53 protein-coding genes and 1 tRNA gene (2 of these 54 running past the window's edge) are annotated in these 57,392 nt (G+C 44.4%); 27 read left to right on the top strand and 27 right to left on the bottom strand.

Going from position 1 to position 57,392, the window contains the following annotated elements; all coding sequences use genetic code 11:
- Positions 1-413, top strand: partial view of an Ig-like domain-containing protein gene (locus ACHLI0_RS20545; RefSeq protein ID WP_178068265.1) — the 3' portion only. It extends 292 nt beyond the left edge of the window; the window shows 413 of its 705 coding nt (coding positions 293-705); its start codon lies off the left edge, out of view; the stop codon is at positions 411-413.
- 80 nt (positions 414-493) lie between these two features.
- On the opposite strand, the gene ACHLI0_RS20550 is transcribed toward ACHLI0_RS20545, so the two are convergent.
- A complete protein-coding gene (locus ACHLI0_RS20550) occupies positions 494-1,180 on the bottom strand; it encodes a DUF4468 domain-containing protein (RefSeq protein WP_008764586.1) in 687 nt (228 codons plus the stop codon).
- Positions 1,181-1,951: 771 nt separating this feature from the next.
- On the opposite strand from ACHLI0_RS20550, the gene ACHLI0_RS20555 reads away from it, so the two are divergent.
- Positions 1,952-2,332 carry a DUF5640 domain-containing protein gene (locus tag ACHLI0_RS20555; protein ID WP_130041607.1) on the top strand — a complete coding sequence of 127 codons (381 nt, stop codon included), beginning with the start codon at positions 1,952-1,954 and terminating at the stop codon, positions 2,330-2,332.
- A 285-nt stretch (positions 2,333-2,617) separates the two neighbouring features.
- Here the strand turns inward: ACHLI0_RS20555 and ACHLI0_RS20560 are convergent, their stop codons facing one another.
- Genes ACHLI0_RS20560 through ACHLI0_RS20575 form a run of 4 tightly spaced genes read right to left on the bottom strand, consistent with a single transcriptional unit; the run spans position 2,618 to position 7,014 of the window.
- Complete coding sequence (locus ACHLI0_RS20560; protein ID WP_008764604.1) at positions 2,618-3,493, bottom strand: sugar phosphate isomerase/epimerase family protein; 876 nt, start codon at positions 3,491-3,493, stop codon at positions 2,618-2,620.
- Between the two features lie 11 nt (positions 3,494-3,504).
- The gene (locus ACHLI0_RS20565) at positions 3,505-4,377 is read right to left on the bottom strand and encodes a 3-keto-disaccharide hydrolase (RefSeq protein WP_227230411.1); all 873 of its coding nucleotides are present in this window, start codon (positions 4,375-4,377) and stop codon (positions 3,505-3,507) included.
- Positions 4,378-4,413: 36 nt separating this feature from the next.
- The gene (locus tag ACHLI0_RS20570) at positions 4,414-5,889 is read right to left on the bottom strand and encodes a glycoside 3-dehydrogenase (RefSeq protein ID WP_490749936.1); all 1,476 of its coding nucleotides are present in this window, start codon (positions 5,887-5,889) and stop codon (positions 4,414-4,416) included.
- Positions 5,890-5,946: 57 nt separating this feature from the next.
- The gene (locus ACHLI0_RS20575; protein ID WP_008764608.1) at positions 5,947-7,014 is read right to left on the bottom strand and encodes a disaccharide 3-dehydrogenase; all 1,068 of its coding nucleotides are present in this window, start codon (positions 7,012-7,014) and stop codon (positions 5,947-5,949) included.
- 307 nt (positions 7,015-7,321) lie between these two features.
- Between ACHLI0_RS20575 and ACHLI0_RS20580 the strand changes: the two genes are divergently transcribed.
- Entirely contained in the window at positions 7,322-7,888 is a 567-nt protein-coding gene (locus ACHLI0_RS20580; RefSeq protein ID WP_008764610.1) for a 5'-methylthioadenosine/S-adenosylhomocysteine nucleosidase family protein, read from the top strand.
- On the opposite strand, the gene ACHLI0_RS20585 is transcribed toward ACHLI0_RS20580, so the two are convergent.
- Entirely contained in the window at positions 7,858-8,217 is a 360-nt protein-coding gene (locus ACHLI0_RS20585) for a YbaN family protein (protein WP_008764611.1), read from the bottom strand. The genes ACHLI0_RS20580 and ACHLI0_RS20585 overlap by 31 nt on opposite strands.
- A gap of 128 nt (positions 8,218-8,345) precedes the next feature.
- Between ACHLI0_RS20585 and ACHLI0_RS20590 the strand changes: the two genes are divergently transcribed.
- The 7 genes from ACHLI0_RS20590 (at position 8,346) to ACHLI0_RS20620 (ending at position 14,381) form a co-directional block, all read left to right on the top strand.
- Positions 8,346-8,720, top strand: coding sequence for a 6-pyruvoyl trahydropterin synthase family protein (locus tag ACHLI0_RS20590; protein WP_195380707.1), 375 nt, complete (start codon positions 8,346-8,348; stop codon positions 8,718-8,720).
- 29 nt (positions 8,721-8,749) lie between these two features.
- Positions 8,750-9,295, top strand: coding sequence for a 7-carboxy-7-deazaguanine synthase QueE (locus ACHLI0_RS20595; RefSeq protein WP_032840540.1), 546 nt, complete (start codon positions 8,750-8,752; stop codon positions 9,293-9,295).
- 56 nt (positions 9,296-9,351) lie between these two features.
- Positions 9,352-10,092 (top strand): (Fe-S)-binding protein, encoded by a 741-nt coding sequence (locus ACHLI0_RS20600; RefSeq protein ID WP_008760113.1) that lies wholly within the window; start codon positions 9,352-9,354, stop codon positions 10,090-10,092.
- Entirely contained in the window at positions 10,089-11,474 is a 1,386-nt protein-coding gene (locus ACHLI0_RS20605; RefSeq protein WP_490749937.1) for a lactate utilization protein B, read from the top strand. Before ACHLI0_RS20600 ends, ACHLI0_RS20605 begins: the two co-directional genes overlap by 4 nt.
- Entirely contained in the window at positions 11,471-12,052 is a 582-nt protein-coding gene (locus tag ACHLI0_RS20610) for a LutC/YkgG family protein (RefSeq protein WP_490749938.1), read from the top strand. Before ACHLI0_RS20605 ends, ACHLI0_RS20610 begins: the two co-directional genes overlap by 4 nt.
- Positions 12,053-12,255: 203 nt before the next feature.
- Entirely contained in the window at positions 12,256-13,128 is an 873-nt protein-coding gene (locus tag ACHLI0_RS20615) for a pyridoxamine kinase (RefSeq protein ID WP_055217074.1), read from the top strand.
- A gap of 80 nt (positions 13,129-13,208) precedes the next feature.
- Positions 13,209-14,381, top strand: coding sequence for a DUF418 domain-containing protein (locus tag ACHLI0_RS20620; protein WP_490749939.1), 1,173 nt, complete (start codon positions 13,209-13,211; stop codon positions 14,379-14,381).
- A 247-nt stretch (positions 14,382-14,628) separates the two neighbouring features.
- Here ACHLI0_RS20620 and ACHLI0_RS20625 read toward each other — a convergent pair whose 3' ends face one another.
- Genes ACHLI0_RS20625 through ACHLI0_RS20645 form a run of 5 tightly spaced genes read right to left on the bottom strand, consistent with a single transcriptional unit; the run spans position 14,629 to position 18,838 of the window.
- A complete protein-coding gene (locus ACHLI0_RS20625) occupies positions 14,629-15,978 on the bottom strand; it encodes an energy transducer TonB (protein ID WP_490749940.1) in 1,350 nt (449 codons plus the stop codon).
- Positions 15,975-16,547: an RNA polymerase sigma factor gene (locus tag ACHLI0_RS20630; protein WP_008764619.1), complete on the bottom strand. Its 573-nt coding sequence runs from the start codon at positions 16,545-16,547 to the stop codon at positions 15,975-15,977. The genes ACHLI0_RS20625 and ACHLI0_RS20630 overlap by 4 nt, the downstream gene beginning before the upstream one ends.
- A gap of 5 nt (positions 16,548-16,552) precedes the next feature.
- Entirely contained in the window at positions 16,553-17,206 is a 654-nt protein-coding gene (locus tag ACHLI0_RS20635; protein WP_414236759.1) for a lysophospholipid acyltransferase family protein, read from the bottom strand.
- A 25-nt stretch (positions 17,207-17,231) separates the two neighbouring features.
- The gene (locus ACHLI0_RS20640; protein ID WP_011109264.1) at positions 17,232-18,188 is read right to left on the bottom strand and encodes a phosphatidate cytidylyltransferase; all 957 of its coding nucleotides are present in this window, start codon (positions 18,186-18,188) and stop codon (positions 17,232-17,234) included.
- Complete coding sequence (locus tag ACHLI0_RS20645) at positions 18,185-18,838, bottom strand: CDP-alcohol phosphatidyltransferase family protein (protein WP_490749941.1); 654 nt, start codon at positions 18,836-18,838, stop codon at positions 18,185-18,187. Before ACHLI0_RS20645 ends, ACHLI0_RS20640 begins: the two co-directional genes overlap by 4 nt.
- Before the next feature lie 191 nt (positions 18,839-19,029).
- Here ACHLI0_RS20645 and ACHLI0_RS20650 point away from each other — a divergent pair, with 191 nt between their 5' ends.
- Positions 19,030-20,895 (top strand): vWA domain-containing protein, encoded by a 1,866-nt coding sequence (locus tag ACHLI0_RS20650; protein ID WP_490749942.1) that lies wholly within the window; start codon positions 19,030-19,032, stop codon positions 20,893-20,895.
- A gap of 257 nt (positions 20,896-21,152) precedes the next feature.
- Here the strand turns inward: ACHLI0_RS20650 and ACHLI0_RS20655 are convergent.
- The 3 genes from ACHLI0_RS20655 to ACHLI0_RS20665 form a co-directional block, all read right to left on the bottom strand.
- Positions 21,153-21,225, bottom strand: a tRNA-Trp gene (locus ACHLI0_RS20655).
- Between the two features lie 65 nt (positions 21,226-21,290).
- Entirely contained in the window at positions 21,291-21,644 is a 354-nt protein-coding gene (locus tag ACHLI0_RS20660) for an arsenate reductase family protein (protein ID WP_008760124.1), read from the bottom strand.
- A gap of 54 nt (positions 21,645-21,698) precedes the next feature.
- Positions 21,699-22,283 carry a uracil-DNA glycosylase family protein gene (locus ACHLI0_RS20665; protein ID WP_008760125.1) on the bottom strand — a complete coding sequence of 195 codons (585 nt, stop codon included), beginning with the start codon at positions 22,281-22,283 and terminating at the stop codon, positions 21,699-21,701.
- Between the two features lie 124 nt (positions 22,284-22,407).
- Here ACHLI0_RS20665 and ACHLI0_RS20670 point away from each other — a divergent pair, with 124 nt between their 5' ends.
- From ACHLI0_RS20670 to ACHLI0_RS20685, 4 genes are all read left to right on the top strand, one after another.
- Positions 22,408-25,515: a SusC/RagA family TonB-linked outer membrane protein gene (locus ACHLI0_RS20670; RefSeq protein ID WP_490749943.1), complete on the top strand. Its 3,108-nt coding sequence runs from the start codon at positions 22,408-22,410 to the stop codon at positions 25,513-25,515.
- A gap of 17 nt (positions 25,516-25,532) precedes the next feature.
- Positions 25,533-27,128, top strand: a complete 1,596-nt coding sequence (locus tag ACHLI0_RS20675) for a SusD/RagB family nutrient-binding outer membrane lipoprotein (RefSeq protein WP_490750176.1) — start codon at positions 25,533-25,535, stop codon at positions 27,126-27,128.
- A gap of 72 nt (positions 27,129-27,200) precedes the next feature.
- Positions 27,201-27,908 (top strand): nucleoside-specific channel-forming Tsx family protein, encoded by a 708-nt coding sequence (locus tag ACHLI0_RS20680; RefSeq protein ID WP_011109270.1) that lies wholly within the window; start codon positions 27,201-27,203, stop codon positions 27,906-27,908.
- A 58-nt stretch (positions 27,909-27,966) separates the two neighbouring features.
- Positions 27,967-29,277, top strand: coding sequence for a nucleobase:cation symporter-2 family protein (locus tag ACHLI0_RS20685; protein ID WP_490749944.1), 1,311 nt, complete (start codon positions 27,967-27,969; stop codon positions 29,275-29,277).
- A 111-nt stretch (positions 29,278-29,388) separates the two neighbouring features.
- Here ACHLI0_RS20685 and ACHLI0_RS20690 read toward each other — a convergent pair whose 3' ends face one another.
- The 4 genes from ACHLI0_RS20690 to ACHLI0_RS20705 all read right to left on the bottom strand — a co-directional run bounded on the left by ACHLI0_RS20690 (position 29,389) and on the right by ACHLI0_RS20705 (position 34,672).
- Positions 29,389-31,545 carry a KamA family radical SAM protein gene (locus ACHLI0_RS20690; RefSeq protein ID WP_490749945.1) on the bottom strand — a complete coding sequence of 719 codons (2,157 nt, stop codon included), beginning with the start codon at positions 31,543-31,545 and terminating at the stop codon, positions 29,389-29,391.
- 334 nt (positions 31,546-31,879) lie between these two features.
- Entirely contained in the window at positions 31,880-32,512 is a 633-nt protein-coding gene (locus ACHLI0_RS20695; protein ID WP_054959283.1) for a DUF8491 family protein, read from the bottom strand.
- 88 nt (positions 32,513-32,600) lie between these two features.
- Positions 32,601-33,989, bottom strand: a complete 1,389-nt coding sequence (locus ACHLI0_RS20700; RefSeq protein ID WP_490749946.1) for an alanine/glycine:cation symporter family protein — start codon at positions 33,987-33,989, stop codon at positions 32,601-32,603.
- 35 nt (positions 33,990-34,024) lie between these two features.
- The gene (locus ACHLI0_RS20705) at positions 34,025-34,672 is read right to left on the bottom strand and encodes an AlbA family DNA-binding domain-containing protein (RefSeq protein WP_490749947.1); all 648 of its coding nucleotides are present in this window, start codon (positions 34,670-34,672) and stop codon (positions 34,025-34,027) included.
- Positions 34,673-34,819: 147 nt separating this feature from the next.
- Here ACHLI0_RS20705 and ACHLI0_RS20710 point away from each other — a divergent pair, with 147 nt between their 5' ends.
- The 6 genes from ACHLI0_RS20710 to ACHLI0_RS20735 all read left to right on the top strand — a co-directional run bounded on the left by ACHLI0_RS20710 (position 34,820) and on the right by ACHLI0_RS20735 (position 44,585).
- The gene (locus tag ACHLI0_RS20710; RefSeq protein WP_008760134.1) at positions 34,820-34,996 is read left to right on the top strand and encodes a histone H1; all 177 of its coding nucleotides are present in this window, start codon (positions 34,820-34,822) and stop codon (positions 34,994-34,996) included.
- A gap of 843 nt (positions 34,997-35,839) precedes the next feature.
- The gene (locus ACHLI0_RS20715) at positions 35,840-36,778 is read left to right on the top strand and encodes a tyrosine-type recombinase/integrase (RefSeq protein ID WP_070102938.1); all 939 of its coding nucleotides are present in this window, start codon (positions 35,840-35,842) and stop codon (positions 36,776-36,778) included.
- Between the two features lie 493 nt (positions 36,779-37,271).
- Positions 37,272-40,892, top strand: coding sequence for a cell surface protein (locus tag ACHLI0_RS20720; protein ID WP_310506453.1), 3,621 nt, complete (start codon positions 37,272-37,274; stop codon positions 40,890-40,892).
- Between the two features lie 130 nt (positions 40,893-41,022).
- Complete coding sequence (locus ACHLI0_RS20725; protein WP_490749948.1) at positions 41,023-42,114, top strand: OmpA family protein; 1,092 nt, start codon at positions 41,023-41,025, stop codon at positions 42,112-42,114.
- Positions 42,115-42,510: 396 nt separating this feature from the next.
- Complete coding sequence (locus ACHLI0_RS20730) at positions 42,511-43,779, top strand: putative DNA modification/repair radical SAM protein (RefSeq protein ID WP_490749949.1); 1,269 nt, start codon at positions 42,511-42,513, stop codon at positions 43,777-43,779.
- A gap of 32 nt (positions 43,780-43,811) precedes the next feature.
- Entirely contained in the window at positions 43,812-44,585 is a 774-nt protein-coding gene (locus ACHLI0_RS20735) for a TIGR03915 family putative DNA repair protein (RefSeq protein ID WP_011109278.1), read from the top strand.
- Between the two features lie 2 nt (positions 44,586-44,587).
- Here ACHLI0_RS20735 and ACHLI0_RS20740 read toward each other — a convergent pair whose 3' ends face one another.
- A complete protein-coding gene (locus ACHLI0_RS20740; RefSeq protein ID WP_008764636.1) occupies positions 44,588-45,256 on the bottom strand; it encodes an MgtC/SapB family protein in 669 nt (222 codons plus the stop codon).
- Between the two features lie 187 nt (positions 45,257-45,443).
- Between ACHLI0_RS20740 and ACHLI0_RS20745 the strand changes: the two genes are divergently transcribed.
- Complete coding sequence (locus tag ACHLI0_RS20745; RefSeq protein WP_011109280.1) at positions 45,444-45,809, top strand: ribosomal maturation YjgA family protein; 366 nt, start codon at positions 45,444-45,446, stop codon at positions 45,807-45,809.
- A gap of 33 nt (positions 45,810-45,842) precedes the next feature.
- Here ACHLI0_RS20745 and ACHLI0_RS20750 read toward each other — a convergent pair whose 3' ends face one another.
- The 3 genes from ACHLI0_RS20750 to ACHLI0_RS20760 form a co-directional block, all read right to left on the bottom strand.
- Positions 45,843-46,721 (bottom strand): ion transporter, encoded by an 879-nt coding sequence (locus tag ACHLI0_RS20750; RefSeq protein ID WP_490749950.1) that lies wholly within the window; start codon positions 46,719-46,721, stop codon positions 45,843-45,845.
- An 83-nt stretch (positions 46,722-46,804) separates the two neighbouring features.
- Positions 46,805-47,785, bottom strand: coding sequence for a lytic transglycosylase domain-containing protein (locus tag ACHLI0_RS20755; RefSeq protein WP_055217507.1), 981 nt, complete (start codon positions 47,783-47,785; stop codon positions 46,805-46,807).
- 32 nt (positions 47,786-47,817) lie between these two features.
- Positions 47,818-48,657, bottom strand: coding sequence for an endonuclease VIII (locus ACHLI0_RS20760; protein ID WP_490749951.1), 840 nt, complete (start codon positions 48,655-48,657; stop codon positions 47,818-47,820).
- A 328-nt stretch (positions 48,658-48,985) separates the two neighbouring features.
- Between ACHLI0_RS20760 and ACHLI0_RS20765 the strand changes: the two genes are divergently transcribed.
- Complete coding sequence (locus ACHLI0_RS20765; protein WP_490749952.1) at positions 48,986-50,299, top strand: TIGR01777 family oxidoreductase; 1,314 nt, start codon at positions 48,986-48,988, stop codon at positions 50,297-50,299.
- Between the two features lie 10 nt (positions 50,300-50,309).
- Positions 50,310-50,582: a GNAT family N-acetyltransferase gene (locus tag ACHLI0_RS20770; protein ID WP_008764645.1), complete on the top strand. Its 273-nt coding sequence runs from the start codon at positions 50,310-50,312 to the stop codon at positions 50,580-50,582.
- Positions 50,583-50,713: 131 nt separating this feature from the next.
- Here the strand turns inward: ACHLI0_RS20770 and ACHLI0_RS20775 are convergent, their stop codons facing one another.
- The 3 genes from ACHLI0_RS20775 to ACHLI0_RS20785 all read right to left on the bottom strand — a co-directional run bounded on the left by ACHLI0_RS20775 (position 50,714) and on the right by ACHLI0_RS20785 (position 52,192).
- Complete coding sequence (locus tag ACHLI0_RS20775; RefSeq protein ID WP_225694205.1) at positions 50,714-50,983, bottom strand: zinc ribbon domain-containing protein; 270 nt, start codon at positions 50,981-50,983, stop codon at positions 50,714-50,716.
- A 100-nt stretch (positions 50,984-51,083) separates the two neighbouring features.
- A complete protein-coding gene (locus ACHLI0_RS20780) occupies positions 51,084-51,815 on the bottom strand; it encodes an SDR family NAD(P)-dependent oxidoreductase (RefSeq protein ID WP_490749953.1) in 732 nt (243 codons plus the stop codon).
- 71 nt (positions 51,816-51,886) lie between these two features.
- Entirely contained in the window at positions 51,887-52,192 is a 306-nt protein-coding gene (locus tag ACHLI0_RS20785) for a nitrous oxide-stimulated promoter family protein (RefSeq protein WP_151209416.1), read from the bottom strand.
- Between the two features lie 85 nt (positions 52,193-52,277).
- Here ACHLI0_RS20785 and ACHLI0_RS20790 point away from each other — a divergent pair, with 85 nt between their 5' ends.
- Both ACHLI0_RS20790 and ACHLI0_RS20795 read left to right on the top strand, forming a co-directional pair.
- A complete protein-coding gene (locus ACHLI0_RS20790) occupies positions 52,278-52,523 on the top strand; it encodes a hypothetical protein (RefSeq protein WP_151209415.1) in 246 nt (81 codons plus the stop codon).
- 117 nt (positions 52,524-52,640) lie between these two features.
- Positions 52,641-53,999: an MATE family efflux transporter gene (locus ACHLI0_RS20795; protein WP_062695515.1), complete on the top strand. Its 1,359-nt coding sequence runs from the start codon at positions 52,641-52,643 to the stop codon at positions 53,997-53,999.
- Positions 54,000-54,072: 73 nt separating this feature from the next.
- Here the strand turns inward: ACHLI0_RS20795 and ACHLI0_RS20800 are convergent, their stop codons facing one another.
- Positions 54,073-55,050: a fimbrillin family protein gene (locus ACHLI0_RS20800; RefSeq protein WP_490749954.1), complete on the bottom strand. Its 978-nt coding sequence runs from the start codon at positions 55,048-55,050 to the stop codon at positions 54,073-54,075.
- Between the two features lie 81 nt (positions 55,051-55,131).
- Positions 55,132-56,781, bottom strand: a complete 1,650-nt coding sequence (locus ACHLI0_RS20805) for an RluA family pseudouridine synthase (RefSeq protein ID WP_062695512.1) — start codon at positions 56,779-56,781, stop codon at positions 55,132-55,134.
- A gap of 110 nt (positions 56,782-56,891) precedes the next feature.
- Between ACHLI0_RS20805 and ACHLI0_RS20810 the strand changes: the two genes are divergently transcribed.
- Positions 56,892-57,392, top strand: partial view of an SGNH/GDSL hydrolase family protein gene (locus tag ACHLI0_RS20810; protein ID WP_048694918.1) — the 5' portion only. Its footprint extends 30 nt past the window's final position; the window shows 501 of its 531 coding nt (coding positions 1-501); it begins with the start codon at positions 56,892-56,894; its stop codon lies off the right edge, out of view.

Here is a 57,392-nt window from a genome sequence, read left to right on the forward strand (position 1 = left end):
ACACAGAACCTGTATTGGAATTTGGTGTGGATAAGGCAACTGTTAAGGCTAAAGAGAAACGTACTATTTGGGAGGATAATGGAAATGTAATAAGTTACAAGGGTGAGAATAGTGCTGTAAAGAAAGTTGCTTATTTGTTTGAGGATGGGAAATTAACATCTTCAGCTTTATCACTTTCTTATTCGTATACTGAAGAAATAGCTAAATTTCTGTCAGAGAGATATCAAGTAGTAGGAAAAACTGATGATGATACATTTTTGTTCATCAATAATGATTTGGACAAATATAGTATGGGGATTGGATTATCCGTTGAAAGTGGTTTCATTATGGTGATGTATATTCCTCAGTCTCCTAAATCAAGGAGTATTCAAGCTGCAGATCTGCAGAAACTTAAATCTATATTGGGAATTTAATATATATTGAAATCTATAAGCTTATTTCGGTGGGAAATTATTAGCGCACCTCGTTCGTTCGAGATGCGCTAATTTATTAATTACCAATTATCAGATTCATTGCCGGCAAGACCATTTTTTACAGCCTCCTCAATCTTATCCATAATTACATTAGAATATGCATGAGTCATTACTAATGCTTTTGAAGAAGTCTTTTTCGCTTTATGTTCATCCTTCTCAATGAAAGGGTAACAGGTTTCAAGCGGCCATTTTTCTGTGGATATGGAAGGCCTGGTGTTGGAAAGAGCAGACATGACACCGCCTCCTACAGCTTTCTCCACCTCAAAACATTGTACGGTATAGGTCACACGAATTTTTTTATCTTTGATGTCCACTTTAATAATAGGGTGAACGCTGACATTGTATGCGTTCATTCCGCCTAAGTGTCCTGCAATATCAGAAAGGTAACCTTTGCCGATAATAACTCCTTCTTCTTTGTCATTAAGTTGAATGACAGAGTTTGCGTCATTAAAAGATTCTACAAACCAATGGTTAAGAGTAACATACAATTTTTCTTTGGTTTGTTCTCCACACTCGATAACCTGGGTATATGTCAGAGAGTTGTTTTTGTCCAGTGCAAGTTGCGAACCTATGTTTGCTGCCGCATCTACCCATTTGTCGCCAAATTTTTCTTTAGCGTACTTTTCCAGTTCTTCACTGCGCATAAGTTGTGCGCTTGCACTAATTGCCATTAATCCAATTAGAGCACTCAAAATAATTCTTTTCATACAATAGTTGTTTGTTTTTCTTAGATTCTAAGAAAAAAGTTAATATTAATTCTGATTACCAGTTTTGATATACATACAATCCTTGGTCTTGCATAGAAGTTTGAAAGACCTTCTTTTCATTTTTTCCTCTATAATCATAGTTTACGCTGATTGCTTTGTAAGATGATTTTCTTCATTTTTATATGTTTATTAAAAGTTTGTTTTGCAGGTTTATTACCAAAGATTTGGTTTTAAATCTTTGATTGAATTTTTTGAATATGTTTAATTGATCTAATAAGTATGGAGATAACGATCATTGAGGTAGGTGTATAATAATCTCATTGCTTAGAAATTAAGCGGAATTTCTTTTTACTTTAGTCATGTTTATATTAAGTTTATATAGGCAAATAGCATTTCCCACTATCTATTTGTCCCACAATGTATATTTCCCGTTAATATTTCCTTATGTTTGTTTTGCCGCTTTGCAGGCAAAGCATTAATGTTAATTAATGCTGCAAAGGTAGGTAGAATATATTGAATGCCAAAAGATTCTCTGATAATTTTCATGTATTAAATGGATATTATAGCTTGTGCTCTTTTCTATGTGAAACTATATATCAGGTATTAATACTTGAGTTGTCGAGTATTAATACCTGATATATCAAGAGTTAATACTTGAGAAGTGAGATGTTAATACTTGATATGTCATATGTTATTGCTTGAAAGACAATTGGCATGACATTAATATTATTCCTACCTTTGCCGAACAAACAAATTAAATATCTATACGTAATGAAAAAGCTTCTTTTTTTTATGATTTTATTGTGTCCAATAGTATTGGGGGGATGTTCTTCTGATGATGATGATTGGATGGACTTAGATTCGAAACACTTGGTAGGAACATGGTCAACGGGTACGGAAGGAACTCACAAATACTTAAAATTTGAGAATGATGGAACCGGGTATTATGCGCTTCTTAACGGAGCTAGCTTTTTAACTAACTATTTATTTACGTATGAAATCTCAGGTGATAATATAAATATTGAAATTACCTATTCTGATGATGGAAATAAGCTCAAAGGACAGAAAAAAGTATGGGAGTGTTTATTTTCAAAAGATATATTAAAGATAAAGAACGGTTCAGAAGATGGAACTTACAAGAGGGTAGAATAAAGATAGGCTTTCCTAACGTTTAACAAGATCTATCCCAACTAGATGTATAGGGAATTTTATGTAGTAACTCTGTTTTAAGAATCGAAAAGGGGCAACTAGTTCGTTGTGAGTTAGTTGCCTTGTATTTTAATGATTAGAAGGAGTTTTCTTTTATAGTGCCATCGATGATCCAGTATATAAATACTTCGCATATCTTTCAGAATAATAGCCGGGCAATACCAAGAAAAAACAGTAGACTCAAGCAATAAAGCGTGAACCTACTGTTTCCTTTTTCTGTATTTACTTCTATTTACTATAAGACGCCTTTACAAAAGGAGCATCCAGCAAATAGTCCAGACTCTTCTTGACACTTTCCTCTACAGGACAACTGTACCCTTCTATTTCAGCAACAATATGCTTTACGCCGGCAACCTTTGCATTTCTGAAGATAGCATCGAATCCGACCATACCACTATCTCCGATTTCTTTGTCATCTTTGATATGAAGCACGGTGAAACGTCCCGGATACTTGTTGAAATAGTCCACAGGACTGTGCTGCCCTCTGACAATCCAATATACATCCATCTGAAAAAAGACATACTCAGGATTGGTATTCTCAATCATATAGTCCAACATAACCGCTTGATTTTCTACTTTCTGAAATTCATGCGCATGATTATGATATCCGAATTTCATACCGTTCTGCTGACATCTTTTGCCTATTTCATTGAAATAGTCGCAATACATCTTCATCTCTTTCATTGTTTTAGGAACACCGATTCCCGGATTTACGATGTATTTCATGCCTGCTGCTTTATGAGCGGCAATGCTTTGATCCCACCATTTCAGTGACTCGGAGAAATCTCCGGAAGCCACTTCCTTGTCCGACAATCCTCTGGAACAATGTGAAGACAGTACTTTCATACCAGCCTTTTCGACAGCATTCTTAAACTCTTCCGGAGTTTTGCCATAGAACTTGCCATTATCATAATTGGCGGCTTCGATGCTGGTGTATCCCATTTGCGCCAGATTCTTCAAAACTACGTTGAGGTCAGTTCCATTATTTATGATGTCTCTGACCGAATAGAGTTGTATGGCAATGTCTTTCTTCTTTTTCGCATCTGCTGCCTGCGGAATTGCTAGCAGTAATGCGAACAGCACTAATAAATAGTTCGTTTTCATAATATGATGTATTAGTCAAGAACCTTCACGCGGATATTGCGGAACCAAACGTCATCACCGTGATCCTGCATTCCGATAAATCCTTCGTGGTTTTCACCACCGCAATTATTCAGCAGTTCAAAAGCCAACGGCCATTTGTCCTGACTGAACTTGCTGGCCTGCAAAAGGTCAGTCCATTGTTTGGTCCACAAGTGATATTCGAGTACATTCTCGTCATTCTGTCCGTGAACAACCGTACCTTTATAAACCATGATCTTAGCCTTGTTCCATTCGCCGAAAGGTTTTGCATTCTGAGGAACTGCCGGAATCATGTCATATAAAGAAGCCGACTGACGGTTATTGTCTTTCCCCAATTTAGCATCCGGATGATTGTCATTGTCCAATACCTGATATTCAGGTGCGGAAATATAAATAGGTTCGAGCACGTCGTTGCCGTCCTTATCTTTAGAAGTCACTTCTTGAGCCAGATAGAAGATGCCGGAGTTACCGCCTTTGGAAACCTTCCATTCCATTTCCAGTTCGAAGTTTTTGAATTTGTGGGCAAAGATCAGGTCTCCGCCGTCGCCGTTCTGCGCTTCACCGCTACCAGAACCGTTGAACTTGATACAACCGTCCTCGATAGTCCACTTGGAAGGAACTCTGTCCTTGCCATAACCACGCCATCCATTAAATGTTTTGCCGTCAAAGATAGTGATGTAACCATCCGCATCTACCGGTAATTGCAAGCTATCCATCTCTGCTGCTTTTAATGATTTTGAATATGATACTGCTACTTCGTTTGCCGATTGCTCTTCCTGAGCACTCCCGGCTTTCTTCTGACCGCTGCAGGAAACTAAAACTCCCGCTGCAAGACAACAAGCTAATGGGTAAAATACTTTTTTCATATAATATCAATTTATTTTTTGATCTTTAATTTCCTCTTATCGTGGCATATCAGGCAAATTCCATCCTTCGCGATAGTTATGTTTCACCAGTTCGGCTGCGAATTGTTTCGCATTGATCGGATCTGTCCAGGTCTTATTGAATGACGGGTGACCATCATGAATCGTAAATCCGTCCTTAATGCAGGTTCTGAGTGTTTCGTTATCACCGATATTGGTGAAGCACATATTGGCTCCATCCCATTCCAGTGTCTTGTTCAATGCTTGCAGGCGAATAGCCAATACCCCCATTACTACCATTTCATTCATCGGTCCTGCTTCGGAGAAGTCAGATTTAGGCATCACGCGGTTTGACTTGTCTTCTTTACAAGCGCGTACCCAGTCCATTTCATGAGAACAAGTAATACGGCGGCAAACTTTCGGTGCATTGGGCACACGGCCTGACAACAAGAAAGGTTGGTCTCCATAGCATCCGCAAATCAATGTATCCTTTGTTCCGTGGAAAATAGTCAGCCCACCACCGGGGCCCATCAGTTGTTTTCCTTCCGGGAAACCTTTCGGACGTTCCGGCATCATACCGCCGTCATACCAATGTATCTCAACTTCCGGCAAGGCAACTTTCGGCATATTGTCGCGGGCGGGGAAAATCATCTTCACGTGTTGGGCCTGAGGAGCGCAGGCACTCAGTAATAAAGTAGAAGAACCTTCCACCTTGGTAGGATAACCCAGTTTCAGAGCTCTGAACGGCTGATGCAGAATATGACAGGCCATATCACCCAGTGCACCTGTACCGTAATCCCACCATCCGCGCCAGTTCCAGGGATGATAAACGTTGTTGTACGGGTTCAGTTTGGCAGGTCCGGTGAAAAGATCCCAGTTCAATGTGTTGGGGATGCGGTCTGCCTTTTCGGGTGCATTCAGTCCTTGCGGCCAGATAGGACGGTCGGTGGCGCATTCCACTTTGGTTACTTCACCGATTTCTCCATTCCAGATCCATTCGCAAACCAGGTCGGTACCTTCGCCCGATGCTCCCTGGTTACCCATTTGAGTAACTACTCCGGTAGAGGCGGCGAGCTTGGTCAACAAACGGGATTCGTAAACGGAGTGGGTCAACGGTTTCTGGCAATATACGTGCTTGCCCATTGTCATGGCGTCTGCCGTGATGATGGCATGAGTATGGTCGGCGGTAGCAATGATTACGCCGTCAATGGATTTGCCCATTTCATCGTACATCTTGCGGTAATCCCAGTATTTCTTCGCATTCGGGAATTCATCGAATACGCCTTTGGCATATTTCCAGTCTACGTCACAAAGAGCTACAATGTTCTCGGTGCCCTTCACGTTGTTGATGTTGGCATGCCCCATACCGCCGATACCTACGGCTGCGAGGTTCAGTTTGTCGGTTGGTGAAACGTGCCCGTGGCTCATACCTAAGATAGAGCTGGGAGCAATGGTGATTCCTGCTAAAGCAGCAGCCCCCGTTTTAAGAAATTTTCTTCTTGAAAAGTCTGACATGGTTTTATTTTTAAGAGTTAATAATTGATTTCAGTTTCTTATTTTATTGAATATTTATCATGGCTTTTGAAGTAATCCGTATCCATTTTTCATATTTCTTCTTCTTTCCCATATTTGCTCAAGTGTCTCCAGTTCACCGATAGCAGGCAAATCATGTGTATAGGCATCGTGCAAAAAGGTCCACGCATATTCCGATGCGATGGCTGAATCGCGTATGAGCGGCAGTTGGGGATTTCTGATTCCGGTCTCTATGGAGTCGGCGAATAAGTCGCACAGCACATCGATGTTTTTTCCACCGAACGGCTTCTCTATATGATGTGTCTGCGTTACTCCACGCAGATCGACTACAGCTGTCTTGAAGTCATGTGTCATTCGGGCGATACCTTTGGTACCGATGATGTCCACGTATGAGTTATGAGTCTGATCTTTGGACAATTGTCCGTACACAAACCCCTGAGTGATATCAAAAACAACGCCGTTCTGGAATGTCCCGTGACACTGTACCCACCAAGGATCTTTATAACTCCACATATTGACGCCCTGCGCATGCCATGTCTTGTATTCGCATCCGGCATACCAGCGTGCAATGTCTACATAATGCATTCCGCAGTCATGGAAGGCGGGGCCTTCATATTCGTGACCTTCGCCCGGTGCGAGACCCGGAGTCATGTGGCAGATTCGCAGAATGGCAAGTTCGCCGATCTCGCCCTGATCGATAAACTGTTTGATAGTCTGATGATACCAGGCGTTGCGGAGATATAAATTGACAGTAGAAAAACAACTGGCTTTCTCGGTGATGTCCACTACTTTCCATTCTTTGTCTATGGTGTCTGATACCGGTTTCTCGGAGATGATATGTTTCCCGTATTTGATAGCCTTTTCAATCCGGTCAAGCCTTGAGTCTGCCAATGCGAAGAGTCCGACCACCTGCACACTTTCATCATCGAACATTTCCTGTTCATTTTCGAGTATTTTCGATTCGGGCGACAATTGCTTTGCCAGTTCGCGGCAGTCGGGATTGATGTCGCAAATGTATGCGACATCCCATCTTCCGCTTTTCTGCATCTCTTTCAAATAAAATCGTCCCATTCGACCGAATCCAATAAGACCAACTTTAATTTTCATCGTATATCTTTTTTAGTTTCTTTATCCCTTTATATATTTTGCCTTGTGAGGCATCAGCTTATATAGTAGTATTAATAAGACGATCATCTTTCGACAAACCACTAAAAAGCCGAAAAGAATAGTGTGTTTTCGTTACCGCTTTCTTTAAAAATATGTCCTAACAGTTGATAACTGTTGAATTCGACAAAGTTAGCGAACGCCGAAAGCAACCATCATTAAAAACTGATCATTTTAGAACAATCTCTGACCATTTCGAGTATAAATGCTTATTTTTGCATCTGATAATGTCTATTTATACAGAAAACTTATGCTGAAAATATTAGTAACGTATGCCGTTCAAGGCGAATTTGTAGAGATAAAGTGGCCCGATGTAGAGCCTTATTACATCCGTACGGGGATTGGAAAAGTGAAGTCCGCCTTTCATCTGGCAGAAGCGATCCGCCAGGTGCAGCCCGATCTCGTTTTGAATCTCGGAAGTGCCGGAACAGTCAATCATCAGGTAGGGGATATCTTTGTCTGCCGCAAATTTATAGACCGCGATATGCAGAAACTTGCCGGACTAGGTATGGAATGCGAAATAGATTCTTCCGCTTTGCTCGAAACAAAAGGCTTTTGCAAGCATTGGACGGAAGAGGGAATCTGTAATACGGGAGATGGTTTCCTGACGGAACTGACTCACGTAAGCGGAGATGTCGTCGACATGGAAGCGTATGCGCAAGCCTTCGTCTGCCGTTCCAAAGAGATTCCTTTTATCTCCGTGAAGTACGTGACCGACATTATCGGACAAAACTCCGTGAAACATTGGGAGGACAAACTTGCCGACGCCCGTCAGGGGCTTTCGAACTATTTCAATGTCTTGAAAGAAAGAATATGATAGGTGACTCCTGCCGCTATCAGTCCCAGAAGAATTTTCACCCATAGGAACGGAATCAGGAAGAAGATGCAATAGAGCATCGTTCCCCACATCAGCACAAGTGAGATAATCTTGGCGCGGAGCGGTATTGCCTTGTTTTCCCGGAAATTGCGGATGTATGGACCGAAGTGCCGGTGATTCAGCAACCAGTTATATAATCGTGGCGACCCTTTGAAATAAAGTGCGGCGGTCAGTAACAGAAAAGGGGTAGTGGGCAGTAACGGCAGAAAGATGCCGAGAATGCCGAGTCCGAGAGATATGCTTCCTAAAACAATATAAAGAGTTTTCATTCGGCAAAGATAGTGTAAAAACAGGAAAAAATAATCGGGTTTGCTGGATGAAAGCTCTTTTTATATTACCTTTGTCCTTGCATCGAGGTGACATTAGATGCTTGTAACTATATTAAATATATACAGCCATGTTTACAGTAATCAAACGCATGGAGATATCAGCTTCTCACAAGCTGGTACTTCCGTATCGCAGTAAATGCGCCAGTCTACACGGTCACAACTGGATTATCACTGTCTATTGCCGTTCCTCACGGCTCAACTCCGAAGGAATGGTGGTGGATTTCACCCGAATCAAAGAAGTGGTCACGGAGAAACTGGACCATCAGAATCTGAATGAAGTACTTCCATTCAATCCGACAGCAGAAAACATTGCCCGATGGGTTTGCAAGCAGATTCCGCAATGCTATAAAGTAGAAGTGCAGGAGTCCGAAGGAAACATCGTCATCTACGAGAAAGATGCTGCGGCAAACGAGAAAACTCCGGTAGCAGGAGAGACAGAATAGACAATAGAAATTTTAGAACAGCTCGAATGATGAGAAAGATTAATGAAATCTTTTACAGTCTACAGGGTGAAGGCTACCACACAGGTACTCCGGCAGTCTTCATCCGCTTTTCCGGATGCAACCTGAAATGCAGCTTTTGCGACACACAACACGAAGCAGGCACCTTGATGACTGACGACGAAATCATAGCCGAAGTCAGTAAATATCCCGCCGTTACCGTCATCCTCACAGGGGGAGAACCTTCGCTCTGGATAGACGACGCGCTGATCGACCGTCTGCACGAAGCGGGCAAATACGTTTGTATCGAAACCAACGGCACGCGACCGCTGCCGGAGTCCATCGACTGGGTGACCTGTTCGCCCAAGCAGGGTGTCAAATTAGGGATTACCCGGATGGATGAAGTGAAAGTTGTCTACGAAGGGCAAGATATAAGTATTTATGAACTGCTTCCCGCTGAACATTTTTTCCTCCAGCCTTGTTCTTGTAATAACACTGCTTTGACAGTGGACTGTGTAATGCGACATCCTAAATGGAGACTAAGCCTGCAAACGCACAAACTAATTGACATCCGGTAAGCTGATAAAACGGATGTAGTAGCAGAGGATGCATCTAAATTTTACGTAATATAATTATGAAAGTAGGTTTATTTATTCCTTGTTATATCAATGCTATCTATCCCAATGTGGGGGTAGCATCGTATAAACTATTGAAAAGTTTAGGAGTAGATGTCGATTATCCGTTGGATCAGACCTGTTGCGGACAACCGATGGCGAATGCCGGTTTTGAAGATGAATCGATGAAGCTGGCGCTCCGTTTTGACGATCTGTTCCGGGAGTACGATTACATTGTCGGCCCTTCCGCCAGTTGTGTGGCATTTGTGAAAGAGAATCATCCCGGTATCCTTGAAAAAGAAGGGCACGTCTGCCAGAGTGCGGGGAAGATTTATGACCTTTGCGAGTTTATCCATGATGTGCTTAAACCGACGAAGATACCCGCACGCTTCCCGCATAAAGTCAGTATCCACAACAGTTGCCACGGTGTGCGCGAACTCTTGATTTCCGCTCCCAGCGAGTTAAATATCCCTTATTACAATAAATTGCGCGATCTGCTCGATATGGTCGAAGGCATCGAAGTTTTCGAGCCCAGCCATATAGACGAATGTTGCGGGTTTGGCGGTATGTTTGCCGTAGAAGAGCAGGCGGTGTCCGTCTGCATGGGGCGTGATAAGGTGAAAGACCACATGGCTACCGGAGCCGAATACATTGTCGGAGCGGACAGTTCCTGCCTGATGCACATGCAAGGTGTGATCAAACGGGAGCATCTGCCGATTCAAATTATCCACATTGTCGAAATTTTAGCGTCGCAATCATGAGTACCAAACATTCAAAGGCTGCCGAAAAGTTCTTGCAGGACAGCAAGATGGCAGCATGGCATAACGAAACCCTTTGGATGGTCCGAGCCAAAAGAGACAAGATGAGCAAGGAAGTTCCCGAATGGGAAGAACTGCGCAACAAAGCTTGTGAACTGAAACTGTATTCCAACAGCCACCTCGAAGAACTCTTGCAGGAGTTTGAAAAGAACGCCACTGCCAACGGAGCGATTGTGCACTGGGCAAAAGATGCGGACGAATATTGTGCCATTGTGTACGAAATACTGAATGAGCATAATGTACATCATTTCATCAAGAGCAAGTCGATGCTTGCCGAAGAGTGCGGGTTGAATCCCTTCTTGATGGAACGCGGAATAGACGTGGTAGAGTCCGACTTGGGCGAACGTATTCTGCAATTGATGCATCTCGAACCGAGCCATATCGTTCTTCCTGCTATCCACATCAAACGGGAGCAAGTGGGAGAACTGTTTGAAAAGGAGATGGGGACGGAAAAAGGAAACTTCGACCCGACCTACCTTACTCATGCCGCACGCAAGAATCTGCGCCACCTCTTTTTGAATGCGGAAGCCGCCATGACGGGCGCCAACTTTGCCGTAGCCTCTACCGGAGACATTGTAGTCTGCACCAATGAAGGGAATGCCGATATGGGTACTTCTTATCCCAAACTGAATATAGCCGCTTTCGGCATGGAGAAGATCGTGCCGGATCTGGATGCGCTGGGTGTGTTCACCCGTCTGCTGGCACGTTCGGCAACCGGACAGCCGGTGACTACCTATACTTCTCATTACCGCCGTCCGCGTGAAGGTGGCGAATATCATATTATTATTGTGGATAACGACCGGAGTACGATCCTTTCCAAGCCCGACCATATCAAGACATTAAACTGTATCCGTTGCGGTGCCTGTATGAATACCTGTCCGGTCTATCGCCGAAGTGGGGGATACTCCTACACTTACTTTATACCCGGCCCTATCGGTATCAATCTGGGGATGGCTCATGATCCGGAGAAGTATTATGATAATCTTTCTGCCTGTTCCTTGTGTATGTCCTGTTCTGATGTCTGTCCGGTAAAAGTGGATTTGGCAGAACAGATTTACAAGTGGCGTCAGGACCTTGACGGATTGGGAAAGGCGAATACCGGAAAGAAGATAATGTCCGGGGGCATGAAGTTCCTGATGGAGCGTCCTGCATTGTTCAATGCGGCTTTGTGGGCGGCTCCGATGGTAAACGGCCTGCCACGCTTTATGAAATACAATGACTTTGACGATTGGGGCAAAGGACGCGAACTGCCGGAATTTGCCAAAGAGTCATTCAACGAAATGTGGAAGAAAAACGAGGTACAGGGAAAGGAGGAATCAAAATGAGCAGCAGAGAAGAAATATTGGCGAGCATCCGCAAGCATACGCAGACACGCTACGAAAAGCCGGATATAGCGGATATGAAACGTTTGACGTATCCGGACAAAATGGAGCAATTTTGCGCTATCAGCCGTGCGGTAGGCGGTACGGCAGTGGTATTGGGCGAAGGCGAAGATGTGAATGCCGTCATTCGCCGGACGTATCCGGATGCGATGCGCATCGCTTCCGGATTGCCGGATATATCTTGCGCAACTTTCAATCCGGATATGGTGGACGACCCGAAAGAACTGGACGGAACCGAGGTAGCCGTTATTCGGGGAGAGATCGGAGTAGCGGAGAACGGCGCTGTCTGGATACCGCAAACCGTGAAGTACAAAGCGATTTATTTTATTTCGGAGAAACTGGTGATTCTGATCGACCGGAATAAGATTGTGGATACCATGTACGACGCTTATCGCAAACTGGACGGACAGGAATATCAGTTCGGTACCTTTATTTCCGGCCCGTCAAAGACGGCGGACATCGAACAGGCATTGGTCATGGGAGCGCATGGAGCACGGGAGGTTTTGGTCATATTGACGTAACTCCGCTTTATTATTCTAAAATAAATTTGGATTTAAAACAATAGAAGCTTAGTTTTGTTAGGACAAAGAAAAATGGAGCTTCTGTATAAGATAAACAAAGGCTCTGTTGATAGGAAACAGAGCCTTTGTTGTTGATATATAGAGCCTCTGTTTTCTGTCTCATCCATGGAAAGAACTATAATCGTCTAAATAATAAAAACAGTATGTATGCAAATAAAGTAAAGAAGATAGCTGCCGTTCATGACCTTTCGGGGATGGGACGTGTTTCTCTGACAGTCGTTATTCCTATTTTATCTTCTATGGGTTTTCAGGTTTGTCCGCTTCCTACGGCAGTATTGTCTAACCATACGCAGTATCCCGGCTTCTCCTTTCTGGACCTGACGGATGAAATGCCGAAGATCATAGGCGAATGGAAGAAGCTGGAAGTTCAGTTTGACGCTATTTATACCGGTTATCTGGGTTCCCCGCGGCAGATTCAGATTGTTTCCGATTTCATCAAGGATTTCCGACAGCCGGATAGTCTGATAGTAGCCGATCCGGTGCTGGGTGATAACGGCCGGCTTTATACCAACTTTGATATGGAGATGGTGAAAGAAATGCGTCATCTGATAACCAAAGCGGATGTGATCACACCGAATCTGACAGAACTGTTTTATTTGCTGGACGAACCGTATAAAGCGGATAGTACGGATGAGGAACTGAAAGAATATCTCCGTCTCCTGTCCGACAAAGGTCCGCAGGTGGTTATTATCACCAGTGTTCCGGTGCACGATGAGCCTCATAAGACTTCCGTATATGCTTACAATCGTCAGGGAAACCGCTACTGGAAAGTGACTTGCCCTTATCTGCCTGCCCACTATCCGGGCACGGGGGATACATTCACAAGTGTGATCACCGGCTCCTTGATGCAGGGAGACAGTCTTCCGATGGCGTTGGACCGTGCTACCCAGTTTATTCTGCAAGGGATTCGGGCAACTTTCGGCTATGAGTATGACAATCGGGAAGGTATTCTGCTGGAAAAAGTGCTTCATAATCTGGATATGCCGATACAAATGGCAAGCTATGAGTTGATATAATTAATATTTATAAACTTTTGTACTTCAGATATTTCTACTATTTTTACTGCCTAATTAGTAATCATGAATAAACATATCTGATGACTCAAACACTTAAAACGACTGAACGGCTCGGAGTAGTAGATGCTCTGCGCGGATTTGCCCTGCTGGCTATTGTATTGTTGCACAACCTTGAACACTATAATCTGTTTTTACCGCTGGATTATACGTTGCCGGCATGGTTGCAGACTATAGATAAGTATGCGTGGGATACCATGTTCTTCCTGTTTGCAGGGAAGGCATACGCTACGTTCTCTTTGTTGTTCGGATTTAGTTTCTATATCCAGTTTCATAATGCGGAAAAGCGCGGAACAGATTTCCGTGGACGATTTGCGTGGCGGATGTGCCTGCTTTTCCTGTTTGCACAGTTACATGCCTTGTTCTACAACGGGGATATTCTTTTGCTTTATGCAGTAGTCGGCTTTGCCTTGATTCCTGTTTGCAAGCTCAAAGATAAGACAGTCTTTTGGATTGCTGCCATCTTACTTTTGCAACCTTATGAATGGGGGCGTGCCATCTATGCAATGATCAATTTGGAGTATGTACCGTCAACAGGGCATTTTATTCCTTATTATAAACTTGCTCAGGAAGTGACATCCAATGGCAGTTTCTTTGAAGTACTCCGTTCCAATATCACTGACGGACAGTTGTACAGCAATATCTGGCAAGTAGAAAACGGTCGCCTGTTCCAGACCGCAGCTTTATTCATGTTCGGAATGCTTTTAGGACGCCGGAAGTATTTTATGAAAAGCGAAGAGTCTTTGCGTTTCTGGAAGAAGATGCTGACAGGTGCCATCCTTGCATTTATCCCTCTCTATTGCCTGAAAACTTTTATACCCGCTTTGATTACAAACCCGTCTATAATGGTTCCGTATAAGATTGCTGTTCCGTCTTATGCCAACTTTGCTTTTATGGTCATTCTTGTTTCTGTCTTTACCTTGCTTTGGTTTAAGAAGGACACAGGATATAACTGGCAAAGTCTGCTGATTCCTTACGGCCGCATGAGTCTGACAAACTATATTTCTCAGTCAATCATGGGAGTAACCATCTATTACGGATTCGGACTGTCAATGTACAAGTATGCAGGAGCAACGGGAAGCCTGCTGATTGCATTGCTTATCTTCACTATTCAGTTGATATTCAGCCGCTGGTGGCTTGCCCGTCATAAGCAAGGACCGTTGGAATTCCTGTGGCGTAAAGGAACTTGGATTTAGACTCTTATAACGACTGACAAGCGCTTATTATTCTCAAACCATTCTCATCGCAATGAGAAAAAATTCTCAAGCCCATGAGAAAAAATACTCATTGCAATGAGAAAATATTCTCAAGCCTATGAGAATTAATTCTCACTGTGGTGAGAACTTTTTCTTATTAAAGTGAGTATAATTCTTGTTGTATTCATCATTTATAAGAAAGCTAATTCATAAAAAGTCAGCTCTTATAAGAACTCTGCCGGCCACATTACTTGTGGAATTTCACTGTGATTTCTGCCGATTGGTTTCCGTAAGTCCAGTCCGGACCTTCTTGAATCAGGCGTATGGCCTCCTTATCAAGAGACTTGCAAAGACTTTCCTTGACTTTAATGTCGAAGGGACGCCCTTCTTTGTTAACAAAGAAAGTCAAGGTAACTTTGCCTTTGACTTCTGCGCAAGCGTCGTCCGCAGGGTATGCCAGATTCTTTTTCAGATACTTTTTATATTGCTTCATTCCTGTTACGGGTTCCGGAACGACAGCCCCCTGTAATGTATCAGCCTTTTGGGAGATAGCAGCATCTTTTAATGTATCTGATTTCTGTAATGCACCCGAAGCTTTTTTCAAATCTTTGATGGATACGGCAGAAATGGCTCCTGTCACAGCTACCTTTTTCTGTGTGCCATATCCTGTTACTACGACTTCATTCAGTGTTGTTTTATTTTCACTCATGGCTATCAGCATAGTCTTACTGGTGTCTGCCGGTATACTAACCGGATTATAGCCAATATAATGTGCAGTTAATATTTCATTACCTTCCTTTTTGGGCAAGGAGAATTCTCCGTTGATATCCGTTATCGCTCCATAAGTTGCTCCTTTATAAGTGACGTTAGCTCCGATGAGTGGTTCTCCTTTGTCGTCCGTCACTTTCCCTTTGATCATGTTGTTCATTTGGGTGGTCAATTGAGCTGCTTTCATCTTTTTCCTGTTGGCATCCAGGAAAGAAGTATCTGTAACCGTTGTGATAGCCGCTTCTTCCAGCTCTTCTGCCGGAGCAACCATTTCTTCCATTATCGGAGTTCCGGCAGGCGTTGCTTGGGGAGTCGCTGCTTTAGAAGCCACTGCTTTAGGAACCGTTGCGGAAGGAGCCCCCGAAGGTGTACTTTGGGATGGAGAATCCTGCCTTGTCTTGGCGATTATATCTTTTCCGACCGTTTCCTTTGTGGCAGAAGGGCGACCGGAATCCGGTTCCATCTTTGGAGCGGATAGGGAAGTGTCTTCTTTGTGAGCAGGAACAGTTGCAGTGGCAGAGGGCTGCTCCTTAGCTATAAACACATCCTCTCCAACATTCTGTTTCAGAAACAGGAAGTAACTGCTGATTCCGATTCCTATAATCAGGCAGGCGGCAATGCTCCAGGTGACGGCATACGTATTTCTTTTCTTTGCCGAATGGGCGTTTACCTTCATCCGCAATTTATTAATCTGTTCTTCGTGGTCCCCTTCTACTTGGTGGTACCCATCCATCGCGTCAGCCAGAAAAGGGTCTTTCATCGACTCTTTTTCCAGTCGATGCGCCTCTTTTCCTTTGCGGAGTCCTCGTATGTAGTCCAATAGTTTCATAGGGCTTGTTTCTTAATACAAATTTTCAAGTTTCGCTTTCCGTTCTGGATATAGCTTTTCACGTTATTCAGAGTAAATCCGGTTTGTTCGACAATATCTGCATACGACATTTCTTCCAGGAAGAAACGTGTAATGCTGGTCCTTTGTTCTTCGGGCAGCTTTTCCAGACAGTGGTGCAATGCTTTCAGCTGCTCTTCCGAACTTTCCTCTTCACTTAATAGATGCAGAAATTCGTCGGATTCCATAATATTAATGGTATAATCCAGCGGAATTTCTTTGTTTTCCTTTCGTAACAGTTGCAGGCAATGGTTCTTCGCCACCCGATAGAGCCACGGCTTGAATGCTTTTATCTCATAATTGATGATTTTAGGTAACAGGTCTTCAAACATCTGCATCACCGCTTCCTGCGCTTGGTCTTCATCTTGCAGATATTTCAGGCAAAGTCCGTACGTCAGCGGGATATAACGGTTGTATAGTTCACCGAAATATTCCGTATCTCCGGACTTTATATAATGGGTCAGTAGTTCCTCGTCCGATAGCTTCGATATGTTTCGTACATTGAACAGCACTTTCTCTATTCGTCGTCTTCTGTTACTACCTGATATTTATCTTTCATCATCTCAAAATCATCCGTTATCTGTTTTAGAATCTCATGAACGTCTGTGCTTCCGGCTACGGCAGGCGTTCCGTAAAAGATGGATGCCTTGTAAGGCAATAAGATTAATTCTCCCTTGGGGAGTGAACGTCCCATGCCGGTCATGAAAACCGGTATATATTTCAGTTCCGGTCGCAGAGACAAGATACGGGCTATGCCGGACTTTATTTTTCCCATTTGTTCGGGCTTCCCTCTTGTACCTTCGGGAAAAAGAATCAGCGAGTATCCTTCATCGATGGCATCGAGCATTTTCCGGAGTGGGTCGTGCTCCGAGTCCTTTTCTCCTTTTCTTCTGATGAGAAGGGTGTTGATGAAGTAATTGCTGAAAGCGGCCTGAAACCGGGTTCTTCCGAAGTAATCTTCCGCGGCTACGGGTTTTACTTTCCACAAAAGGTTGCCGGGTAGGGAAGAAAGCAGGCTGAGTGTATCCAGATGGCTGTTGTGATTGGCAAGGATGATGAATTGTCCTTCTTTTTTGAGGAATCGGGTATCGGGGAACTGGACTCCCACGATCAGTTTCAGAAACCACCGGAATATACCTTTATATAGTATCTGCATCATGGCAGACTGCATGAATCTTTTTTTCATAGTTTGCCGGCTAATAAGCTATGTAATAAACGAGGTGGAAGAACACCGGAGCTGTATAGGACAGGGAGTCTATGCGGTCGAATACTCCACCATGACCGGGGATGCTATCTCCCATGTCTTTGATGCCTTTATCACGTTTGATGGCAGAGATGACTACATCTCCCGCAAATCCGGCAATGGCAATGAGGGCGCTGACCAGAATTACGTTGGGCGTGGAGAGCGGAGTGAGGAATCCCAGAAAGTATCCTATAACCGTAGTGCTGACGACACCTCCCAAAAAGCCTTCCCATGTTTTGTTGGGACTCACTTTGGGCAGAATTTTGTGACGTCCGAAGAGTTTTCCCCAGACGAACTGCATGATATCGTTGATTTCTGTAAGGAACACGAGGAACATCAGCAGTCCGCGTCCTCCCGCATTGAAGCCCGGCAATTCGGGTAACGAGAGAAGATAAGCGAGGTGGCTGATACCAAATACAGAAAGCATCAGAATCCATTGCAGCAAAGCGATGGATTTAGTGATTCCGTGTGTATCGCCTTTCAATACCAGTCGTAATGGCAATAACAGGAACATAACTACGGGGATGAATATGATGTATGCCCCATACCACGCGATATAAGCAAGATAGTATTGGATAGGAATAGCCAATATGCCCCAGAACAGTGCACGGCGGTCTGCCTCTCTGAATCCTAATACCGAATAAAGTTCTCTGAACGCTATAAAAGAGAGAAATGCAAGAAAAAAATAAGAAATGTCGTAGCTGATGAAAACGGCACCGATAAACATTGCCGCCATAATCCACCATGAGCGGGTACGGGCAACCAGTTCGCTGATATTGGTTTTCGGCGACAGCTTTTTTACCAGAAAGAGAGCGATGCTTGCCGTCACCAGCAAACAGATAATAAGGGTGATTACAATAATCAACTCATCGCTTAGCGTAGGGAATAATTTGTCCAATAGTTGTTTCATTTCGCTTCGTTGTTTGTGTGAGACATAAGATATAAACGGTGTATAAGAGTGGCGATCAGACCGATATTCATTAGTATAAGAGTAATGAGGCACACGATCTGTTCATATCCCCAATGAATGGTGCAGGTGGCAATCACAAAGCACAGTGTCAGTAAAGCCATACGATGTTGCTTCGCCATCGGGCCGTTAAAGAAATGCTGTTGTGTCTTGTAAGCTCCTATCCAGCGGAAATAAGCGGTCATTACGGCAAGCAGGGCGGCAAGCCATCCCAGTTCTATCCCGAATCCTCCGGCTACATAGCCTACAGGAATGATAAACAAGGCATCGGCGAATCGGTCGGGCATATCATTGTATAAATCTCCGTTGGCACTTTTCTTTCCTCCTTCTATAGCCACCATTCCGTCAAACAGATTGCATAGTAACCGCGACTGCATACAGACGATGAACAGAATATAAGCAACGTATTTATTGAAATAGGGATAGATAACAGTGCCTGTCAGCAGAAGGCAACCAGCCAAAGCGAAGAATACACTCATCATTGAAATCTGGTTGGGAGTGATGCCCCAACCGGTTAGTTTACGGGCGATAATGTTAGCCCAAGCGGTGTTTCGTGAGGCTATTTCCCGCCTTCCGTCGACTTCATGTTTCATGTTTATGAATGTTTATTGTTCGCAAATATACACATCATCTTAGAAGCGGCAAAAGAATGAAGGATTATTTTGAAAAGCATGCTCTTTTCTATGAAAATAAAAAAAACTTCTGTTGGTTTATGGAATCCGTGTGGAATCTGCATCTCTATAGTAAAAGCGGATTAATTGTAACATTTTAAAAAGATAAAGTTATGAAGACAAATCAACTCAGAGCAATGATGCTCACGGTGATGTTAGTGATTACTACATTGGGTGGTACGGTATGGGCACAGCCTTTGATCGTAAAGGGAACGGTGACGGACGGATCAGACGGTTCGCCGTTGGTAGGATGTGCGGTGACGGTCAAGGGAACATCCCGTGGAGCTGTTACGAACCTGCAAGGGCAGTACAGGATTGAAGCAAACAAGGGGGAAACTCTTATCTTCAGCTATATTGGTTTTGAGAAAGTGGAAAAAGTCGTATTCTCTGCAAAGATGGACGTAAGCCTTATAGCTTCTTCGCAGGTGCTGGAAGAATGTGTTGTCGTCGGATACGGCAGCCAGCGAAAGGTAGCTGTTACCGGTGCCATATCAACCGTCAATCTGGCAAGTCTCAGCCACCCGTCCGTACGTATGGATGCAGTAAATACGGAAGAATATAAATCGATCAGTGAAAATGGTTTCAAGCAGGTAGGAGAATCTCCGCTTTCTACTTTCTCTATTGATGTGGATGCCGCTTCTTACAGTAATATGCGTCGTATGATCAACAGCGGTACCTTGCCGGTGGCCGATGCTATCCGTACGGAAGAGTTAGTGAATTATTTCTCCTACGATTATGCGAAGCCGACCGGAAGCGATCCGGTGAAGATTACAATGGAGGCAGGTGTTTGCCCCTGGAATGCTGATCATCGTCTGGTACGTATCGGACTGAAAGCAAGGGAGATTCCGACTGACAAACTTCCGGAATCTAATCTGGTATTCTTGATTGATGTATCCGGTTCTATGTGGGGACCTACCCGTCTGGATTTGGTGAAGTCATCTCTGAAGCTATTAGTTAATAACCTGCGTGAAAAAGATAAAGTAGCCATCGTTGTGTATGCAGGCAACGCCAGCGTAAAACTGGAATCTACTCCGGGCAGTGACAAACAGAAAATACGTGATGCGATAGACGAACTGACATCCGGTGGCTCTACGGCCGGCAGCGCAGGTATCCAACTGGCTTATAAAGTGGCTAAACAGAACTTCCTTCCTAAAGGAAACAATCGGATCATCCTTTGTTCCGATGGAGATTTCAATGTAGGTGTTTCTTCTGTGGAAGGTTTGGAACAGCTGATAGAAAAGGAACGTAAGAGCGGAGTATTCCTGAGTGTGCTAGGCTATGGAATGGGTAACTATAAAGACAATAAAGGTCAGGCTTTAGCAGAAAAAGGAAATGGAAATCATGCCTATATCGATAATTTGCAGGAAGCCAATCGTGTCCTGGTGGGTGAGTTTGGCGCTACGCTTCATACGGTGGCAAAGGACGTGAAACTGCAAGTGGAATTTAATCCGGCTCAGGTGCAGGCATATCGTCTGGTTGGTTATGAGAGCCGTTTGCTGAAAGACGAAGACTTTAATAATGACGCCAAAGATGCCGGAGAATTGGGAGCGGGACATACGGTGACAGCTTTCTATGAAGTGATTCCCGTAGGCGTGAAGAATGACTACGTAGGAAAGGTAGATGATCTGAAATATCAGAAGAAACAAAAAGAGACGGTGCAGTCGACCGGCTCTAATGAATTGCTGACCGTGAAACTGCGCTATAAAGCTCCGGACAAGGACGTCAGCAAAAAGATGGAAATTCCCTTTGTGGATAACAAAGGAAATAATGTTTCTTCCGATTTCCGTTTCGCTTCTGCCGTGGCTATGTTCGGTCAGCTGCTTCGGGACTCTGACCTTAAGGGAGAGGCAAGCTATGATAAAGTGATCGGTCTTGCCAAGCAGGGACTGGATAATGATGAAAAAGGATACAGAAGAGAATTTATCCGTTTGGTAGAAACGACAAAAGGAATGAAACAGGAGATGGTGGAAAACAAGTAATAGTATAGGTTAATTAAAAGGATGATCAGCATAGATCAATGTATGGTTTCGCATTGATTAGTTCGTTCCATATACGTTTCCCTTTCGTTCGACCTAGGTGGGACTAAACAATCACCTGGGCCGAACTAAAAGATAACCTAGGTGGAGCGAATTAGGATTTGCATAAATTTTAAATAGAAGCTGCAATGCAATTACTAAGCTATGGACTGTAAAAGAGAAACCGCAGATAATTGACGATTACCTGCGGTTTACTTCTGCACGGGAGGAGAGGCTCGAACTCCCGACACCCGGTTTTGGAGACCGGTGCTCTACCAACTGAGCTACTCCCGTGTTTGCGGCTGCAAAGGTAGTATAAACTTCCGAACCAGCAAATATTAGGGTAAATAAATTTCCAATTATTTTAATTTTTCCCATTCATCGGGCTTAAAACCTACCAGAACGAAGCTGTCTGTCACTACTAACGGGCGTTTCACCAGCTTACCGTTTGTTGCCAGCAATGCGATTTGTTCTTCCTCAGTCATGGAAGGTAGCTTTTCACTCAGTTTCAGCTCTTTATATACCAAACCGCTTGTGTTGAAGAATTTCTTTATTGGCAATCCACTTCGTGGAATCCATGCTTTCAACTCTTCCACCGTAGGGTTATCTTCCACAATGAGCCGGTTAGTGTACTCAATGTTATTTTCGATTAGCCATTTCTTAGCTTTCTGGCATGTACTGCACGCCGGATATTGCAAAAATAAAGGTGTCATACTATATACTATTTATCGATTAATACCTAATACTTATTACTTAATACCTATTACCTAAATTACCATCTGCAAATCCTGATACATAATCCGATAGGCGGCGGCTTTTTTATCTAATGCAAGCGGGTACGCCCGTGAGGAAGAAGGCATCCGGTAGAGTCTCATCGCCCGTCCTTCAAACACAAATTCGGCATAGTCTCCTACTTTCGGTTCTTCCACTTCCAGTTGTGCACGGAGCGTATCCGTTGCCTTCTGTCCGGTGGTGACGATTGCCCTGCATTCGGGAAGTTGGCGGAGTAATGCAGCGATGTCCGTCGGCTGCACCACTTCCAGAAATTTGTCCGAAGCGTTATCCTGCAAACGCCGGATAGATGAGGCTGTATCGAACAGGGCGATTCCTTTTTCATTCAGGAAGTCAATAATCTGTTCCCGGCAGAATGCTTTCCGCGTATCGTTCAGAAAGTGATCTTTGTCTCCGAAAAACAAGAGTCCGACAATGCGCCACATATCATTGTTCAGGTTCGGATAATAAAAATCCATCGACCACCGTTTTCTTTGTGGCGGAAAACTTCCCAGCATCAGCAGTTTTGCTTTTGGTGGGAGAAAAGGTTCTAAAGGATGTTTTTCGATTTCAATCTCCATATTGATGTAATTTCCTACAAAAATAACGAATCTATTCTTTTCCTTCAAAATAGTTGCGGAAAAAAACAAATTTAAAAATATTTGGCTATTTTTGCACGGAGATGGTGAAAAACAACTTATTGAAATGCTGTTGAAAACAAGAATAATTATAAGTTGCTGTTTTATAAGCTTGTTAGCTTTCTTTGAAGAAGATTGTTATGCTTCACGGCCGGGGTCGAAAGAATGTGTGAAAGTCTCCTCTGCCAGTTTTACGGTAAGGGGGCGGGTTATCGATACCTATGGTGAACCACTTATCGGAGCGACAATCAGAGAGAAAGGCGGAGCGAATGGAACAGTGACAGATGTGGAGGGGAATTTCTTTTTATCCGTTCCGGATAGTGCTGTTCTGCAAATTTCTTTCGTAGGTTACGAGTCTCAGGAAGTCAGTGTAAAGGGTAGGTCAATGCTTGAAATATGTCTGAAAGAAAATATTCTGCTGCTTGACCACGTGATTGTAACTGCTTTGGGACTTGAAAAGAAAGAATCCTCTTTGGCTTATGCCGTGCAAAAGGTGAGGGGAGAAGAATTGAATCGCGTGAAAGAAGTGAATATGATCACGGCTTTAGCAGGAAAGGCAGCCGGTGTGCAGGTCAGCAAGAACTCTTCCGGCATGGGTGGATCGGCGAAAGTCAGTATCCGTGGGGTACGGTCGGTGGCCGGTGATAATCAGCCTCTGTATGTGATAGATGGTGTCCCCATGCTAAATTCTACTTCGGAACAGTCTTATTCGGCTATCGGCGGTACGGCCAATGCCGGCAACAGGGACGGAGGTGACGGCATCTCGAATCTGAATCCGGAGGATGTGGAAAGTATCAGCATCCTGAAAGGAGCTCCTGCCGCAGCCCTGTATGGTAGCCAGGCGGCCAACGGAGTCATTCTTATTACTACAAAAAAAGGAAATACCGTAGGACGGAGGGATATTCATTTCTCTACCGGACTGACTTTTGAAAAGGCTTTCTCTCTGCCCGAAATGCAGAACAGCTACGGAGTAAGTGATGTAACAGACAGTTGGGGAGAAAAAGAAAATCTGACGGTTTACGATAATTTGGGTGACTTTTTCCGTACCGGACTGACGTCGATCACTTCTGTATCCGTCAACTCCGGAAATGACAAGCTACAAACATATTTCTCCTATGCCAACACCACCGGTCGCGGCATTCTGAATGAAAATAAACTCTCCAAACACAATATCAATCTGAGAGAGACCGCCGTCCTCTTCAACAGCAGGCTGAAATTGGACGGTAACGTGAATGTCATGAAGCAGACGGTGAAGAATAAACCCGTATCGGGAGGCTTTTATATGAATCCGCTGGTAGGTCTCTACCGCTTTCCTCGTGGCGAGGACTTGTCTTATTATAAAGAGAACTATGAACGTTATAACGAGGACAGAAAGCTGAATACACAAAACTGGCATACTTTTACCGAAGACTTTGAACAGAATCCGTATTGGATACAAAACCGCATACAGAGTAAGGATGCACGTATCCGCCTGCTCCTTTCCCTTTCTGCCAATTTGAAAGTCACTGATTGGCTGACACTTCAGGCTCGTGGCAATCTGGATCACTCAGCCGATAAACTGCGTCAGAAATTTTATGCCTCCACCGCTACGGCACTCTGTGGGATGAACGGGCGCTATATTGAAATGGATTATCAGGAAACGCAGATGTACGGAGACGTGATGGCGATGGTCAAGAAGCAACTGAATGACTTCACATTGGACGTAGCCATTGGCGGCAGCATCAATGACAGAATCACTAACTCCACTCGCATTGATTCCAAGAATGCTTCGTTGAAATATGCCAATGTGTTCAATCTTGCCAATATCGTGATGAGCAGTTCTGCCAGTATCGATCAGAAAATAGATGCCCATTACCAACTGCAATCGGTCTTTGCGACGGCACAGATAGGCTATAAAGAAGGAGTCTTCCTTGACCTGACCGCACGTAACGACTGGTCGTCTACGCTGGCTTACACGAAGTACGAGAAGAAAGGATTCTTTTATCCTTCCGCCGGTGTCTCTTTCCTTCCGGATAAGTGGGTAAAGATGCCCGAATGGGTTTCGTTCTCGAAGTTGCGCGGTGCTTATAGTATCGTAGGCAACGGGGTGCCTCCTTTTATCACTTACCCTGTTTCGTATGTGACTGCCGGTGGAGAGATACTGGCAAGCGATGCGGCCCCTTTCGCCGAGATGAAACCGGAAATGACGCATTCCGTCGAATTGGGCATGGAATGGAAGTTCTTGCAGCACCGCCTCGGATTAAATCTGACCTATTACCGTACCGACACGTATGAGCAGTTCTTCAAACTGCCTGCGCTTGCGGGGGATAAGTATGCCTATCGATACGTCAACGCCGGAGATATCCGGAATCAGGGATGGGAGATAACGCTGGATGCCACTCCGGTACTGACCCCCGACTTCACGTGGAAGACCTCTCTCAACTTCTCTGCCAATAAGAACAAGATTGTAGAACTCCATGAAGAACTGAAAGAATTTGTTTACGGACCTACCAGCTTCTCGTCCAGTTATGCGATGAAACTGGTGAAAGGCGGCTCTATCGGCGATATTTACGGTAAAGCCTTTATACGTGATGAAGCAGGCAACATCGTTTATGGAACGGACGGAGACTATAAAGGACTTCCGTTGGTAGAAGGCGACGGAAATACCGTAAAGGTGGGCAATGCCAATCCGGATTTTATGCTGGGATGGAATCATTCCTTCTCCTACAAAGGTTTCAGCCTTTACTTCCTGCTTGACTGGCGCTATGGAGGTGAAATCCTTTCGCAGACCCAGGCGGAGATGGACCTCTATGGAGTATCGAAAGCGACGGCACAAGCCCGTGATAAAGGATATGTTTCGCTGGAAGGCCGGCAGATAAGCGATGTCAAAGGATTCTATAAAAATGTAGTGGGCGGACGCGCCGGCGTGACGGAATACTATATGTATGACGCTACCAACCTCCGTCTGCGGGAAGTTTCGCTGAGTTACAGCTTCCCCCGAAAATGGATACAGAAAACGAATTGCCTGAAAGACCTGCAACTTTCTTTTGTAGCCCGCAACCTTTGTTTCCTGTACAAGAAAGCGCCTTTCGATCCCGATCTGGTACTTTCTACAGGCAATGACAATCAGGGAATTGAAGTGTTCGGTATGCCTACCACCCGCAGTCTGGGCTTTACTTTGACATGTGAATTTTAAGAGCAGGAGGGAAGATGATGAAGAAAAAACATATTTATATATACTTGCTGGGGATGCTGCTGCTTTCTGTTGGCTGTACAGGGAAATTCCGTGAATTTAATACCGACCAGTCGGGAGTTACGGACGATGATTTGCTGATTGACGACAATGGTTACGGTATTCGTCTGGGGATTATCCAGCAAGGCATCTACTTTAACTACGATTTCGGTAAAGGCAAGAACTGGCCTTTCCAGTTGATACAGAATCTGAACGCGGATATGTTCTCCGGTTATATGCACGACGGAAAACCCTTGAACGGAGGTACGCATAACTCGGATTATAATATGCAGGATGGCTGGAACAGCGCCATGTGGACACATATGTATTCGTATATCTTTCCACAAATCTACCAGTCGGAGAATGCCACCCGTGATACGGAATCTGCCTTGTTCGGCATTACCAAAGTGCTGAAAGTGGAAGTCATGCACCGTGTGACAGATTATTACGGCCCTGTTATTTATAAGAATTTCGCGAATGCCCAGAATCAATATCGCCCTGATACGCAGAAAGAAGTCTACTATGAGTTCTTTAATGAACTCGATTCGGCTGTTGTCTCTCTTGCCGATTATATAGAAAAGAAGCCCGAATCTAATGGATTCACCCGCTTTGATATCTTGCTGGACGGTCAATATTCCTCCTGGATCAAGTTTGCCAATTCGTTGCGTATGCGTCTGGCAATGCGTATTTCTGCGGTTGATCCGGATAAGGCACGCACCGAGTTCCTGAAAGGACTGGAAAATGAATTTGGTGTTTTTGAAGCGGAAGATGAACGGGTAGCGGTCTCAACGAAATCCGGATTCACGAATCCGTTGGGAGAACTCAACCGGGTATGGAATGAAACTTATATGAGTGCTGCAATGGAATCTATTCTGACAGGCTACGATGATCCCCGACTGAAAGTTTACTTTGAAACCTGTACCGACAAGGCGTATGCAGGAGAGTACCGCGGCATCCGTCAGGGAACCTGCTTTGCGCACAATCATTATGCAGGCTTATCCAAATTGTCCGTCGATCAGAGTACGGATGCCCCATTGATGAGTTCCGCTGAAATCTGGTTTCTCCGTGCCGAAGCTGCTTTGCGCGGATGGATATCGGAGGATGAAGAAGAATGTTATCAGAACGGAATAAAGGCGTCTCTTCATCAACGCGGCATTTATCAGATGGACGACTATCTGAACAGTGAGCGGACGGCTGCCGATTTCATCGACACACAAGACCCCGAAAATAACATTCCTGCCCGTTGCCGGGTTTCTCCTAAATGGAATCCCGCAGACGACAAGGAAATAAAGCTGGAAAAGATCATTACGCAGAAATGGATAGCCTTATTCCCGGAAGGTTGCGAGGCATGGGCGGAACAGCGTCGCACGGGATATCCCCGCCTGTTTCCGGTACGCTTCAACCATAGCAGGAACGGATGTATCGACACGGAGACAATGGTACGTCGCCTCAACTTCCCCGGCACGCTGCAAACCGAAGACAGAGAGCAATATCTGGCTCTTGTGGAGGCTCTGGGCGGACCCGATCATGGAGGTACCCGATTGTGGTGGGATACAGGAAATAATAGTCTGGATTAAAATTTTAGTGTCGGAATGTGAATATATGTATAGGTTTAACTATTTTTGCACCTTCATTTAAACACATTTGTCATGAAAAAGATCATTTCTGCTCTTTTCCTATGTATGCTGCTTTCTGCCGTACCGGAATTGCAGGCACAAAACATTCAGTTACATTATGATTTCGGACGTTCCCTGTATGATAAAGACTTGAAAGGACGCCCGCTGTTGACATCCACTGTCGAGAAGTTCCATCCCGACAACTGGGGAAGTACCTACTTCTTTATCGATATGGACTATACGTCCGAAGGGGTCGCTTCCGCTTACTGGGAGATAGCCCGTGAACTGAAATTCTGGAAAGGTCCTTTCTCCGCCCATCTCGAATACAATGGCGGACTGGCGAAAGGATTCTCCTACAACAACGCTTACCTGGCGGGAGCCACCTATACCTATAATAACGCTTCTTTCTCCAGAGGCTTCACATTGACAGCCATGTACAAATATATACAAAAGCACCCATCCCCGAATAACTTCCAGTTGACAGGAACATGGTACATGAACTTTTGCAAGGATTTGCTCACCTTCTCCGGTTTTGCCGACTGGTGGCGTGAAGAAACCAAGTATGGAAAAACCATCTTCCTCTCCGAACCGCAATTTTGGGTAAACCTGAACCGCATCAAGGGAGTGAATAAAAACTTTAACCTGAGTGTCGGTTCCGAAGTGGAACTGAGCAATAATTTCGGTGGTCGTGACGGCTTCTATGTAATTCCGACACTGGCTTTGAAGTGGACGCTGAACTAAACTTCGAAGTACAAAATTCCCCAACGGATATACATCAATTATTGAATAAAAATATCGAATGAAAACAGATTTGATCTATGGCGTAGAAGACCGCCCCCCATTTAAAGATGCCCTGTTTGCTGCCTTGCAACATCTGCTGGCTATCTTTGTAGCCATCATTACACCTCCTCTTATCATTGCGAGCGCACTGAAGCTGGATGTTGAAAAAACAAGCTTTCTGGTATCTATGTCCCTTTTTGCTTCGGGGGTATCTACGTTTATACAATGCCGTCGTATCGGCCCGATAGGAGCGAAGCTGCTCTGTATCCAAGGTACCAGCTTTTCCTTTATCGGTCCTATCATAGCGACCGGATTAGTAGGCGGACTTCCGCTGATATTCGGCTCCTGTATAGCTGCCGCACCTATTGAAATGGTCGTCAGCCGTACCTTCAAGTATCTTCGCAATATCATCACTCCGCTAGTGTCCGGCATTGTCGTACTACTGATCGGATTGAGTCTGATCAAAGTCGGTATCGTTTCCTGTGGCGGCGGATATAGCGCGATGGACGACGGCTCCTTCGGTTCGTGGGAAAATCTGTCCATTGCGGCACTTGTACTGTTGAGCGTTTTGTTTTTCAATCGCTGCAAAAACAAATACCTGCGCATGAGTTCCATCGTGTTCGGTCTTTGCCTGGGTTATGGACTGGCTTTCGCTCTGGGAAAAGTAAATATGAGCACACTAAATGTCGAGATGCTGATGAGTTTCAACATCCCGCAACCTTTCAAATACGGTATTGATTTTAATATCTCTTCATTTATCGCCATTGGTCTGGTCTATCTGATCACCGCCATTGAAGCCACAGGCGATGTGACAGCCAACTCCATGATTTCCGGACTTCCGATTGAAGGTGATTCTTATCTGAAACGTGTTTCCGGCGGTGTGATGGCAGATGGCTTCAACTCTCTTTTAGCAGGTATATTCAACTCCTTCCCGAACTCTATCTTCGCACAGAATAACGGTATCATCCAATTAACAGGAGTTGCCAGCCGCTATGTAGGCTATTATATTGCCGCTATGCTCGTTCTGCTGGGATTATTCCCCATTGTAGGAGCTATATTCTCTCTGATGCCCGATCCTGTACTGGGAGGCGCCACCTTATTAATGTTCGGTACAGTAGCGGCAGCAGGCATCCGCATCGTTTCCTCACAGGAAATAGGCCGCAAAGAAACCCTAGTCTTAGCAGTCAGCCTATCTTTAGGTTTGGGCGTGGAACTAATGCCGGACGTATTAAAACAAGCTCCAGAGGCGATTCGAAGTATTTTCTCTTCAGGAATCACCACCGGAGGTTTAACTGCAATTGTTGCTAATATGGTAATTAGAGTGAAGTAATAGGTAATAAATATTAAGTAATAGGTAATAAGTAATAGGTAATAAGTAATAGGTATTAAGTATTAAGCCATGCGGATAAACTAACCAGTAGCTACGGTTATTACCTATTACCTAATACTTATTACTTATCTCTAAATTACTCATTTTATCTGTAATCCGAAAGGGGAAATCTGGATACTCGTAGAGGCTGAAACGAGGTTCGGTTTCCCCTTTCGTATAGCTCCAGATAGAAGCGTAGTCTTCCGGGTCTTCACCCATCTTGCTGAGTTGGCGTAGATAAGCTGCCAGTGATTTATTCTCTACGATATAGATTTGTCCCATCTGATCGATAATAGGACTATGGTGACGGGTACCGTCATGTTCGAAGCGAAGAATTCGTTTGCCTTCCTCAGTCAATCCTACCAATTGGAAAGTCATACTCTTGCCGATAGCAGGCAGATTCAGTACACTGCGGTCGGTAGCAAGGAAAGGCAGATGATGCTTTCTCATGAACCGTCTTATTTGTTTGGCGGTGTCAGCATCTTCTTTCGGGTTTTCTTCATTTATACCTGTATTGACTTTGGTTTCCAGTATCTTATACAATTCTTCCGCCTGTTCCGGAGTCATCTGTCCGTAAATCTTCTCCTCCTGCTGCTCCTGCATTGAACGGCTGTTGGGTGCAAACACCGCATAATTCTCATTAAATCCCTTCACCGAGAACGTATAATAACATACCACTCCCAGTGAATTGAGTACTTGGCGAAGCCGCGTAGTATGTCCTCTGCGTGAAGCAGCCACCGTATATACCAACTGGTTCGTAATAATCCATCCGGCAGAAAGAATCTTTCGAATCGCCTCTTTAGCTTCGGGTGTTACCTCCAGCGGTGTCTGAAAATGAGTCTGAATGATAAACTGCTTGACGCCAACAGCCGAAGCCTTTTCCTTAAACTCCCGCAAAATGTCAACCAATTCGTCATTAATACGCATCGGCAAATAAGCCAATAAACGAGAACCCAGTCTCACCCGTTGCAATTCCGCATATTTCTCACCTTCCGGACGTTCAAGATTCGCCCTTTGTTTGCGTACCGCCATACGATACACCGCTTCTAATATATTCTTCAACGTCTTATTCTGACTCATCAGCGCATCGCCTCCCGTAATCAGAATATCGCGTAACTGCGTATCCTGTTCAAAATAAGTCATCAATCGTCGCAATTTACTGTCCCACGATTCCTTCGGCCGTAACGTCTCAAACTCAAAATTCAGCCGTTCACTCTGAAAGTCATACATACGCTGGCAAGATGCACAAAGCCCTCCACAAGCCCGTCCCATTGTATCAGGAATAAGGATAGCCACCTCCGGATACCGTCGGTGAATATTATGTCCGTCCGGCAAGAGCCATCCGGCAGCATTCGGCTTTCCTGCCTCCACAATATCTTCTTTCTCCCATGCACGGATATTGCCATACGTCTCCACCAATCGCGGCGAATAAAGTATATAACTCCGAATCGCTTCATCATTATACCCATACCCCGTCACATTCAGCAACGACAAATAATAAGGCGTAGCAAAGAACGGCATTCCCTTTTTACGTGCCCGATTCAGCAAATACATCGTCTCCGACGAAAGCGAATTTCCTAAAAAGCGGTTCAACTCAGCCGGACTCTTCACCGCCATCGACAAATGGAAGCGGAAATCCCCCCACCATTTGCTCACCAACTGATATTTCTCCTCATAACTCATCCCTTCCTCAAAATGGAACCGCACCGAAGGCTTCGACTTCCGGTTCTCAATCTTCTGAATCAGCAGATGCAGCATCCGTTCCTTATTCTCATCACGCATCTCCCGCACTTCCTCATCCAATCCGGTATCCCACCGGTCATTCCGGCTCTTGATGCGCTGCGGAGACGGCAAAGGAACACTTTCCCCCTGCAAACGTTTGAACAATTGGAACAACTCTACAAACAAATCCGTCGGCATCTCTATATTCTCCAACTTCTCCGTCAGAAACTGATAAAGCAACCGTATCGTCTGTACCGAAATATCCTGTCCCGTAGACAGTTCATGAACATCCTGTCCATCATACTGGAGTAAGAGTCGAATTTGCTCTCTCGCCTCCTCCGCAACCTCATTAACCACCCCGCAACTATCCAGATGTTTTAGCAGACCAGCCTTAAAGTCCTCCACCGTCGGACTTACAGCCGCCATCTCTACCAACCCCGGCATCTCCTGCGTGTAGATTTGTTTCAACTGCGAAAAAGTAAGTACAAGCATTTTCTTTTGTTTCATAAGCATCCTCTATATTATTATATTATTTATTGATAAGTAACGACCTATCCCTCCGCAAGGTTCCCCCGGCCTCGACTGCCCGGCGTCAAGCGCAGGTCTTATTTACGGCGTTAAAAAGGGCAGACTGTTTGAGCGAAGCGAGTTTCTGCCCTTTAGCCGGAAATGAGACCGGAGTAGCCGGGCAGGCGCAGCCTTGATTTTTTCTTTTTGGTACTTTTTCTTTTGCATCAAGGCAAAAGAAAAAGTACATAAAGATAATAAAAAAAGCGGAAGTATGCCACTCCCGCTTTTCCTGCTATGCTATTCTTTACGATTTTCTAACATTTACGCGACCTTATTTTTTCGTTTCCGTGTCGTCGTTCTTTCTTTTCGGTTCCTTTTTGGCAAGGAGCACTATATTATATACATAGTCCGTCATCCACTGTTCCGAATAGCCCAGACGTTCCTTGTACTGGCGGACAGTCGCCGCAGTCTTGTGCACATCATCAGCCTTCCACACCGTCTTCGTACAAACATCGTGTACCGTCTTCTGCGTCATCCCGTAAAGCGCCTTCTTGAATATAGACGGCATACGGAACTTCCATTGCATCAGATTTCCCATCAGCATCATCAAGTCGTTGGAGAATCCCTGATACATAAACAGATAAGACTGGATATCATTCTGAGTACGGCAATTACGCTTCACGGAGTTGTCGATCTCCTTAAAGAAACTTTCATTCAGTCCGTAGTCCTGCATCAGCATTTTGCGTGAAGCCGACTTTTCTGCCAGTCCCAGCTTACCTCCCTGCGTAGGAATCTTGAACAAACGTTTGAAGTTAGCCACATCCGGTAAAAAGCGGATGTTGGTAATACCTAAGTTAGTAGCGATGACTGACTGGAAATAAACCCGGGTCAGTGATATGAAATCTTCTACATTGCCGACTTTTGTTTCATCGGATTTCTTTTTGAATAAACCAAATAAGCCCATCGTTATATTTACTATTTTATAATTTACAATTTACAAATCGTGTGTGGAGATTTTAATGAGCCGCAAAGGTACGAAAAAGTGTTGGTTTTCACCAACATTCCAAGTCCTTTTCGATGTCCGGCATGGTCTCTTTCCTGAAAACAGGACTTTGGATGCCTGCTTTCTTCTGGGCACGATAGTCCGAGAGCAGGCGGATGGCATACTTTCCGAGAAAGATAATGGCGATCAGGTTGCAGACAGCCATCAGAGCCATAGTGATGTCCGCCAGACTCCATACCAAATCGAGCGTGGCGACAGACCCGAAAAGTACCATGCCGCTGACCAATATCCGGTAGGTGTGGAGCACCCATTTCTTTGCGGTGATGAAACGGATATTCGCTTCGCCGTAATAATAATTTCCCAAGATACTGCTGAATGCGAAGAAGAACAGCGCTACGGCAACAAAGATGCTTCCGGAAGCACCAATCTCATTCGTGAGCGCCTGTTGGGTCAGTTGCACCCCATTGGAGGAACCGTCCAAAGGAGCACCGCTGAAAAGAATGATAAATGCCGTACAGGTACAAATTAATAAAGTATCGGTAAATACTGCCAGCGTCTGTATCAACCCCTGTTTGACAGGATGAGTGACGTTGGCCGTCGCTGCTGCATTCGGAGCCGAACCCATACCGGCCTCATTGCTGAATAATCCGCGCTTGATACCCTGCATCAGCGCCATACCGACACCTCCACCCAATGCCTGTTCCCAGCCGAAGGCATGGCTGATGATGAGAGATATCACTTCCGGCAAATGCGTGATATTAAGTAATACGATGACCAGTGCCAGTCCTACATATCCTAATGCCATAATCGGTACGATAATGCTGCTTACACGCGCTATCCGGCGGATACCACCGAAGATGATGACAAGAGTCAGAGCGGTAAGCACTCCTCCCAACACCGTATGATTGAATCCGAACGCATGTTCGGCAGCAGCACAAATCGTATTGCTCTGTACCGAATTGAAAGCAAAACCGAAAGTAATGCTGATGAGCACAGCGAAAAGCATCCCCATCCACGGCTGTTTCAATCCCTTCTTCATATAATAAGCCGGGCCTCCGATAAAAGAGTCCTTTCCGCGTATCTTATATAACTGTGCCAGAGTAGATTCGATAAAAGCGCTCGAAGCTCCCAGCAGGGCGATCACCCACATCCAGAAAACAGCTCCCGCTCCGCCGATGGCGATGGCGGTGGCCACCCCTGCCAAGTTGCCCGTACCCACACGGCTGGCAATCGTAATAGCGAATGCCTGAAAAGACGAAACATGTTTCTCACCGTGTTTTCCTTTTCCGGCGGACTCGCTGAGTAATACAATCATTTCGCGAAGCATACGGAACTGTACGAACCGCGTTCGGATGCTGAACCAGACGGCACAGCCCAGTAACATGATAATCAGGATGTATGTCCAGAGTATATCATTTATTTCATTGATAAAGTTCATAGTTAGGTTTTTTGAAAAGAATAAATCGTAGTATATCACTCGTTTTTCATTCGGAAATAAAATTTATGATTTTCGAATACGGGCTCTACTATATCATACCGAACAAATTTGGCAAGCAGATGTTCGGCAGCACGTCGGGAAATACCGGTCTGCCGGCAATACCGGTTGAGTGAAAGCAGCGTTCCTTGTTCCAGCAGGTCGAGCAGGAGTTGTTCGCGTTCCGTATAGCGGATCAGTTCTCCCCGCGGGCTGCCGCTTTGTTGCCATACACGCAGGTGGATAGGGGTAGCCAGTATATTCTCATCCTTGATGCGGAGATAGGCGAGAGGTTTTCCGTTTTCGTCTTTCGCATAGACAGGCTTGTGCGGATTCTCTTTGATGGTGGCTACTAATACCTGTTTGCCTTCCACAATATATGTTTGTAAAGTATAATCTATCTCCGGGATGCAATAAAGTTGTGCGGCCGCTTCGATCATATATTTTTCCTCTTCAGATCGTACGCCGGCTATCCGTCCATTGTCTTTCACGCCGATCAATAGCCGTCCTCCGTCGGTATTGGCAAAAGCCGACAGCGTTTTGGCAATCTTGCGTGCGTCGGAAATTTCGAATTTGAAGTCCTGTTGCTGATGCTCTCCTTCAGCTATCAAAGTATGTATGTAATCCGTATCTGTAAGCGTTTTCATGGCTACAAAGGTAGGGAAAAATGGTGAAAAGCCCTTTTTTTAGCTTATTTTCGCAGATAAATTCAAAAAAAATATTGTTTTTATGCGTTTATTTCGGGAAACAGTGTATTTTTGCGACACATTATTAACGAAAAAAATAAAAGGATTATGAAAGAATTGGTAGAAAAAGTAGCAGCTCTGTATGCTGACTTCTCAAAAGATGCTAACGCTCAGATTGAAAACGGTAACAAAGCAGCAGGAACTCGTGCTCGTAAGGCTTCTTTGGAAATCGAAAAAGCAATGAAAGAATTCCGTAAAGCATCTTTGGAAGCTTCTAAAAACTAAGAAATAGAAGTCTACTAAGATATCAGGAAAAAAGAAGAGGATGTATCGTGAGATGCATCCTCTTCTTCTATTTATACCTCCTTCTCTTTTCTGAAACCCGAAATATTGGATAAATGTGCTATTTTTAAGATTCCATTGAAAAACGTTCGCTCTAAAAGTAACAAACCAAGGAGTAAACTGCATAAATAAATGCAATAATATACGGAAAAGCAGTCGTTTCTTGCATGAAACTACATGAAATATACACCTTTTCAAAGGAAAAAAGTATCTGTTGCTTTTAAACCAAGGGGGTGTTCCTTTAAAACCAACGCCTCCTTCCTCACCGACCAACCTGTTTTCCGTCAGTAAGGAAGACCTGAAAAAGCTATTTTTGCTTAATTTTCTTCTAATTGATCCATAAATACCGGGAAAATAAAAGTGTCATTCGGAACTGTTTTTCTTCAGTAAGCGATCAGAATGATCAGTGAAAAAGAATTATACTTCTGATTTGACCGATAAACTCTTTGAATAGTAAAAAAGAGGAATCCTGTATTTGTGAATGATAGCATTTTTATGCCTTTCTTTAAAGTGGGGATACAATTATGCCCTTCTTTCACTGTTTAAATATTCCTTTTTTAAGAAAGGTCCTTTTTTAGTGATCAATAGATGTCGCTATATGTGAAAAGTTATTCATGGTAATTTCAAGAAATGAACTCAATTTCTCCCTATTTGTTGTTTCGTTTTTCGGCGATACCAATTTTTGGAGTGTCTTATTCTGAAAATCGGTTGTGTATATGCGTATCAGGCAATTATAGTTGCTGAAATATGTGTATATTTATTGTGTAATCTTTAATACTAAGTAAGATGTTAAAAGTAGTAGCATTTATGAAGCAGGTAGCCGAAGAGCTGCGGATGGGGGGAAACTTTGGTACTGCGCACGTGTATCGTAGCAGTATCAATGCCATCATTGCTTATCATGGGGAAGGGGATTTTTCTTTTGACGAGGTTACCCCGGAGTGGTTGAAAGGTTTCGAAGTACACCTTCGTGGGAGAGGATGCAGTTGGAACACAGTCTCCACTTATTTAAGGACATTTCGTGCGGTGTACAATCGTGCCGTCAATAGTCGGATGGTTATTTATACGCCTCATTTGTTCCGTTCCGTCTATACGGGTACGCGTGCGGATCATAAGAGAGCATTGTGCGATGAAGATATGAAGAAGGTATTCACTAAGTTACCTCACTCTTCCGCTATATCTTCTGCCGTACGGTGCGCACAGGATTTGTTCGTACTGATGTTTTTACTTCGTGGTTTGCCGTTTGTCGATCTGGCCTATCTGCGCAAAAGTGATTTGAGGGATAACGTGATCACTTATCGCAGGCGGAAGACGGGACGGCCTTTGTCGGTGACGCTCACTCCGGAAGCGATGGCACTATTAAAGAAGTATATGAACCACGATCCTCATTCGCCTTATCTTTTCCCGCTGTTGAAAAGTGGAGAGGGAACGAAGGAGGCCTACCGGGAATATCAGTTGGCATTGCGCAGCTTCAACCAGCAACTCACGCTCTTGGGCGAAATATTGGGGCTGAACGATAGACTGAGTTCATACACCGCCCGCCATACATGGGCTACAACAGCCTATTATTGCGAAATTCACCCGGGTATTATCTCCGAAGCTATGGGGCATTCGTCCATCAAGGTGACCGAGACCTATCTGAAACCTTTCCGTAATAAGAAAATTGATGAAGCTAATAATCAGATTATTGATTTTGTAAAACACTCGATTGTGGAAACAGTAGCTTGAAAATGAATCTATTACTTTCTAGGTAACGGAGCTAAATAGCGTTGCAAAGATGGATATATTTTGGAAAACATGCAAACAAAAAAGATATTTTTTCTGATAAACTACTAAAAAAAGAGAAATAATACGATAAAACAACGGATTTCTTTCTGTTAGGGACCTGTTAACCTCTGATCAAGATACAAAGAATTTCCTCCCCTCTGCCGCATGTCTGAAGCAGGGGTAAATATGTTTCACTGTAAAATAGTCCGGTTTTTCATATAGATAGCTCCACAGGAGTCAGGACAAAGGTTTACCCGTTACCTAGAAAGTAACGGGTAAAGGCTGTTTGGCCTGTATGCTTCATAGTGTATTATATAAGGGAAATAAAGGTTGAATGAATTAAGAAAAGGAGGTCGCACGAGAAATGAACGGAACAACACATGGGATTTAAAATCAAAAGTGAGAAATTATATTTTTATTATTTTTTTAATTTATAAATTAAAAGTTTTTTATTATGAACAAAAAGTTTTTAAATGCTGTCCTGTTTGGAGCGCTGATAGCGTCCTCGGCAGGTACATTTACTTCTTGTAAAGACTACGATGACGACATCAAGAGTCTGCAGGAACAAATTGACAAAAGCGGAAGCACCGTTGGCGATCTTCAGACTCAGCTGACAACGCTGAAGAGTGCTGCAGAAGCTGCACAGGCTGCTGCTGATGCTGCAAAGACAGCTGCTGCAGAAGCTAAGACTGCCGCAGAAGCTGCAAAAACTGCCGGCGACCAGGCTGCTGCCGATGCTGCTACAGCGAAAGCGCTGGCAGAAGAAGCGAAAGCTGCCGCTGCGCAAGCAAAAGCAGATGCGATAGCGGAAGCCGCAACACAGGTTGAAGCATTGAGAAATTCAATGCAGGCTGCTATTGACAACAAACTGGATGTGACAGTACACGAAGCTGCTGTAAAAGCACTCGGTGCTCAGATTGAAGGTATAGAAACAGGTTTGAGCAATCTTGCCAACGGAGCAGTGAAAGAAAATACTGAAGCGATCAAAAATGCTCAGGATGCTATCGAAACGTTGATTACAGCAGATAAAGACTTGCAGACTCAGCTCGACGCTTTGAAACTTTATGCAGAAGGTGTAAAGGATATAGCTGACGCTAACAAGGAAGATATCGCGGCAGCGCAGGAAGCTATCGAAGTTGCACAGGATGAGATTAAGAAACTTTGGGATGAAATCAACGGTGAAGGCGGTCTGAAAGCTTTGATCGGTGAGAATAAATCTGCCATTGAAGCGCTGAAGAACTCTACAGCTCAGGATATCGCTGACCTCGAAGATAAGATCAACGATGAGCTGGATGCTATCAAATCGGATATCTCAGGTATTCAGGGTGACATCAGAACCATCAACAGCCAGATTATTACTATCAACGCTGACTTGGTGAGCCTGCACACTTTGATGACTTGCCGTCTGACAAGCATCACGTTTGCTCCCGACTATATCGTAGACGGTGTGGAAGCGATCAAGTTCAACTCATTGAAATATGCTCCGATGGGAAGCGGTGAAAATGCTGCTATTCCTACGAATTATAGTATTTCTACAGCTGCTTTGGCAACTGCAAGCTACCACTTCAACCCGGCTAGCTTCAAGTTGGGCAATGCTGACTATAGCTACTTGGATCGTAGCGCTACAGTGATCAACACTCGTGCGGCTGCCAGCCAGTGGGTTCAGATCAGCGGTACTCCGGTTGCTAACGCTGCAACAGGAACAGTGGACTTCAAACTGCTTCGTCTTAACGTTCATTCTACTCAGCCGGCAGAAGATAAAGTAAACATGGTTGCTTTGCAGGCTACTCTGAAGGGTGATGCTGTAGACAAAGACGAGACTAACGTAGTGGTTACTTCTCCGTATGTATCTATCTATGATGACGTACTGGCTGCACCGGACGTTCGCATCTCTGATAAAGCTACTTTAGTTTCAGGTGCTGACGGTGCTCATTATGCAACTACTTTCACTGCTTGTAAGTCAGAAGCTGTTCGCTATACAACTCCTTACGATCAAGTATTCAACCTGAAAGACCTGGTGGCTACTTGCTTCGGTAACGGTAATCACAAAGAATTCCCGATCGAAGACTATAAGTTGTCATATAAGTTCTCTGTAGCTTCTTCTGATTACAACATCACTGACGGTGAAACTTCAACCAACCAGCAGAAATGGGTGGTATGTAACGACGCTGCGGCAGGTTTGTACCAGGCAGAAGGCTTCAATAAAGAAGCGATCGGTCGTACTCCTATCCTGAAAGTGGAATTGGTAGACGAAGCAGGCAATGTAGTACGTCGCGGATTCGTGAAGATCGAATTTGGTGTGACGAAGCAAGATGACCTCGTAGTAGGTGACAAGGCTTATGACTTGATAGCTAAATGTACTGAAACAGCTGCTGAATACACTATCACAGAGCAATTCATCCGTGAAAATGTTTACCGCGTTATTACTAACGGTAAGGAAACAAGCATGAGCCACGAAGAATTCTGGAACTTGTATGATGCTTCCGGTGCTGTTGCTGTAGTGAAGAAGAACAACCTGTCACACACTATGACTCTGCCGAGAATCGTTGACGGTGATACTTCAGTAGGTACTGCTACGAAGAAGATCGTATGGTCATTTAATCATGGTGAACTGGGTAAGATCGGTGCCGGTGGTTCTCAATTTGTTGCAACTGTAACAGTGAAGAACAAGCTGACTTCTTCTGAATATCCTGCAAGCATCACATTCAAGTTCACAGTAAACGTGAAGTTGCCTGAACTTACTTTGGATGCTACTGAAAATGATATTTACTGGACGAAAGATGGTGATGAGTACAAGTACTTCAATGTAAATGTGAGTGTACCTAACTCAGTTGCTTCTCCTGCAAGTGATTGTCAGTTCAGAAGAGCATTGACAGAAGCTTACTCTGCTTACACTGTGAAAGGACTTCCGGGTTGCGAATCTGCTCGTTACAAAGTAATCAAGACTTACTCTAACGGTAACTTGACTTCTCCTGTAATGTCTGGTGTTCAGATCGACGGTAACTATATCACTTTGGATAAGAGCAATGCTGCTGTGAAGGCTGCGTTGAACAGCGCAAACGGTCTGCAAGCTGTCGTTGCACACATCTACACGATGAGCAATGGCGACGAAGTGACTGTGAACGAATTTATGGTTGACTTTATCCGTCCTGTTAACTTGAACATGCCGAGCGGTATTGCAGTAATAGACGCTAAGACTGGCGGTGATGTTGCTGACTTCCAATGGAATGGTCTGTTGACTGACTGGAGAAACGAAGCAATTGTGAAGGATAGCTGGTCATGGGTTGAAAATGTTCATTCTTACTGGAAGAGAGTTTGTACTCCTGAATTCGAATATGTTCAAGGTCACGAAGAAATGGTTACACCGGCTCAGTTGGATGTAGAATATGGTACGATTAAGTTTACTACCACTACTGTGACTACTATGTATACAGGTAAGGCTACTTATAGATACTATAACAGATTGGGTGGATCTACTAAGAAGACTTACACAACTGAAGAGTTCTTGACTCAGGCAGAAGTTGACGCCTCTCTTGAAGCACAGAAATTAGCTGGATGGCCGTTGATATATCCACATGTTGAATTAGATGGCGATATTATATATACGGAAGTTTCTAAACCTGCAAGCACTACTATTGAGTACGACTATGTGAAGAGTATCAACTACGTACCGGCAGTTTACAAGTGGGTTGAAGGTAACTGGACAATGGTTCCTCACAAACACACTGAAAAGCCTGCATTCGAAGGAACATCTTACGGACAGATCTCAGGATGTTGGGAATGGACGAAGAAAGAGTGGGGCAGACCGGATTGGAATCCTGGACAATACTGGTTCTTCTATGGTCCGTTCGGCGATGTAACACTGGATTTGAACAAAGTAACTACAAGCTTGGAATACAACGGTAACAAGTTGCCTGATGGCGCTACTTTGGTTCAGACTGGTAACACTGTGAAGTATGTGAATGTTAGCTCACCGGTTGGATATACTTATCAGATATTCATTCCTGCTACAGTAAATTACGGCTGGGGAACTACTTCTTCTACATTGACTATTACAGTTAATCCGAAGAACTAAGAATTGAAATGTCAATGAATTCTTAGACATTCAACAACAAAAAGGGTGCTCTAATCAGAAAGGGGCACCCTTTTCACCATAACAAGTACATTCTGCATACTCTGTGATAAGACATAAAATATATAAAATTATGAGAATAAGAAATTTATTAATAGCCATACTTACTGTCAGCAGCACAGTAGCATTTGCTCAGGAACAGCGACAAATCAAGGAAGAGGGCAAGACAGTGTTCAAACCTCATTGGTTTATGCAAGTTCAGGCTGGAGCTGCGCATACGGTAGGCGAAGCCGATTTTACAGATCTGATCTCTCCGGCAGCAGCCGTTAATGTAGGGTATAAGTTTGCACCCGCATTTGGAGCCCGTTTAGGCGTAAGCGGTTGGCAGGCAAAGGCAGGATGGGTCACTCCTTCTCAAACCTATCAGTACAAATATCTGCAAGGAAATCTGGATATTATGGCAGATCTTAGTACTTTATTTTGTGGTTTTAATCCTAAACGTGTATTCAACGCATATATTTTTGGCGGCGCAGGACTGAATCATGCTTTCGACAACGACGAAGCAAACGCACTGGACACAAGATCTCATGAATTAGAGTATTTATGGCAGGACAAACAAAATCTTATAGCCGGACGTATGGGACTGGGATGTGATCTGCGCCTCAATGACCGGTTGGCTATCAATATTGAAGGAAACGCAAATGCACTGTCCGACAAATTCAACTCGAAAAAGGCAGGCAACTGCGACTGGCAATTTAACGTATTAGTGGGCCTGAACATCAAATTAGGAAAAAGCTATAAGAAAACAGCTCCGGTATATTATGAACCGGAACCGATAGTAGAACAACCCAAACCACAACCTGTCGTGAAACAGCCCGAACCGGAACCTGTGGCAGTGGTAGTGGAACCTATGAAACAGAATATATTCTTTGCTCTGAACTCCGCACTTCTCCAGAAAGACCAGCAATCGAAGATCGATGCAATGGTGGCATACATGGAAAAGTATCCGGCAAGCAAAGTTGCCATAACCGGATATGCCGACAAGGAAACCGGTAATCCGAGAATCAATATGACTTTATCCGAAAAACGTGCGAAGATTGTTGCCGATGCCTTGAAAGCCAAAGGAATAGCGGCGGACAGAATCGTTACGGATTTCAAAGGAGATACAGTACAACCTTTCCGGGTGCCTGAAGAAAACCGGGTAAGCGTCTGTATTGCAGAATAATATTTTCCCACTTCTCATGCGGGTATATACCCCATTCCTCTATTCTATTAATAAAAGTATGAGGGACCTGTATGGGAGGTAAAAGAGGAAGCCCGTGCTTGTGAAAGCCCGGACTTCTGCAATGAACCCTTTCTTCACTTGTTAGTGAAGATAACCCCACAAGGTGCAGATGGAAAGCAATGCTTGTGAAAGTCTTCTTTTCCGATCTCTGTTCCTTACAGAGGATGCCCCTCACATTTTTCCCACGGGCATCCTCTTTTTTTATATATATAGACTGATTTTATTATAAAATCTGATTGTTTTGTTTATAGAAAACAAAATATGAGTGATTTGGTTCGTTATCAACCGGCATTCCGATTAAAATCGTATATTTGCGTCTGTAATCAGATTGGGTCCATGAACGAAAATGTCCTCACTAAACTAAAGATACTTGCAGAATCGGCCAAGTACGATGTATCCTGTGCATCCAGCGGTACAGTGCGCTCCAACAAACCGGGCATGCTGGGCAATACCGTAGGTGGCTGGGGAATCTGCCACAGCTTTGCCGAAGACGGACGGTGCATCTCCTTACTCAAAGTCATGTTGACCAATTATTGTATTTACGACTGTGCCTACTGTATCAACCGGCGCAGTAATGATCTGCCTCGCGCCACGTTGTCCGTCTCCGAACTAGTGGAACTGACGATTGAATTCTACCGGCGCAATTATATCGAAGGCTTGTTTCTTAGTTCCGGTGTGGTCCGTAGTCCGGATTATACGATGGAGCGGCTTGTGCGTGTGGCGAAAGATTTGCGTCAGGTGCATCGCTTTAACGGATATATTCATCTGAAAAGCATCCCCGGAGCAAGTCGGGAACTGGTGAATGAAGCCGGACTGTATGCCGACCGCCTTAGTGTCAACGTAGAAATCCCGAAAGAAGAGAACCTCAAACTGTTGGCTCCCGAAAAGGATCATAAGAGTGTTTTCGCTCCGATGAAGTATATCCAGCAAGGCGTGTTGGAAAGCAAGGAAGAACGACAGAAGTTCCGTCATGCTCCCCGTTTTGCGCCTGCGGGACAGAGCACGCAGATGATTGTAGGGGCTACCTCCGAGTCGGATAAAGATATCCTTTACCTTTCGTCGGCACTCTATGGGCGACCGACGATGAAGCGTGTTTATTACTCCGGATACGTTTCCGTGAATACGTACGATACACGCCTGCCTGCACTGAAACAACCGCCTCTGGTACGTGAGAACCGTCTTTATCAGGCGGACTGGCTGCTCCGTTTCTATCAGTTTAAAGTGGATGAAATCGTAGATGACGCATATCCTGATCTTGATCTGGAGATAGACCCGAAGCTCTCGTGGGCTTTGCGTCATCCGGAACAGTTTCCTGTCGATATCAATAAGGCGGATTATGAGATGTTGCTCCGTGTGCCGGGCATCGGGGTGAAGTCTGCTAAGTTGATTGTGGCATCCCGTCGTTTTTCCCGTCTGGGCTTTTATGAGTTGAAAAAGATAGGCGTAGTGATGAAAAAAGTGCAGTACTTCATTACGTGTAGGGAACTGCCTTTGCAGATGCAAACGGTGAATGAGCTTTCTCCGCAGCGGGTACGTAGTCTGCTGCTTCCGAAGCCGAAGAAGAAGGTGGACGACCGCCAGTTGATACTGGATTTTGGGGAATAAATGGAGTTTTAGATGTTGTAAACCGGAAGATAATGAACGTCTATATCTACGATAAAACTTTTGATGGTCTGCTGACTGCTGTCTTCGACGCTTATTTTCGTAAGACCTTTCCCGATTTTCTGTTGTCGGAAGGGGATGCTTTGCCTTTGTTTTATGATGAATTGCATACGGTGGTCACCGATGAAGAGAAAGCCGCCCGCGTGTGGCGTGGCTTGCAGAAGAAAGTCTCTTCTTCCGCGCTTGGCTGCCTCACCCAGTGTTGGTTGTCGGAATTGCCGGATATAGGGATGGTTATCTTTCGTTATATTCGTAAGGCGATCGACGCTCCCCGTTCTATCGAGACTAACTTCGGCGATCCGGATGTGCTTCTGCTTGCCCAGATATGGAAGAAGGTGGATGGCGAACGGATGCATCTGATGCAGTTCGTGCGTTTTCAGAAAGCGGCGGACGGTACTTTCTTTGCTGCCTTCGAACCGCAGTATAATGCTTTACCGCTTACTGTCCAACATTTTAAAGATCGTTTTGCCGATCAGAAGTGGATTATCTATGATATGAAGCGGCGTTATGGCTTTTACTATGATTTGCAGGAAGTGACTACGATCTCTTTTGATGACGACAGCCGGGAAGCTCATCTGATTACGGGTATGCTGGACGAGAGTTTGATGGATGAAAATGAGAAGATCTTTCAGAAACTCTGGAAAACATATTTCAAGGCCATCTGCATTAAAGAACGCATGAATCCGAGGAAGCATAAAAAGGATATGCCTGTCCGCTACTGGAAGTATCTGACGGAGAAACAGAAGTAGGCTTATTCTATCCGCTGCACCGTCACATCCGGAAATTTCTGCATCAACGAAAGTAAATGTCCTTCATCATTGTTCCGTTTTGATTTGATGACCATTGTGACTTGGTAGGATTCCATTTCACCCGAATGCTGTGTTTCCATTTCGTAAGAGACAATCATATAATCTTTTGAATTAAATCTGTCCGCTATCTGTTTCAAAGTATCTTTGTTGTTAGTAGAGAAGGAGATCATCGAACTTTTCATGCCTACACTCTTGAAGATGTAGCTGAGCAGTTCCAGTCCGATCAGAGTCAGTACGGTAGTGGCTATGCCGATGGTGTACATTCCCGCGCCGACTGCCAGACCGATGCCGGCTGTAGCCCATATGCCGGCGGCTGTGGTCAGTCCACGGACGATTTGTTTCTGTAGGATAATGGTTCCTGCACCGATGAATCCGATGCCGCTGACTACTTGTGCCGCTACACGGCTGGGGTCGAGCGTCACACTGTTTTCTTTGATGATCTCTTGAAATCCGTATTGCGAAACGATCATGATCAGGGCACTACCCAATGATACGAGGAAGTGAGTGCGGTATCCGGCTTCTTTGGCACGATATTCACGGTCCAGTCCGATGATGGCTCCCAGTATTCCTGCCACCAGTAATCTTAACATAAAATCAACGTTCAACATCATAGGTTCGGTCTCCTTTCTTTTCTTTGTTTGTTTCTTCTGTTTTTTTCTTTAAAAACGGTTAGTCCTATAAATATACAATTCTTTTCTCTTTTTGTGCTATTAATTTAGTAATATTTGAACGTAGCATCTGCATTTTATCGTATATTCGCAGACAAAACCGTGCATTACGCCAAAGATTGAATAAGAAATGAAGAAAAGGATATTTTACATCATTAGTTTTCTGGTGATATTTTGTATAGAGGTGTTCATAGCCTTGTATGTACGTGATAGTTTCATACGTCCTTATATGGGAGATGCTTTGGTCGTGGTGCTGGTATATAGTTTTGTACGTATATTTATCCCGACAGGGGTTCCCCGTCTGCCGTTTTACGTTTTCCTGTTCGCTTGTTTTGTCGAAGTGCTGCAATATTTTCAGTTGGTGGAAACTTTGGGAATCACCAACCGTGCATTAAGAATCATTTTGGGCTCCACGTTCGATTGGAAAGATATTGTCTGCTATGGAGCAGGATGTATCTTTATCTTTCTGTTTGAGCAAATATTCAGACGACGTTAATTGGAATAACAGACTTTCTTGTTTGGCGATTGCTTATTGTACATTCTCTTTATCTTCGTTTTCTGAAGTCGGATTCAGATCGTGTCCGCAATACTTGCAGAACTGTGCATTGTCTTCATGCCCTGACCGATGGCAGTTCGGACATTCTTTGTCTCTTCTCCGTTTGTAGTCCTTCATCATGGAGGCGGACACAATGCCGGTAGGTACCGCAATGATGGTATAACCGATCAGCATGACGCAAGCCGAAAGAAACTTTCCCAGTCCGGTGACGGGAGTTATATCTCCGTATCCTACGGTGGTCATCGTGACAATAGCCCAGTAGATACTGTTCGGAATGTTGTTGAATTGAGAATTGGGCAAAGTTCCTTCGATCATATACATTAACGTTCCGATGGAAGTAACCAAAATCACAACAAAAAGAAAGAAGACCGCAATCTTTTTACTACTTTCCCGAAGTGCGGTGAGCAGTCGTTCGCCTTCATTCAAGAAATTGAATAGCTTAAAGACACGGAATACCCGTATCAATCGAAATGCACGGATGATAAGCAGATAGCGTGCTCCCGGAAAGATCAAACCGATGTAAAGCGGCAAGGTAGCCAACAGGTCAACAATGCCGAAGAAACTGAATATGTATTTCTTCGGGCGTGGAGAGCAATATATTCGTGTCAGATACTCAAAGGTAAAGAAAGCAGTGAAAAGGTACTCCATTATGACAAATGGGGTAGTCAGATAGGAGGGGAGCCCTTTCAGGCTTTCTATAATGACTAATAATACACTGGCAAGGATACAGCCGATAAGAACCACATCAAACAGCTTTCCCGAAGGAGTGTCAGATTCGAAGATGATGACGTACAGCTTATGTTTCAGCTTTTGGTCATTTATAAAATAATGGATTCTTTCTTTTAGTTTCATGAGAATAAACAGTTAACAGGCCAATATCCCAATAACCTGTATTTTACCTATTACTTATTACCTGCTACTTATTACCTATTACATTAATCTATTACCCAATGCTTGTTATATGCAACCGTCTTCTTTGGATCATAGTACATTCCCTCTTGTGTAGGTATCTGGAGAACGTATGTTTTTCCGGTCCTGTTCTTTAGGGTTTGTTCGCGTAGCCAAGGGTTCGCATCTCGAAGTTGGGCGTATGTGATTCCCTGCTGTTTGGCAAAATCGCTTAAGTTGGCAATGGGGGTGGTGACTGTTATCTCTTTGTAAGGGATAGGCGGGTACAGGTGTTCCTTTTTCAGCAGGAATCCATATCGCTGAGGATTCTTGAATATTTCTTTGACTGCCAGCAGGCGGAACATATAGCGGGAAGTCTCTTCTACCAGCCATAAGTCCATTGCGTGGCTGGCAAGTTGCTGGTCCAGTTGAGAGGAAATTCGTCCTTGTCCGGCATTATAGGCGGCAGATACAGCCATCCAGTCACCGTATTTGGCATAAGCCTGCTTGAAATATTTGCAGGCGGCTACCGTTGCCTTTTCGATGTGATAACGTTCGTCTACGTTCTCATTTACTTCGAGTCCGAATTCGCGTCCGGTAGCAGGCATGAATTGCCATAATCCGGCTGCACCGGCCGGAGAGCGGGCTATGTTGTTGAGATTACTTTCGATGACCATCAGATATTTGAAATCGTCGGGGATACCGTTCGCTTTCAGAATCGGTTCTATAATCGGGAAGTAACGGTTGGCACGCTTGATAAGCAGCATGGTGGTGGAGTGCATATAGGTGAACGCCATCATCTCCCGATCCATCCGTTCTCGGCGGTCGTAACGGCGGAGGTCGATCGTCTCTCCGTCAAAAGTCACCTGCTCGGGGACGGTAGGTGAGGTGACGCAATAAGGTACTTCCGATTTGGCGGAATGCTGTTCGTCTACATGACTGCTACCGATCAGAATAGGCAGGGTAGCTCCGATGCAGAACACTAATATAAAGGTTAGAATGTAGTTGATCTTGGTAAATTTCTTCATTTTCTGTTTTCTTTTAGTCATTTGATTGGTTCTTATTCCAATATCTGGCAACCACGGCAGTAATAGATGCTACCGCCAAGATAATTCTCCTTGACAATGGTTTCTCCGCAACGGGGACAGGCTTTGCCTGCCGTGTCTTTAGAGAGGCAAGCTGTGTACTTGCCGTTTTCTCCGAACAGGTCCGATTCCGTGTTTCGTCCACCCTGTCGGTAGATATCGTTCATGGTTTCCTTTACTTGATAGAACAAATTTTCTTTCTCTTTGTCTGTTAATGCTGCTATTTTTTTCTTTGGATGGATGTGGGCATGATACAGAATGTCCTGTAATACACCGTTTCCCAGTCCCGGAACAGTCTGTTCGGTAGCCAGAAAGGCTTTGGCGGATTTCTTCTGCGCACTTTCATCATTAATCAGTCCGAGGAAATATTCTTTGCTGAAAGCGTCCGACATGACCTGCGGCTTGCTTTTCGCTGTCCGGTAATATTCGGATAGTACGCCCGTAGCAGCATTCTTGTCATAGCACATGAGTCCGCCGTACATTCTCACGGAAGCGATGAGGCAGCTTTCGTCTTCGAAGCCGATCAGGAGTTGATGTTTGGCAGGCAGCTTCGTTCCGGGTGCGTAATAGCGGAGATTCACGCCGTCCGTAAGTATCAGCATTTTGTCGCCTATTGTCATCTCTACCATGCCTCCTTGTGAATTCGCATGGTCTATTGACTTTCCGGTCAGCCATTCGGCATACTCGTCGGGATTTCCGGAAAACCAAGCGAATTTGTGAGGAGTGAACAGGGTGAATACATTTGTGATTCGTTTTCCCTTGACAGTCTTGTTCAGTTGCTCGCATAGATAGAGCGCTTCGGGTGCCTCAATCATGTTCTTTCTTTTTTATGGTTCTATAAATGTTCTCTTGCAAAGATAATGCTTATTAATCAGAATAGCCCTAATTCGGCAGAACAAAATACATCCGTTTACCGGAGTGTCACTTTCTTCTGAGATGTTGAGAGACGTTATCCGGCATGCTAATACTGCGCCTTGCTTTTACACACTTGTGCCAACAGCTTGTCACAAGCATACCTCCGTAGGGGGCAGAGTTTATCAATATATATAACAACTGCAATGAAATAGTTTATTTTACTTTTTTCAAAGAACCTTTTCTGCTTTTGATACGTTTCTCTAGTATAGTTAAAAACGGAGAATCAAGATGAATATAGCAATGACCGGAGCCACCGGATATATAGGCAAACATCTTTCTAACTATCTGACCGAAAAGGGGGGACACCGGATCATTCCTTTGGGAAGAGCGATGTTTCGGGAAGGTATGTCCGGACTTTTGGTTCAGACGCTGACGCATTGTGATGTCATTATAAATTTGGCAGGCGCTCCCATCAATCAGCGCTGGACGCCGGAACATAAACAAGAGCTTTTCAATAGCCGGATAACGGTAACACACCGCATTGTCCGTGCCTTGAATGCAGTCAAAACCAAACCGAAACTAATGATTTCGGCCTCTGCCGTAGGGTATTACCCCTCTTTGGTGGAATCGGACGAGTATACACAGACTCGTGGCGATGGTTTCTTGTCCGATCTTTGTTATGCGTGGGAGAAGGAAGCGAAACGTTGTCCGCAACCGACCAGGCTTGTCATTACCCGCTTCGGTGTCGTGCTTTCTCCCGATGGAGGAGCGATGCAACAAATGCTCCGTCCGCTGCGTGCAACAAAGGTTGCCGCCGTCATAGGACCGGGTACGCAACCTTTTCCGTGGATAGATATTCGTGACCTTTGTCGTGCCATGGCCTTCTTTATTGAAAATGAAGAGTTGAGAGGTGTTTTCAATCTGGTTGCTCCGCAAGCAGTTTCACAGTCCACGTTTACACGTGCGATGGGAAAGGCGTATCATGCGTGGACAACTTTGATTGTTCCGCAAGCGGTCTTTCGTTTGCTCTACGGTGAAGCCGCCTCTTTTCTGACAGCCGGACAGAGAGTGCGTCCTACACGCTTGCTGGAAGCCGGATTCCATTTTTCCGTTCCTACCATAGAGAAGTTGTTTGAGGGGACGGATCACAGTACGGTAGATCGGCTTGATCTGAAGCGCTATATGGGACTTTGGTACGAGATTGCCCGGTATGACCATCGTTTCGAACGTGGGCTTATGGAAGTGACCGCTACTTATACCCTCCGTCCCGATGGAACAATTCGCGTTGAGAATCGGGGATATAAACGCAATTCACCTTACGATATTTGTAGAACAGCCACCGGACACGCCAAGATTCCCGACCCTGCACAGCCCGGTAAACTGAAAGTCTCTTTTTTCTTGAATTTCTATTCCGATTATTATGTGATGGAATTGGACCAGGAGAATTACAATTATGCTCTTATTGGCAGCAGTACCGATAAATATCTCTGGATATTGAGTCGGACGCCCCAACTGCCGGAGGATATAAAAAAGAAATTAGTAACTGCCGCCGAACGTCGTGGCTATGATACGAATCGGCTACAATGGATTGAACAACTTTAAAATAAACATTATGGATTACAAAATTACTCATCAGCCCGAACAGAAACTGTTCAAGACGGAAGTCGACGGTCGCACCGCTTTTGTAGAATATCGCCTGTTAGGTGATTATCTCGATATTATTCACACCATTGTCCCCAAACCTATAGAAGGACGGGGGATTGCTGCTGCACTGGTGAAAGCTGCTTATGACTTTGCACTCGCCAACGGGATGAAGCCGAAAGCTACCTGCTCCTATGCAGTGAGGTGGCTTGAACGCCATCCGGAAATGAATGCGGATAGTTGAATAAACAGGGGCTGACCTAAAAGTACGAAAAGTCATTTTCTCTTTGTTGCAATGGATATTTGGACACTGTCCATATTTTTGTGACAAAGAAACGTTTGGAAGAAGAACTTTCGGGTCAGTCCCTTTTTAGCTTATTGTTTCCATCTCTTTAGTTGAGGGAAGAACTCTTTCATCGTTGCCCGCGCCTCTTCTATAGTGTACTTTACTTCCGAATCCTTATTAAACTCCTCAAGGTAGTTCAGGTTGAGTTCAATCATTTCATCCATTGTGCATTCTTTGGTGAAATGCCCGTCTGCATAGCAATACTGGCAATACTCTTCATTCTTGCTGCTGTCTGCTTCTGTTCCGAATGTCGTTTCATCGATCGGCATAGCACAACACTGACAAATTTTCTGTTCCATCTTTTATTGATTTTAAGTGAGTAAAAGTATGATAAATAATTCTCTTTTATCTGCTTACAAATATAGTTACTTTCAATAAGTTCTCAGTTATCCGATCTTGCTATTTTGTTTTCACCGGCAAACGTTTCCATATCCATCGGGGAATCATTCGCCAGAAGAATACGAGAATACGATAACGTCCGTCGATGATAGCTACCCGCTGTTTCCGATGAAGTGCACGTACAATGTCGCGGCCTACCTGGTCGGTTTTCATCAGCATAGGATAATGCTTTCCGTCATTCAGCAAGTCGGTGGCTACAAATCCCGGACGAATATCGGTAAAGTGAATGTCTAACTTTTGCAGATGGGCGAGTTGTTCAAGCGCATCGATGTATGTGTTCTGAAAGCGTTTCGTAGCAGAATAGGCAGGGGCAACTCCCAGACCTTTGGTTCCGGCAATCGAACTGATGACAGCCAGATGTCCGCCTCCATTGTTCCTGAAATAGGAAAAAGCGGTATCCACCATTCGTGTGAAACCTTCGACATTGGTGCGTGCGGTATTCAGCTCGATTTCCATATTCAATTCCATATTCTGGAAACCGATGCCGGAACTGAGCAAAAATAAATCCATACCGCCTAATTGATGGATAAGCGCATCCAGCTTTCCGGCACTGTCTTCTTGAGTGACGTCCAGTGACTGAATTTTTATCTGTTCCGGTGCGATTTGCCGGAACTCTTCGAGAGCTGACTGGCGTCTTCCCGCTATGCCGATCTGCCATCCTTCGGACAGGAGGCGTTGGGCAACTTCCTTTCCGATACCGGAGGTGGCGCCTATGATAATGGCTCGTTTCATCTTTTTGGACCAAAGATAGTCAATTTTTTCATTACTCTTCTATTTAGAATTCATTAGGATAGCTTTATCGTTCAGGAGAATAAATGGCGTATCGCCTCTAAAGGGGCATAGAATAACATTCTGGGACCGGAGAACCGCATAACCTCCCGCATCCGTTCGCGCATGGCAGGCTTATAACAATGTACGGGACACTTCTTGCACGAGCTTTTTTTCTCTCCGAACGGACAGTGGTCAAGACGGGCATGTGCGTAGCGGAGCAACTCTTCGCACTCCGGACAAAGAGTTGCATTCTTCTCTTTCTTCCGGCAATAGAGACGGATCATGATCTCTACGGTTCTCTTTTCCTGAGTGATACGCGGTTTTTTATCTGTTTCCATTTGTTTTCTTTTCGCTTTGGAGGCTGGCTTCACTTCGGCAAAGATAATAAACTGATCGTATATTCTGCAAAGAACTTCCACTGGAATGATTGCCGTTGCTGGAAACTATGTGTATCTTTGCGGCATGAGAAAGTTATTATGTCCGCAATGTAAGATTGCTGCCCTATATGTGGTGAATGACCGTAAAGAGCGCCTTTTGGTCTATGTACTCGAAAATGGAGAAGTTGTGCCTAAAGACCCGGCTGCTTCTACCGATGGATTTGATTTGACGGAAGTTTATTGTCTGGGTTGTTCCTGGCATGGTTCGCCGAAAAGACTGGTGAAGAGATAGACAGTTTCCGGCACTTCGTCTTTTTTTGATTTATGTCAATAAAAAGAGGGTGCGGGATTAGAATCTTTCAACCGGATTTTTCTGTATCTTTGCAGCCAATTTTTAGGACATAGACGTATGGCAACTTCTAAAGAGATGACGGCAGGGCCGGCATTACCTCTGATTTTTAATTTCACTCTGCCGCTTTTGTTCGGCAATCTGTTGCAGCAAACGTATTCGCTTGTTGATGCTGCAATCGTAGGAAAGTTTTTGGGTATTAATGCATTAGCCTCTGTCGGGGCTAGTACATCCGTTGTGTTTCTTATTCTGGGTTTCTGCAACGGATGTTGTGGAGGATTCGGTATCCCCGTGGCACAGAAGTTTGGGGCGAGGGATTATAGTACGATGCGCAGTTACATTTCCGTCAGTCTGCAACTTGCTGTTGTGATGTCTGTGGTCATAGCCATCTTTACCAGTATTTATTGCGCGGATATTTTGAAGATGATGCGTACACCGGAGAATATCTTTGAAGGAGCGTATGCTTATCTGCTTGTTACTTTCATCGGGATACCTTGTACTTTCTTTTATAATCTGTTGTCGAGCATTATCCGTGCTTTGGGAGATAGCAAGACACCTTTCTATTTCTTGGTACTGGCTACGGTGCTCAATATTATTCTCGATTTATTCTGTATATTGGTACTGGGCTGGGGAGTGATGGGAGCTGCCATTGCTACGGTCTTTTCGCAGGGAGTTTCCGCTTTTCTTTGTTACGTTTATATGTATCGGAAGTTTGACATTCTGCGGGGCACGCCGAAAGAACGGAAGTATCAGTCGAAGTTGGCGAAGACGTTGCTTTCCATTGGAGTTCCTATGGGATTGCAGTTCTCCATTACGGCCATTGGCAGTATCATGCTTCAGAGTGCGAATAATGCGTTGGGTACGGCGTGTGTGGCAGCTTTTACTTCTGCGATGCGTATCAAAATGTTTTTCCTTTGTCCGTTGGAGAGCCTGGGGATGGCTATGGCTACCTTTAGCGGTCAGAATTACGGTGCCGGAAAGCCTGAACGTATTTGGTCGGGGATTAAAGCCAGCACGCTGATGATGGTTATCTATACAGCCGTCACTTTCTTGATTCTGATGGTGGGAGCCAAATCTTTTGCCTTGATCTTTGTTGATCCGTCTGAAATTGAGATTCTGGAGAAAACAGAACTTTTCCTGCATATATCAGTCTCTTTCTTCCCGATGCTTGGGTTACTTTGTATCCTGCGCTATACCATTCAAGGAGTGGGATATACTAATCTCGCTATGTTTTCGGGAGTGTCGGAGATGATTGCACGCATTCTCGTCAGTATTTATGCCGTGCCGGCTTTCGGATTTATCGCTGTTTGTTACGGTGATCCGATGGCATGGATAGCGGCTGATTTGTTTTTGATACCTGCATTTATTTATGTATATCGCAGGTTGAAACGTCAGGTGCTGACAAGTGCCGTTGCATAATTAAAGTGTGTGTTAAAAGTCAATATACCCGTAGGAGGAGTTTAGTTACTTTTGACACACCCTTTATCATATTTTAGTCTTGTATCGGATACAGCGGGTTACCGCTTTCATCTACATCCGTCCAGTCTTTTACGCTTACGTTACCGAATGATACGGAGTTTTCGTTGATTACTGCACGGAAAAGATATGAATTTCCGGCAGCCAGAATATTGTCTGGCGGGGTAATGGTCGTATTGTAAGTACGTGAGAAACTTTCTCCGTTGACCATCAATTCCATTGTTAAAGCCATCGGGTCGGAACTTTTCAGCGGAAGCATGACATATTGAACCGTGAAATCATTGATTCCCATGTTGGCTGGCTTGTCATAACTGACTTCTGAAGAAATGATTCCTGTTGACAGATCCATGAAAGCTCCCGGTTTCGTGGGAGTAATAGTGGCGGAGAGTACTTTGTTGAGCGTAATATTCTCACCTCCCGTTATGGTTATCACAACCTGAGTGGCTACGTGCTGGTAAGTGATGGGAATGTTGACTTGTGAACTGGTCACATCCTGATGCAGGGCGTGCCACCACAGATAATCCACTCCATTGGATAATGCTTCGGACTTGCCGTTGGTAAAGGTAGGGGCGGGGTTGCTGGAATTACAGGAAACAGCATAAAAACTATAGATATCATTGCTGAGATACATTTTATAACTTTGTATTCCCGTCAACACTCCGGGAGAAGAAGTGATATAGTTGCCTTCACCGACAGGCTCTCCCTCTATCGTATTGGTGGTATTGGAAGGGTAGGCACATAACCAGCTCTGCAATCCTTTTCCCATCGGAGACATGGCACGCGTTATATTTCTTCCTTCTACGGAAGCACTGAAAGTAATGAGTGCATCCTTTTTGTCAGGATTGTCATTGTTGCCCTCTTCTCCGCCATTATTTCCTTCTCCGTTCGGATAGGCAACATCCATATAAATGTTGTTTTTGGAGCAGGCTCCTAACAGCAGTACCGCCAGTGCGGATACAGCCAGATACATTGTAATTCGAAACTTAAAATTCATAGTCAGGTTCTTTTTGAAAGTTAGTAATTACCCCTATATACATTTCAAAAAGAATTTAGTTCATATCGGAAGAAACTATTTTTAGAACTCCGCTTCCTTCTGTATGCAGATGATATCGCCGTAAACGGGATGGCGGAACTCAATATATTCAGCGTGGAGATAGAGCCTGTCCGCCTTTTTTCCATAGAGTTCATCGCCCAGAATGGGGCAGTTCAATCCTTGATGATGGGCGGCATGTACCCGTAGTTGGTGGGTACGCCCCGTCAATGGATAAAAGGCGATGCGTATGTACTTATCGGAATCGTTCAGAATCCGGTATTCGGTAACTGCCGGCTTGCCGTATTCTTCACTGACCATCTGCCGGGGGCGGTCGAGCGGATTGAGGCAAAGAGGAAGATTAATGGTCCCTGTTTCTTCGAGTTGCTGGTTCAATCCATTTCTATCCAGCAAGGCTACATAACGCTTCTTAATACTGCGATTGATGAACTGTTCCTGCAAGTGTTGATGAACTTCCTTAGTTTTGGCGACAAGTAACAACCCCGAAGTAGCCATATCCAGCCGGTGTACAATCATGGGACCGGTAGCTTCCGGATATTTAGCTTTTACACGATGGTAAACGGAATCCGTCTCTTCTTCCTTTCCGGGAACGGACAACATGCCGGATGGTTTATTGACTACCACCAGCCATTCGTCCTCAAAAACAATTTCCAATTCTTCCTTCCTGTGTGCTTGGGGCGAAAGTGGATTCTCGTCTACTTCCAGTCCTTGCAGCATGTGTTTCAGAATCGGTTCGCATTTTCCTTTACACGAGGGGTAATAATAACCGTGATGCCGTACCTCCGTCTTCGGAGAGTTTCCCCACCAGAACTCGGCCATAGCCAATGGTTTCAGTTGGTGAAGGTAGGTATATTGCAGCAATTTGGGCAAGGCACATTCACCTGCTCCGGCAGGGGGGATTTTGTGTACGGTTTGCTCAAAGATAGTACATAAGTCTTTTATTTCTCCTTTCGCATTCAGCATACGGAACTGTTCGAATAACTTTTGCTGCAAGGCTGCCGAACGTTGCTTTCGTTCGTTTTTTAGTTTTTCTATTTCCGTCTCAAAGGTAATAACCTCTTCTTCCAGCGTTTTGATTCGTTCTTTCCATCCCCGTTCCAATCGCTTGAGTTCCGCTTTCTGATATTGGCTTTCACGAATAAGTGCGTCCTGTTCTTCTTCGGACAGGGCAGGGGACGATTGTCGGCGAAGTTCCCTTTCTCTCTTTGCTGTCTTTAATTCCTCTTTTGCTTGAATAAGAGCCAGCCTTGCTTGTTCCGTTTCCCTGTCCAGTTTTTCTTTTAAGTGCAGATAATGAGGATTAACTTCCAATTCACTGATACGGACATTGATAGCCGAAATTTGTTCTTCTTCTATTTTAAAGAATCCCTGTGGTTGCAGCAAATCGTAAACAGGTGGGACAAAATACGGATGCAGATTCTTTCCTGCCAGATTGCCGGAAAAAGCAGCAAGATAACCGATAGAGGAAGATCCTTCTTCCTGGGTTTGTACGATCAGTACTCCGAACATTTTTCCAAGAGCCAATTCCTCTTGCCACTCCTTCTTTGTCGAGATATAGGCTTTGACTTCTTCGGCCGCTAATACACATAGCGGATGAGGAGTATAGTTGAAAGGGTATGTAAACCTTTCCGGTAGTGCAATATGTGAAACCGGATGGTCGAAAAAATGTATCATTGACTCTTATCTGAATATCGTTATTGATTGCAAAAGTAAGGCAAATCCGCGAATTTTGTTCTATATTTGTTCTGTAGTTGGAATAAATATAGAACAATAAGAGGAATAAAATGGAAGACAAACCAAAATTCGCTTTTGTAGGTAACAGCCACATGGCATTCTGGGCACTGAATGTATATTTCCCTCAATGGGAATGTCTGAACTACGGCGCTCCCGGAGAAGGGCTGGCGTATGTCGAGTCATTTCATGAAGATACATCCGACTGCCAGGTAGTGATTCAGTTCGGGAGCAATGACATTTATCAGTTGAATGAAGAAAATACAGACGATTATGTAGAGCGGTATGTGAAAGCTGTTCTTGCGGTTCCAAAGGTTAAAACTTATCTCTTTTGTATTTTTCCCCGTAATGATTATGATGATTACAGTACGGCTGTGAACAAGTTCATCCGCATGCTGAATGAGAAGATAGTTGCAAAACTGACAGGGACAGGCGTCATTTATCTGGATGTTTTTGATCAATTACTGATGAACGGCAGATTAAATCCGGAGCTGACTATTGACGATCTGCATTTGAATGGAAAAGGGTATCGGATATTAAGTACGGCGCTGAAG

It is taken from the genome of Bacteroides sp. RCH18, from assembly GCF_058231005.1.

What these genes read in the sequence shown, in the direction of transcription:
- ACHLI0_RS20550 (WP_008764586.1), bottom strand. Translation starts at nt 1,180, where the DNA reads ATGAAAAGAATTATTTTGAGTGCTCTAATTGGATTAATGGCAATTAGT.
- ACHLI0_RS20555 (WP_130041607.1), top strand. Translation starts at nt 1,952, where the DNA reads ATGAAAAAGCTTCTTTTTTTTATGATTTTATTGTGTCCAATAGTATTG.
- ACHLI0_RS20560 (WP_008764604.1), bottom strand. Translation starts at nt 3,493, where the DNA reads ATGAAAACGAACTATTTATTAGTGCTGTTCGCATTACTGCTAGCAATT.
- ACHLI0_RS20565 (WP_227230411.1), bottom strand. Translation starts at nt 4,377, where the DNA reads ATGAAAAAAGTATTTTACCCATTAGCTTGTTGTCTTGCAGCGGGAGTT.
- ACHLI0_RS20570 (WP_490749936.1), bottom strand. Translation starts at nt 5,889, where the DNA reads ATGTCAGACTTTTCAAGAAGAAAATTTCTTAAAACGGGGGCTGCTGCT.
- ACHLI0_RS20575 (WP_008764608.1), bottom strand. Translation starts at nt 7,014, where the DNA reads ATGAAAATTAAAGTTGGTCTTATTGGATTCGGTCGAATGGGACGATTT.
- ACHLI0_RS20580 (WP_008764610.1), top strand. Translation starts at nt 7,322, where the DNA reads ATGCTGAAAATATTAGTAACGTATGCCGTTCAAGGCGAATTTGTAGAG.
- ACHLI0_RS20585 (WP_008764611.1), bottom strand. Translation starts at nt 8,217, where the DNA reads ATGAAAACTCTTTATATTGTTTTAGGAAGCATATCTCTCGGACTCGGC.
- ACHLI0_RS20590 (WP_195380707.1), top strand. Translation starts at nt 8,346, where the DNA reads ATGTTTACAGTAATCAAACGCATGGAGATATCAGCTTCTCACAAGCTG.
- ACHLI0_RS20595 (WP_032840540.1), top strand. Translation starts at nt 8,750, where the DNA reads ATGAGAAAGATTAATGAAATCTTTTACAGTCTACAGGGTGAAGGCTAC.
- ACHLI0_RS20600 (WP_008760113.1), top strand. Translation starts at nt 9,352, where the DNA reads ATGAAAGTAGGTTTATTTATTCCTTGTTATATCAATGCTATCTATCCC.
- ACHLI0_RS20605 (WP_490749937.1), top strand. Translation starts at nt 10,089, where the DNA reads ATGAGTACCAAACATTCAAAGGCTGCCGAAAAGTTCTTGCAGGACAGC.
- ACHLI0_RS20610 (WP_490749938.1), top strand. Translation starts at nt 11,471, where the DNA reads ATGAGCAGCAGAGAAGAAATATTGGCGAGCATCCGCAAGCATACGCAG.
- ACHLI0_RS20615 (WP_055217074.1), top strand. Translation starts at nt 12,256, where the DNA reads ATGTATGCAAATAAAGTAAAGAAGATAGCTGCCGTTCATGACCTTTCG.
- ACHLI0_RS20620 (WP_490749939.1), top strand. Translation starts at nt 13,209, where the DNA reads ATGACTCAAACACTTAAAACGACTGAACGGCTCGGAGTAGTAGATGCT.
- ACHLI0_RS20625 (WP_490749940.1), bottom strand. Translation starts at nt 15,978, where the DNA reads ATGAAACTATTGGACTACATACGAGGACTCCGCAAAGGAAAAGAGGCG.
- ACHLI0_RS20635 (WP_414236759.1), bottom strand. Translation starts at nt 17,206, where the DNA reads ATGCAGTCTGCCATGATGCAGATACTATATAAAGGTATATTCCGGTGG.
- ACHLI0_RS20640 (WP_011109264.1), bottom strand. Translation starts at nt 18,188, where the DNA reads ATGAAACAACTATTGGACAAATTATTCCCTACGCTAAGCGATGAGTTG.
- ACHLI0_RS20645 (WP_490749941.1), bottom strand. Translation starts at nt 18,838, where the DNA reads ATGAAACATGAAGTCGACGGAAGGCGGGAAATAGCCTCACGAAACACC.
- ACHLI0_RS20650 (WP_490749942.1), top strand. Translation starts at nt 19,030, where the DNA reads ATGAAGACAAATCAACTCAGAGCAATGATGCTCACGGTGATGTTAGTG.
- ACHLI0_RS20660 (WP_008760124.1), bottom strand. Translation starts at nt 21,644, where the DNA reads ATGACACCTTTATTTTTGCAATATCCGGCGTGCAGTACATGCCAGAAA.
- ACHLI0_RS20665 (WP_008760125.1), bottom strand. Translation starts at nt 22,283, where the DNA reads ATGGAGATTGAAATCGAAAAACATCCTTTAGAACCTTTTCTCCCACCA.
- ACHLI0_RS20670 (WP_490749943.1), top strand. Translation starts at nt 22,408, where the DNA reads ATGCTGTTGAAAACAAGAATAATTATAAGTTGCTGTTTTATAAGCTTG.
- ACHLI0_RS20675 (WP_490750176.1), top strand. Translation starts at nt 25,533, where the DNA reads ATGAAGAAAAAACATATTTATATATACTTGCTGGGGATGCTGCTGCTT.
- ACHLI0_RS20680 (WP_011109270.1), top strand. Translation starts at nt 27,201, where the DNA reads ATGAAAAAGATCATTTCTGCTCTTTTCCTATGTATGCTGCTTTCTGCC.
- ACHLI0_RS20685 (WP_490749944.1), top strand. Translation starts at nt 27,967, where the DNA reads ATGAAAACAGATTTGATCTATGGCGTAGAAGACCGCCCCCCATTTAAA.
- ACHLI0_RS20690 (WP_490749945.1), bottom strand. Translation starts at nt 31,545, where the DNA reads ATGAAACAAAAGAAAATGCTTGTACTTACTTTTTCGCAGTTGAAACAA.
- ACHLI0_RS20695 (WP_054959283.1), bottom strand. Translation starts at nt 32,512, where the DNA reads ATGGGCTTATTTGGTTTATTCAAAAAGAAATCCGATGAAACAAAAGTC.
- ACHLI0_RS20700 (WP_490749946.1), bottom strand. Translation starts at nt 33,989, where the DNA reads ATGAACTTTATCAATGAAATAAATGATATACTCTGGACATACATCCTG.
- ACHLI0_RS20705 (WP_490749947.1), bottom strand. Translation starts at nt 34,672, where the DNA reads ATGAAAACGCTTACAGATACGGATTACATACATACTTTGATAGCTGAA.
- ACHLI0_RS20710 (WP_008760134.1), top strand. Translation starts at nt 34,820, where the DNA reads ATGAAAGAATTGGTAGAAAAAGTAGCAGCTCTGTATGCTGACTTCTCA.
- ACHLI0_RS20715 (WP_070102938.1), top strand. Translation starts at nt 35,840, where the DNA reads ATGTTAAAAGTAGTAGCATTTATGAAGCAGGTAGCCGAAGAGCTGCGG.
- ACHLI0_RS20720 (WP_310506453.1), top strand. Translation starts at nt 37,272, where the DNA reads ATGAACAAAAAGTTTTTAAATGCTGTCCTGTTTGGAGCGCTGATAGCG.
- ACHLI0_RS20725 (WP_490749948.1), top strand. Translation starts at nt 41,023, where the DNA reads ATGAGAATAAGAAATTTATTAATAGCCATACTTACTGTCAGCAGCACA.
- ACHLI0_RS20730 (WP_490749949.1), top strand. Translation starts at nt 42,511, where the DNA reads ATGAACGAAAATGTCCTCACTAAACTAAAGATACTTGCAGAATCGGCC.
- ACHLI0_RS20735 (WP_011109278.1), top strand. Translation starts at nt 43,812, where the DNA reads ATGAACGTCTATATCTACGATAAAACTTTTGATGGTCTGCTGACTGCT.
- ACHLI0_RS20740 (WP_008764636.1), bottom strand. Translation starts at nt 45,256, where the DNA reads ATGATGTTGAACGTTGATTTTATGTTAAGATTACTGGTGGCAGGAATA.
- ACHLI0_RS20745 (WP_011109280.1), top strand. Translation starts at nt 45,444, where the DNA reads ATGAAGAAAAGGATATTTTACATCATTAGTTTTCTGGTGATATTTTGT.
- ACHLI0_RS20750 (WP_490749950.1), bottom strand. Translation starts at nt 46,721, where the DNA reads ATGAAACTAAAAGAAAGAATCCATTATTTTATAAATGACCAAAAGCTG.
- ACHLI0_RS20755 (WP_055217507.1), bottom strand. Translation starts at nt 47,785, where the DNA reads ATGAAGAAATTTACCAAGATCAACTACATTCTAACCTTTATATTAGTG.
- ACHLI0_RS20760 (WP_490749951.1), bottom strand. Translation starts at nt 48,657, where the DNA reads ATGATTGAGGCACCCGAAGCGCTCTATCTATGCGAGCAACTGAACAAG.
- ACHLI0_RS20765 (WP_490749952.1), top strand. Translation starts at nt 48,986, where the DNA reads ATGAATATAGCAATGACCGGAGCCACCGGATATATAGGCAAACATCTT.
- ACHLI0_RS20770 (WP_008764645.1), top strand. Translation starts at nt 50,310, where the DNA reads ATGGATTACAAAATTACTCATCAGCCCGAACAGAAACTGTTCAAGACG.
- ACHLI0_RS20775 (WP_225694205.1), bottom strand. Translation starts at nt 50,983, where the DNA reads ATGGAACAGAAAATTTGTCAGTGTTGTGCTATGCCGATCGATGAAACG.
- ACHLI0_RS20780 (WP_490749953.1), bottom strand. Translation starts at nt 51,815, where the DNA reads ATGAAACGAGCCATTATCATAGGCGCCACCTCCGGTATCGGAAAGGAA.
- ACHLI0_RS20785 (WP_151209416.1), bottom strand. Translation starts at nt 52,192, where the DNA reads ATGGAAACAGATAAAAAACCGCGTATCACTCAGGAAAAGAGAACCGTA.
- ACHLI0_RS20790 (WP_151209415.1), top strand. Translation starts at nt 52,278, where the DNA reads ATGATTGCCGTTGCTGGAAACTATGTGTATCTTTGCGGCATGAGAAAG.
- ACHLI0_RS20795 (WP_062695515.1), top strand. Translation starts at nt 52,641, where the DNA reads ATGGCAACTTCTAAAGAGATGACGGCAGGGCCGGCATTACCTCTGATT.
- ACHLI0_RS20800 (WP_490749954.1), bottom strand. Translation starts at nt 55,050, where the DNA reads ATGAATTTTAAGTTTCGAATTACAATGTATCTGGCTGTATCCGCACTG.
- ACHLI0_RS20805 (WP_062695512.1), bottom strand. Translation starts at nt 56,781, where the DNA reads ATGATACATTTTTTCGACCATCCGGTTTCACATATTGCACTACCGGAA.